The sequence below is a fragment of the Pelomonas sp. Root1217 genome (assembly GCF_001425705.1).
GTDB lineage: Bacteria > Pseudomonadota > Gammaproteobacteria > Burkholderiales > Burkholderiaceae_C > Pelomonas.
Map to the genome: position 1 here is coordinate 750,366 of NZ_LMDC01000012.1, position 54,928 is coordinate 805,293.

Here is a 54,928-nt window from a genome sequence, read left to right on the forward strand (position 1 = left end):
TGCCAGTACAGCGTCGGCGACTGCACGCCCAGGCGCTCGGCCAGCTTGCGGGTGCTCAGCGCGTCGATGCCGACCTCGTTCAGCAGGTCGAGGGCGGCACGCAGCACATCGTCGCGGTTGAGTCGACTGGAACGTTCGGTGGCATTCATCTCTAGCAATGATAGAGATGCTGCGGCAGAATGTTCCCTATCAACGATAGAGAGACCGACGTGAATCGAGCCTTGACCGTCATCCTGATGACGCTGCTGCTGGACGCCGTGGGCATGAGCCTGGTGTTTCCCATCCTGCCCGGCCTGCTGCGCGAACTGGCCGGCGCTGACGCCACCACCCACCACTACGGCGCGCTGCTGGCCGTCTACGCGGCGATGCAGTTCCTGTTCTCGCCGGTGCTGGGCGCGCTCAGCGACCGCTTCGGCCGCCGGCCCGTGCTGCTGGCCTCGCTGGCGGGTGCTGCAGCCGACTATGTGCTGATGGCGCTGGCGCCCAATCTCGCCTGGCTCTACATCGGGCGGGTGCTGTCCGGCATCACCGGCGCGAGCATGGCCGTGGGCACGGCCTACATCACCGACGTCACGCCCGAGGCCGACCGCGCCAAGCGCTTCGGCCAGATGGGCGCGGCCATGGGCCTGGGCTTTGTCGTGGGGCCGCTGATCGGCGGAGCTTTGGGCGAGTGGTCGCTGCGCGCGCCCTTTGTCGCCGCGGCTGTCATGAATGCCTTGAATCTGGGTGTGGCTTGGTTTGCGCTGCCGGAGTCCAACCAGAACCGCACGTCCAGGCTGGAAGTGTCCAAGTTCAACGCCTTCTCGGCCTTGCACCGGCTGGAAGGCAAGCGGCCCCTGCTGCCGCTGGTGGGCGTGTTCGCTGTCATCGCGCTGGTGTCGCAGGTGCCGGCGGCGCTGTGGATCCTGTACGGCCAGGACCGCTATGGCTGGACGGCCTGGGTGGCCGGCCTGTCGCTGGCTTGCTATGGCGGCCTCCATGCCGTCTCGCAGGCATTCATCACCGGGCCGATGGTGGCCAAGCTCGGCGAGAAGCGCGCGCTGTTGGCCGGCGTGGCGGCCGACGCCCTGGGCTTTGTCGGCATGGGCGTGGCGGTGGCGGGCTGGATGCCGTTCGCGCTGCTGCCGCTGTTCGCCGTCGGCGGGCTGGCACTGCCGGCCCTGCAGGCCATGCTGGCGCGGCAGGTGGACGAGCAGCACCAGGGCGAGTTGCAGGGCACGCTGGCCAGCCTGACCAGCCTGATCGGCATCGGCGGGCCGCTGGTTGTCACGGCCGGCTTTGCGGCGACGCAGGCCTCCTGGCCAGGCAGCGTCTGGATCGTCGCGGCGGCGCTGTATCTGCTGGCGCTGCCGCTGCTGTTCAGCCGCCGCGCTCGCTCGGCGTAACAACCAGCCGTTCCCCACCCTTCGGCAAGGGCGTTACGCTGGCGCGCTCTTCAGCGGGAGAACAGATGGCCTGGCAATTCGCTCTGACGCGCCTGTGCGGCGCTTTTGCCCTCGCGGGCGCCGTGCTGCTGGCCCATGCCGCCGACCCGGGCGCGCCGCCCACGCCGGTTAAGCCGGTCACCGACCGCTACGGCGACGTCAGCGTCAACGACCCCTACCGCTGGCTGGAGAAAGCCGGCGACCCCAGGGTGAAGCAGTGGAGCGCCGCGCAAGACAAGCGCACGCGCGCCTATTTCGGCAAACTGCCGGCGCGCCAACCCATGTTCGACTGGCTGATGAAGCAGGCCTCGGCCAGCTCCAGCGCCTACTACAACCTGCGCGCCACGCCGGGCCGGCTGTTCGCGCTGTACAACCAGCCGCCCAGGCAGCAGCCCATGCTGGCCGTTCTGGGCCAGGACGCCGACCCCGCCAAGGCCCGCATCGTGCTGGACCCGAACACGCTCAACCCCAAGGGCACGACGGCCATCGACTGGTATGTGCCTTCGCCCACCGGCAAGCTGGTGGCGGTGTCGATGTCGGAGAACGGCAGCGAGGACGGCTCGTTGCACATCGTCGACGTGGCCACGGGCAAGGAGGTCGACAAGGTCATTCCCAACGTCCAGTACCCCACCGGCGGCGGCAGCTTGGCCTGGCGCGAGGATGGTTCCGGCTTCTGGTACACGCGCTACCCGGCCGCCAGCGAGCCGGCCGAGCGCCAGCACTTCTATCAGCAGATCTACTACCACCGCGTCGGCGACGATCCGGCCAAGGACGTCTATGTGCTGGGCAAGGACTTCCCGCGCGTCGCCGAAATCGCACTGGACGCCCGGCCCGGTGCGCCCGGCGTCATCGCTTCGGTCGCCAATGGCGATGGCGGCGAGTTCGCCCATTACCTGATCGCCGGGGACGGCGGCATCCGGCAGGTCACACGCTTCGAGGACAAGGTCGTCGCCGCAGCCCTGGGACCCGACGGGCTCTATCTCATCTCCCGCCAGGGCGCGCCGCGCGGCAAGCTGCTCAAGCTGGCGCTGGACGATCTGACGCTAGCCAAGGCGCAGACCATCGTGCCCGAGTCCGATGCGGCGCTGGAGCCCGGCGGCGAGTTCGGCGCGGGCAATATCACCCTCACCAAGGACGCCATCTACCTGCGTGAGATCGTCGGCGGGCCGTCGCGCGTGGCCATCTACGGCCTGGACGGCAAGCCTCGCGGGCAGCTGCAGCTGCCTGAGGTGGCGACCGTGGACGAGATGACCGTGATGGACGACGGCAGCCTGCTCGTCGCGGTGAAGACCTATCTCGAGCCGCCGCAGTTCCTGCGCGTTGACGCGGACAGCGGCAGGACCAAGGCCACGGCGCTGCGCCAGACCAGCCCGGTGTCCTTCGGCGACGTGGAGGTCGTGCGCGAGTTCGCGACCAGCAAGGACGGCACGCGCGTCCCGCTCAACATCGTGCGCAGGAAGGGCCTCAAGCTCGACGGCAGCGCACCGTTGCTGCTCAACGGCTATGGTGGCTACAACGTCAGCCTGGTGCCGCGCTTCCTGGGTGCGGCGACCAGGCTGTGGCTGGACGCCGGCGGCGTCTACGTCATCGCCAACCTGCGCGGCGGCGGTGAGTTCGGCGAGACCTGGCATACCCAGGGCGCTTTGACGAACAAGCAGAACGTTTTTGACGACTTCGCCGCCTCGGCCCAATACCTGGTCGACAAGGGCTACACGTCCAAGGAACGCATGGCGGCCATAGGCGGCAGCAACGGCGGCCTGCTGATGGGTGCGGTGTTCACCCAGCATCCGGAGCTGTTCCGCGCCGTCGTCTCGACGGTGGGCATTTACGACATGCTGCGCGTGGAACTGGACCCGAACGGCGCCTTCAATGTCACCGAATTCGGCACGGTGAAGAACCTGGAGCAGTTCCAGGCGCTGTACGCCTACTCGCCCTATCACCACGTGCAGGACGGTGCGAAGTACCCGGCCATCTTCATGGCCACCGGCGAGACAGACGGGCGCGTCAACCCGATGCATTCGCGCAAGATGGTGGCGCGCCTGCAGGCGGCAACCGGCTCCGGCCGGCCGGTGCTGCTGAGCATCAACGCCCACGCCGGCCATGGCATGGGCAGCTCGCTGTCCATCCGCGTGAACCAGATGGCGGACATCTACGCCTTCCTGTTCGACCAGCTGGGTATAACGTCCCCGCTTCAGTAATCCTTGCTGCGCCGCCCGGCCTTGATGTCGCTGCGCTTGGACTTGCCCTCCAGCCGGCGCTGCTGCGAACCATAGGTCGGCTTGGTCGCGCGGCGCGCCTTGGGCACATGTGCGGCGGCCTGCACCAGCTCGATCAGGCGCGCGACCGCATCTGCGCGGTTGCGCTCCAGGCTGCGCGAGTCCTGAGCCTTGATGACGACCACGCCGTCCGACGTGATGCGCTGGTCCGCCCAGTTCAGCAGCCGGGCCTTGACGGCCTCGGGCAGGCTGGAGGCGCGGATGTCGAAGCGCAGATGGACGGCGTTGGAGACCTTGTTGACGTTCTGGCCGCCCGGGCCGCTGGCGCGGATCGCGTCGAAGTCGAGTTCATCCGGTCGCGGGGACCAGTGCAATTCAGGCATGGCGAACGGGCACCCGCGGCGCGATGGCGCACATCAACTCGTAGCCGATGGTGCCGGCCGACTGCGCCACTTCGTCTATGGGCAGGCGTGACCCCTGCGGGCCTTCGCCCCACAGCGTGACCTCGCTGCCAAAGCCGCTGGCGGGCAGGTCGGACAGGTCGACCGCCAGCATGTCCATCGACACCCGGCCCAGCGTGCGCGTGCGCTTGCCGTCCACCAGCACGGGCGTGCCCGTGGGCGCGTGGCGCGGGTAGCCGTCGGCATAGCCGCAGGCGACGATACCGGCCCGCGTGATCTGCTCGGCCGTGAAGGCGCTGCCGTAGCCAATGGTGTCGCCCGGCTGCAGCTGCTGCACGCCGATAAGCCTGGAGCGCAGCGTCATTGCCGGCCGCAGGTCCCAATGGGCGGCGTCATGCTCGGGGAAATCGGGCACGCCGCCATAGCTCATGATGCCGGCACGCACCCAGTCCTGGGCGGTGCGCGCCGGGTGGCGCAGCGTGGCTGCGCTGTTGGCGATGGAGCGCTCGCCGGCCAGCCCCTCGGTCACGGCCTCGAAGGCGGTGAGCTGGTGGGCGATGCCATCGACACCTTGCCGCAAGCTGTCGGCGTCGGAGAAATGCGTCATCAGCCCGATCTCATCGACCTGGGGCAGGGCGTCCAGGCGTGCATAGGCGGCGCGAAAGGCGGCCGGCGTGAAGCCCAGCCGGTTCATGCCCGAGTTCAATTTGAGGAAGACGCGGTGCGGCTCGTGCGTCTTGTGCATGGCCAGCCAGTCGATCTGCTGCTCGCAGTGCACGGTATGCCAGAGCTTCAGGCGCGAGCACAGTTCCAGATCGCGCGGCTCGAACACGCCTTCCAGCAACAGGATGGGGCCGCGCCAGTCCAGCGCGCGCAAACGTTCGGCTTCGGCCAGGTCCAGCAGCGCGAAACCGTCGGCGGCGCGCAGGCCCTCAAAGGCGCGTTCGATGCCGTGACCATAGGCATTGGCCTTGACGACGGCCCAGACTCGGGCATTGGGGGCTTGAGCGCGCGCGCGACCCAGGTTGTGAGCGAGCGCTTCGGTATGAATCAGGGCTTCAATCGGGCGAGGCATGGCCGGATTTTGCGCCCGGGTTTGGGGCGCCGCTGCCGAACTAGGGGCGTGCTATAAACCCGCGCCGCTCCCGTTTTACCGGCCTACAAGCAGAAGACAGTTCAGGATTGCGCTCCGACCGATGAAACGCGGCTTTTACACCATCATGTCGGCGCAGTTTTTCAGCTCGCTGGCTGATAACGCACTGTTTGTCGCTGCCGTCGAGCTGCTGAGATCCTCCGGCGCCGCCGAGTGGCAGCGCGCCGCGCTGGTGCCGATGTTCGCCCTGTTCTACGTCGTGCTGGCGCCCTTCGTCGGCGCCTTTGCCGACGCCGTGCCCAAGGGCAAGGTGATGTTCTTCTCGAACAGCATCAAGGTGGTGGGCTGCCTGATGATGCTGTTCGGCGCCCACCCGCTGGCGGCCTATGCCATCGTCGGCCTGGGCGCGGCGGCCTATTCGCCGGCCAAGTACGGCATCCTGACCGAGCTGCTGCCACCGTCCCAGCTCGTCAAGGCCAATGGCTGGATCGAGGGCCTGACCATCACGTCCATCATCCTGGGCGTGCTGCTCGGTGGTCAGTTGATTGGTGACCGCGTCTCGCATCTGCTGCTGCTGATCGACATGCCGATGATGGACACCGGCATCGACTCCCCACCCGAGGCGGCGATCGCCAGCCTGGTGGGCCTGTATGTGCTGGCGGCCCTGTTCAATCTGCGCATCCCGCGCACGTCAGCGCCGTTGCAGCCCTATGCGCACAGCTTCCTGGGCCTGGTGCGCGACTTCTCGTCCTGCAACAGCAGGCTCTGGCAGGACAAGCTCGGGCAGATCTCGCTGGCGACGACGACGCTGTTCTGGGGTGTCAGCGGCAATCTGCGCTACATCGTGCTGGCCTGGGCCGCCGCGGCCCTGGGCTATGGCACAACGCAGGCGTCCTCGCTGGTGGGCGTCGTCGCCATAGGCACGGCCGTTGGTGCCGTCGTCGCGTCGCTGTATTGCCGGCTGGACCGCGCCACCTCCGTCATCCCGCTGGGCATCGCGATGGGGCTGCTGGTCATCTTCATGAACCTCATCCACAACGTGTGGGTGGCGGCGCCCTTCTTGATCCTGCTGGGCGGCATCGGCGGTTATCTCGTCGTGCCGATGAACGCGCTGCTGCAGCACCGCGGCCACAACCTGATGGGGGCCGGGCGCAGCATCGCGGTGCAGAACTTCAACGAACAGGCCTGCATCCTGGGCCTGGGCGCCTTCTACACGGCCATGACCCGCTTCGGCCTGTCGGCCTTCGGCGCGATCACCATCTTCGGCGTCGTCGTGGCCGGTGCCATGTGGTGGATCAGGCGCTGGCACCAGCGCAACCTGGTCGTGCACAAGGAAGAGGTCGAGCATCTGCTCGACCTGGCCCGCACCGATCACCTGCCGCAGGACCGGTAATCCGGCCCTGGCAGACCTGGCAAACGGACGGGACGGTCAGCTGTTGGCGCTGCTGCCGCGGCCCTTGCGGCCGGTGGGCACCGGGATCAGGTGCTTGCCTTCCAGCACCATCTCGATGTGCTCGCTCCAGGCGCGGGCGATCTTGAAGCAGCCGCTGTGGTTGAGATGGATCTCGTTGTGCCAGTCGCCACTGATGCCGGTGGAGCCTGGCGCGGCCAGCGCCAGCGGCACGGCCGTCGAGTCGAAGATGAAGAGGCCGCGGAAGGCTTCCTTGTCAGCGGCCATGCTTTTGAGCAGTTGGGCCAGATGGAAGACCATCAGCCGGCTGACGGCCGCCCAATCGGCGGCGGGCACGCCGTAGGCCTTCAGCGCCGGGTAAAGCCAGGGGCCTCCGGCGCCCAGGTCATCGCCGCCCTCGGCGGCTGCGGGGCGCGGCATGGGCACGGCGTAGCAATGCATGAAGACGGGCTTGCCGGTGGACGGGCCCTGGTCGCGCAAGGACAGCAGATGCTTGACGTTGGCACGCAGGTAGTCGCAGTAGGTCGCCCAGCCGGGCTCGGAGAAATAGCGCGCAACGCCCGCCGAGGGCGGCCCCCATTCGGTCTGGCGGCGCAGCAGGCGCAGCTCCAGCGGGATGGGCTCGCCGTTCCAGTTCTGGGCCGGCGTGCGCGCCGCGGCGATCAGGTCATTGCCACCGACGGACAGCAGGATGCCGTCCCAGGTCGGCGCGTCGGGGCCGGTCAGCAGGCGCACGAAGTCCGGGCTGGACTCGAGGTCCACCATGTGCGACAGCGCATTGCCGGTGCCGGCGCAATTGACTGCGGCCGTCTTGGACTTGAAAACCAGCTCCTGCAGCAGGTTGGCATGGGCGTTGAGCTTGGCGCGCGCATTCGAGAACCACGAGTCTCCCTGGGCCAGCAGCTTCCAGCGGAAGGTGCTGAAGTCGGGCGGGGTGCGTCCGGCCAGGTCGGCCGGGGTGTAGCAAGCCAGGTGATCCATGAATGAGGTGGTTTCCGAAGTTGCTGACGTGAGCCTGTCCCGCAGGACGGGGCGCCAAGTTCGCGCGATTGGACGGCCAGCCGCGCGGGCGGCGCCATGCTACAAACCCTCGGGCCTGCCTGGGGGTAGCATGGGCAGCCTTTCTAGGGAGGAAGCCCATGAGCGAGAGCGTCTTCGACTTCCAGGCCGTGTCCATTCGTGGCGAGCCGGCCGACCTGGCCTCGCAGCGCGGCAAGGTCCTGCTCATCGTCAACACGGCCAGCGAATGCGGCTTCACGCCTCAGTTCAAGGGCCTGGAGCAGCTTTGGGAGGACTACGGCCCCAAGGGGCTGGTCGTCATCGGCTTCCCGAGCAACGAGTTCGGCGGCCAGGACCCAGGCAGCAATGACCAGATCGCGTCTTTTTGCGAGCTGAACTACGGCGTCAGCTTCCCGATGATGGCCAAGACCAAGGTCAACGGCGGCGAGGCCCACCCGCTGTGGAAGTTCCTCAAGAGCGAGAAGCCGGGCTTTCTGGGCACGGAGGCCATCAAGTGGAACTTCACCAAATTCCTGATCGGCCGCGACGGCCAAGTCATCAAGCGCTATGCGCCAAATGACCCGCCGGAAAAAATGCGGGCTGACATCGAGGCTGCCCTGGCCGCGTCCTGATCGATTTCAATGGGCGGTTGCTTGGGGCGCGGCACCCCGCTGGCTGCGCAGATAGTCCTGCATCGTCGGTGACTGCTCCGATGCCGCGCGGCGGATGTCGCGCACATGGGCCAGCGCCTGCTGGCTGACCTCCGCCGAGATGTGGGCCGCAAGGCCGATGCCCTGGCTGGGCAGGCGGTGCAGGCCGGCCAGCAGATAGGACCAGTTGGACGGGCCGAAGGGTGACAGGCGCCGGTCCAGATCGGTGGCCGTCGGCACCTTGGCGTCCCACAGGGCCAGCAGCTCGACCAGGCGCGGCGGCAGCGCCGCCTCGTCGGTGCAGGCACGCCAGAACGCCGTGTCACGGCGCTGCGACAAGGCGTAGTGGGCGACGATGAAGTCGCGCAGCTCCTCGTGGAAGTCACCGGCCAGGCGGTTCAGCCGGTCGCGGCAGGCCATGCTGTTGCCCGAGGGCGCGACATGGTCGACGAACATCTGCAGCGCCCATTCGACCAGGTAGAGGTTGGTGGACTCCAGCGGCTCGACAAAGCCGCCCGCTGCGCCCAGGGCCAGGCAGTTGCCCTCCCAGATGCGGGCCGCATGGCCGATGCGCAGCGACGTGAAATGAGGCGCGGCCAGTGGGCGATGGCCGGCGTTGAGTTGTTGCAGCCGTTGCAGGGCCGCGTCGTCGCTGCAAAAGCGCGAGGCATAGACATGGCCCGTGCCGCGGCGGCTTTGCAGGTCGATCTCCCAACTCCAGCCCGAGTCCTGGGCCGTGATGGCGGTGTGGCTGCGCAGCGGCTGGTCGGCCTGGGTGTAGGCCACCGGCAGGGTGACGCTGCGGTCGCAGGGCAGCCAGTCGGCATAGGACACCCAGGGCACGCCCAGCGCCTGCTGCAGCAGCAGCGAATCGGCCCCGCTGCAGTCGACGAAGAAGCTGGCGCTGAAGCGCCGGCCGTCGGCCAGCTCGACCGCCTCGATGCCGGCCGCGCCGCGCTGCACCTGGGCTACCTCGCCCTGCACGTGGCGCACGCCCCGCCGCAGCGCGGTCTGCTGCAGCAGCATGGCCAGCTTGGCGGCGTCCAGGTGGTAGCCATAGCTGACCGGCGCCTGGTAGTCGGGCGAGTCCATCAGCTTGGGGCTTTGGTGGCCGTCGAACAGCGTCGTCTGCACGGTGCAGGCCTGGGCCATGGGCTGCTGGGTCAGGCCGCGCTGCATCAGGTTCAGCCAGTGGGCCGTTGTCGCGAAACCGCCGAAGGGCGGCGGCGCGTCGAAGGGATGGTCGTAGCTGTCGTCGGCCGCGCTGCCGCCGCTGCGCCAGCCGTGAAAGCGCACGCCGTTGTTCAGCGTTGCGTCGGCCGCGCCGAACAAGGCCGCCTCGGGCAGGCCCAGCGCCTGCATCATGCCGCGCAGCGTCGGCAAGGTGGCCTCGCCCACGCCGATGCCGGCGATGTGCGGTGACTCGATCAGCGTGATGGGCAGGGGCGTCTGGCGCACTGCGCCAAGGGCGCGCTGCAGGAAGCAGGCCGCCAGCCAGCCAGCAGTGCCGCCGCCCACGATGACGATGGATTGGATGTCGGACAAGGCAGGTACTCCGGAAAAACTTGGCGCCGATCGGGAAGCCCCCGACCGGCTGCCGCCACATTACGGCCGCAGGCTCGGCTCGCGACATGTAACGCGGCCGTCGAGCGTGCCGTCCTGCACGCGTGTTCCCGCCGTTACCGGGCCCGCCACAACCAGCGGCCGCGGCCCCGCCTGACCTGGCCAGCCGCCTCGGCCACGGCCAGCAGCTCGTTGGCTGTCTGGCGTGACAGATGGGCCAGGCGCGCCAGCTCGGACTGCGTGGCTTGCACCTCAACCCAGCCGTCACCGGCGGCGCGACCACGCTCGCGGGCCAGTTGCGCCAGCGCCAGCGCGAAACGCTCTGCCGCGCCCTGGTGGCGCGCCGCCTGCAGCAGGCGCAGCGTGCCGTCATAGCGGCGGGCGAACTCGGCCAGCAGCGCGCGCGCGAAGCCCGGCACCTCGTCCATCAGGCGTGTGTAGGCCTCGCGGCCGAAGACCAGCACCTCGGTGGCACCGCGCGCGATCGCCTCGTATTCCGAAGGCTGGCCGGCGGCGAAGGCGGCCAGGCCGAAGAGCCGCGGCGGGCCGACGTTCTCGATGACCGACACCGTACCGTCCGCGGCCGTGAAACGGGTCTCGATCTCGCCGGCCGCGACCGCGTAGAAGGCCGCCGTCTTCTGGCCCTGCACGAACAGGCTGCGCCCATCGGCCAGGCGTCGCCCGGCAATGCCGGCGGCGATGTCGGCAGGCAGTGCGACGCCCGGGAAGTGGGTCGCGAAGACGCGCTGCAGGGCCGAGTCGTGGGGCATGGCGCATTGTCGGCTGGCCGACACAAGGGCGCGCGCGGCCTGCCTATGCTGGGCGCATGGAAAGCCCCGACCTGTCGACGCTGCTGACTCGCTTCGGGCGCGAGGAATGCAGCCAGGAGCCCCTCTATGTCGCGCTGTGCGGTGCGGCTGCCCACGACGACCAGGCGCTGGCGCTGCTGGCCGAGGCCCCGCCCGAGCAGCGCAAGGCCAATCTGCTGCTCGCCGCCCTGCATGAGCGCGTGCTGGCCGGCGCCGCGCCCGAGCTGGCCGCCTACTACCCCAGTGCCGGTGGCAGGCGCGAGCCCGACGCCGGCCTGGCCACCGCGTTGTCGATCTGCATCGAGCGCGAGTGGCCGGCACTGCTGCACCATCTGCGCCATGGCGCGACGCAGACCAACGAGATCGCGCGCGCCGCGGCGATCTGGCCGGCTCTGGGCGAGGCGGCGCGGGCCACCGGCGCTCGCCATCTCGCTCTGCTGGATCTGGGCTGCAGCGCCGGCCTCAATCTCGGCGTCGACCAGTGCGCCCTGCGCTACCGCAGCGACGATGGTCGCTGGCATGAGCGCGGTGCTGCGCGCGACGGCCGGCGTGCCGAGATCGAATCACGCTGGCTGGGCGCGGCACCGCCGCCCGTGGCGGGTGATTGGCGGCTGGCGCTGCGCCACGGGCTGGACCCAGCGCCCGTCGACGCCAACGACCCCGTCGGCCTGCGCTGGCTGCAGGCCTGCCTGTGGCCGCACGACGCCGCGCGCCGCGAGCGCCTGGCCCGCGCGGCGGCGCAGCTGCGCACGCTGCCCGTCACGCTGAGCCAGGCCGACGACTGCATCGCCGCCATCGAGCCCTGGCTCGCGCGGCTGCCGGCCGGCGTGCAGCCGGTGCTGCTGACGAGCTGGGTGCTGTACTACCTGAGCGCCGCCGACCTGGCGCGGCTGCGCGCGACGGTGGACCGCCTCGCCCTCGGCCACGGCTTGGCCTGGATCTGCGGCGACCTGCCTGAGCTCAGCGCCCAGGCGCTGCCGCTGCCTGCCCGGCCAGCGCTACCGCCCGACGAGGCCGCGTCATCGGCCACGCTTTGGACGCTGCGTCGCCCGGACGGCGGCCGCATCGCCGAGCGGGCGTTGGCCTGGAGCCACCCGCATGGGCGCTGGGTGGCCTGGTTGTCAGGCTGAGCCCTTGCCGAGGACCAGGCTGGCCCGAAAACCGCGACCGCCGGCAAGCGGCGAAGCGAGTTCCAGCCGGGCGCCGGACTGTTCGGCGATGCGCTGCGCCAGCCGCAGGCCGAGATGGCCACCCAGCCGCGTCGGTGCCGAGTGCGGTTGCTGCAATGCCAGGCGCAGGTGCTGCAGGGCCTCAGGCGCCAGGCCGGCACCGTCGTCCTCGACGTCGATGCGGCCGGGGCCGACCCTGACCACCACGCGGGCCTTGGGCCCGCCATGGCGCAGCGCGTTCTCCACCAGGTTGCGCAAGGCGATGCCCAGCGCGTCGAGGTCGGCCTGCCAGGGCTGCGGCGGCGCGTCGACCTGCAGCCGCACGCGCGCTGCGCCGCGCTCGCTGTGCAGCTCGTCGATCACCAGCTGCGCCAGCCAGACCGGGTCTACCGCCTCGCGGTGCAGGGCCACGCCCGCCTCGACCCGGGCCAGCTGCAGCAGCCGCGTCGCCAGGCGGTTCATGCGGTCGAGCTGGCCGATGAGGGCGTGCAGGCGCTGCGCGTCCTCGTGGTCGGCCGGCCAGCGCGCCTGCAACACCTGCGCCTGGGCGCGCGCGGCGGCCAGCGGGGTGCGCAGTTCGTGGGCCAGGTGACCCGCCGCATCGCGCTCCGCCAGCACGAGCTGCTGCAGCCGCTCGTGCATCGCGTTCGTCGCCTGCAGCAGCGGCTGCAGTTCGGCCGGCACGCCCCGCAGTGGCACGGGGGCATGGCCGTCGCGCAACTCGTGCAGGGCCGGCTCGAGCGAGCGAAAGGCGCGGCGCAGCAGCTGGTGCAGCCCCCAGGCGGCCAGCGGCAGCGCCAGCAGCAGCGGCATCAGCAGCCACAGGCAGGACTCCCACAGCACCTCGCGGCGGTGGGCCAGCGTCTCGGCCACGAGCACGCGGGTGTCCTGACCGTCGATGACGGCCACCCGCCACGCACCGTGGTCCGACAGGCCCGTCGCCGATGGCGGCGCCAGCGGGCCGGCCGGGGCGAGGTGGGAGCGCAGCAGCGGCTGGCCCGAGCGGTCGAACACCTGGTAGACGACATGCTCTTCATGCCGGCCGAAGCCGCGCGGCGCCAGCGTGGCGGGGTCGCGCACGGCCTGGGCCAATGCGGCCAGCGGCAGGGCAGCCAGATGCTGGCCGGTCTCGGTCAGCGCGTCGTCCAGCACCTCGTCGGTCTCCTCGCGCATCCCCCACAGCGCCGCCCCGCTGCCCAGCAGCCACAGCGCCAGCCAGAGCAGCGCGATGTGCCGGCGCAGCCGCACCTCCAGCCGCCAGGCCGGGGCCGCGCCGGCTTCACGGCTCAAAGCGATACCCCAGGCCGCGGTGGGTGCTGATGTGGTCGGCGCCCAGCTTGCGGCGCAGCCGCGAGACGATGACCTCCAGCGTGTTGCTCTGCGCGTCGCCCTTCTGCACGGGCTCGGCGCAGGACTCCAGGCGCGAACGCTCGACGATGCGGCCCGGTGCGCTGGCCAGCGCGGCCAGTACCGCCCATTCCATCGCGGTCAGCTCGACGGCCAGGCCGTCGCGCAGCAGCCGGCGCCGGCCGAGGTCGAGTTGCAGGCCGCCGCGCAATGGCAGCAGGGCGCGCGCCGGCTGGCGCCGGGCCAGCGCGTCGACGCGGGCCAACAGCTCCAGCAGGTCAAAAGGCTTGACGAGGTAATCGTCCGCGCCGGCCCTGAGGCCGCGCACCCGGTCGCTGACCGAGTCGCGTGCGGTCAACACGAGGATGGGCCAGGCCTTGCCTGCGGCCCGCCATTCGGCCAGCAGGGCCAGGCCGTCGCCGTCTGGAAGGCCGAGGTCCAGCAGCACGATGAGGCTGGGCGGCGCGTCGTGCACCCAGGCACGGGCCGATGCGGCGTTGCGGCACCAATGCGGCTGCCGGCCGGCGTGGGCGAGGCTGTCGCGCACGGCCTGGCCCAGCACCTCGTCGTCTTCAACCAGCAGGATGGGCATGGCCCATCATCACCTCCGACTCAGGCGCGAAGCTGACGCCGACGCCACAGCACCAGGGCCATCAAGCCCACGGCCAGCAGCGCGGCGGGCGGCGCCTCGGGCACGGCGGCGACGGGGTTGCCATTCAGGTTCAGGGCCACGTTCTGGGCGCCGAGGAAGTCGCCGATCTCGGCATCGGCCGGATGGCTGTCGCCGAACACGGGCTGGGCCTCGTGGTTCTCGGGGTCGAAGGCGCCCGTGTAGGCATAGAACTCGTAGCGGCGCAGCACGGACTCCTTGCCGGCGCCCACCTCGGCGCCACCGCCATTCTCCAGCGCGCCGGCGGCCGGGTTGCCCGGGTCTGTCTGCAACAGCTGCCACTCGATCTCGGTGTGCTGCTTGGCCTGCTCGACCTTGGCGTTGCCGCCCATCAGGTCTTCCAGTGCGACCTTGTCTTCGAATTCGGTCGAGTAGACCTTGACCCACATCGGCGTGCCGAACTGCGGCTCACCAACCTCGGGCGGCCTGGGCGCCTGGATGCGGGCGACGACCAGCGGCGGCGCCCCGACCACCGGCGACGGCGAGACCTGCCATTGCGGTGCCGGCAAGGCGGCCTGCAGCGGTTGCAGCACGCCCGAGCCCGGCGTGGCCTCGACCAGCCAGCTGTAGCCCGTGCGGGTCGGGCTGCCGACATGGCCGACACCGAAATGGTCGCAGGGCGTGGCGGGCCCGTAGGCGATGCCGCCGCCGCTCCAGCAGCTCTCGCCCGGCGTGCTGAACACGCCGCTGGGCGTGCCGGTGCTCCAGACGCCGGCGGCAAAGCTGGCCTGGTAGGTCACGCGCACGCCGAATAGCGCGCCGTTGGTGTATTCGCTCAACAGCGGCGCGCCATAGCGTTCGACCGAGCTGGGAAAGCCCCGGCCGGCGCCGCCGAAGGTGTCGGTGATGTCGGACAGGTGCAGGCCTTCGAGCTCGATCTCGAAGCCGTGCGCGTCCTGGCCCGTGGTGTTGACGACGTCGAAGTTGCCCAGCGTGCCGATGACCTGGGCCGGGGCGAGCAGCGGCACGAAGAGCAGGGTGGCGAGCGTGCGGGCGATGTACGTGCGGGCGGCGTGCATGGGGGCTCCTGGGCAGTGAGGGCCGCAGCGTCTCGCACCGACGTGAACCCAAGCTGAACCAGCCCACGGCTGTCCCCTCGGCGCGGGACGGCGGCGGCTGTCGATAATCCTGCTTCCCACCGCTGATCCCGCGCGCCTGGCCGCGCCGCACCCATCATGTTCCAGCACGTCGATGCCTATGCCGGCGATCCCATCCTGAGCCTCAACGAGGCCTTCCAGAAGGACCCCCGCGCCGGCAAGATCAACCTGTCCATCGGTATCTATTTCGACAACGACGGCCGCATCCCGATGCTGCCGTCGGTGCGCGCGGCCGAGCTGGCCGTCGTCGAGGCCGCCGGCCCGCGGCCCTATCTGCCGATGGAAGGCGCGGCCAACTTCCGTGCTGCCGTGCAGGCCCTGCTGTTCGGCGCCGACCACCCTGCCATCAAGGCCGGCCGCATCGCCACCATCCAGGGCGTGGGCTCCAGCGGCGGCCTCAAGGTCGGCGCCGACCTGCTCAAGCGCTACTTTCCCGACAGCAAGATCTATCTCTCCGACCCGACCTGGGACAACCACCGCGCGGTCTTCGAGGGCTCGGGCCATAGCTGCGAGACCTACCCCTACTACGACCCGGCCACCGGCGGCCTGCGCTTTGACGCGCTGCTGGCCTTCTTCAAGGCCCTGCCCACGCGCAGCATCGTCGTCATGCACGCCTGCTGCCACAACCCCACGGGCGTCGACCTGACGCAGGACCAGTGGCGCGCGCTGGTGCCTGTCATCCGCGAGCGTGGCCTGCTGCCCTTCCTGGACCTGGCCTACCAGGGCTATGGCGACGGCATCGACGAAGACGCCTTTGCGCCGCGCCTGCTGGCCGACGAGGGCCTGTCCTTCCTGATCGCCAACAGCTTCTCCAAGAGCATGAGCCTGTACGGCGAGCGCTGCGGTGGCTTGAGCGTCGTCTGCCCCGATGCCGACCAGGCTGCCCGAGTGCTCGGCCAGATGAAGTTCATGATCCGCCGCAACTACTCCAACCCACCGATGCACGGCGGCCAGGTCGTGGCCAAGGTGTTGACCACGCCGGTGCTGCGCGCGATGTGGGAGGCCGAGGTCGCCGACATGCGTGAACGCATCCAGTCCATGCGCCGCCAGCTGCACGACGTGCTTGCCGCCAAGCTGCCGGGCCGCGATTTCAGCTACTTCCTGACCCAGCGCGGCATGTTCAGTTACACCGGCCTCACGGCCGACCAGGCCGAGCGGCTCAAGACCGAGTTCGGCGTCTACATCCTGCGCTCGGGCCGCATGTGCGTGGCCGGCTTGAACACCCGCAACGTCGAGGCCACCGCCGAGGCGATGGCCGCCGTGCTGGCGGGTTGAGGCACCGCACCATGCGAGCCCGGGTGGCCGGTCTTGCCCTTGCCTTGGCGAGCGGCGCCGGCCTGGCGGCCGAAGCGCCACCGGCGGTCGATTCGATCGTCTGGCTGGTCAGCAACACGATGGCCGTGCCCGATGGCGACGTCATGCGGCGCCCTGCAAACGAGCTGACGCAATGGCTGCAGGCGCGCCTGCCCCGGGTGGCCTTCCAACCGACGGTGGCCAACGCCGAGCGCAGCTGGGTGCTCATCCGCGAGCGTCGGCGGGCCTGCCACGCCGGCGCCGCGCGCACCCCCGAGCGCGAGCGCCTGGCCTATTTCACCGACACCTGGCTGGTGCCGCCGCCCCAGCTCATCGTGCGCCAGGACCGCCGGGCCGCACTGCCCCTGGACGCCAGCGGCGCCGTGGACCTCGCGGCCGTGCTGGCGGACGCCTCGCTGCGCGGCGTGCTGGCCCAGGGGCGCAGCTATGGGCCGGCGCTTGACGCGCTGATCAAGGCCCAGCCCCCAGGGCCGCAGGTGCAGCACCTGTTCGGCGGCGACTACGGCAGCAGCCTGTTGCCCATGCTCATCCAGCGCCGCGCGGACTACACCCTCGACTACCCGAACGTCTTGATCGCCCAGGCGAGCCAGCCCGCGGACGAACCATCGGGCGAACCGGCGCTGGCGGCGCTGCCCATCAAGGGGGCGAGTGAGGCCATTACCAGCGGCATCGCCTGCCCGCGTACCGCCTGGGGCCATGCGGCCATCCGCCTCATCGATGCGGCCCTGGGCACGCCGGAAGGCGCCGCAATGCTGCGCGACACGCTGCGCGTCTCCCTGCCGCCCGACACCCAGCGCGCTTACATGGACGTGCTGGACGAGCATTTCAAGCGCCGCGCCAGGCCGACTCCGGGCCTCTGAGCGCGCCCGCTCCCATGTCGCGCGGTTATGGCCGTGGCCGCCGGTTTCATTGGCAGCGGCGGTGCGCCGTCTTTACCCTGCCGCCAAGTTCAAGAAGTCCAGGGCAGGATGAAGCATTGCGTGGTGATCGGCGGCGGAGTGGTGGGCCTGACCACCGCCTGGGCGCTGCTGGAGCGTGGCCACGGCGTCACGCTGATCGAGCGCGACGGCGAGGTGGCCCAGGGTGCCAGCCGTGCCAATGGCGGCCAGCTCAGCTATCGCTATGTGTCGCCGCTGGCCGACGCCGGCGTGCCGCTGAAGGCCTTGCGCTGGCTGCTCGACCCCGACGGACCGCTGCGCTTCAAGCCCGAGGCGAGCTGGGCGCAGTGGTCCTGGCTGATCGCCTTCCTGCGCAACTGCCGCGGGCCGGTCAACCGCCTCACCACCGAGCGCCTGCTGGCCCTGGGCGCCTATAGCCAGGCCTCATTCGCGCGGCTGCGGACTGAGGCCCAACTGGGCGACAGCATCGCGCTGCGCACGCCGGGCAAGCTGGTCGTCTACCGCAAGCCGGCGGAGTTCGCTCGCGTCGCTGCGCGCGTGAAGGGCAGCGGCGCCGAACAGGCGCTGTCACATGACGAATGCGTCGCGCTGGAGCCGGCGCTGGCCCAGTTCGAGGAAGGCGAGGCCACGCTGGCCGGCGGCATCTTCACGGCCGGCGAGGCGGTGGCGGACTGCCATGCCTTCTGCACCGAGTTGCATGCACGGCTGCGCCAGCGCGAGCACTTCCGGGCGCAGGTGGGCGCGCGGGTCTACGGCTTCCTGACCAGCACGCGTGGCGCCGTGTTCGGCGTGCAGACGGACGCCGGCGACGTTACGGCCGACACCGTCATCCTGGCCGCCGGGCTGCACAGCCGGGCATTGGCAGCGACGGTCGGTGTCGAGCTGCCGCTGTATCCGTTGAAGGGCTACAGCCTGACCGCGCCCATCCACACCGGGCACCGCCCGCCAGAGGTCAGCGTGACCGACTTCGAAAAGAAGATCCTCTACGCCCGCATCGGCCAGGAGCTGCGCATCGCGGCCATGGTCGATCTCGTGGGTGACGACCTGAGCCTGGACAGCGGGCGGCTGGCCTCGCTGCAGCGCTCGGTGCGCGCGGCCTTCCCACACGCCGCCGACTACGACCGCGCCACGCCCTGGGCCGGCCTGCGCCCCGCCACGCCCAGCGGCGCGCCCATCCTCGGCGCCAGCGGGGTGCCCGGCCTATGGCTCAATGTCGGCCATGGCGCCCTGGGGTTCACGTTCTCTTTCGCGACGGCCAATATCGTGGCCGAACTGGTGTCGGGCCGCGCGAGCCCGTTGCCCTTGCAGGGATTGAGCCTGTGAGGAAAGACGACCTGGCTGCAGCGCTGCTGCAAGCCGTCCAGGCCCAGCATTTCGAGCGGACGGCCGACACCCTGCGTGGCGGCGAGCCGCTGGATGCCCCGCCCAGCATCGACCTTGCCGTGGCCGTGTTTCCCCGCGGCGCTGCGCCGGTCTGCGCCAACGTGCTGTTCTCGCGCGAGTATCCGCAGGGGCTGATTGCGCGTTTCGATGCCACCACCGGTGCCGTCGCCAACATCGCCTTCCATGCCGACGTGCGCGATGCCAAGGGCGATTCCTACGCCTGGCTGCCTGGGGCGGACTGGACTCGCATCGACTTCCCGGCCTGGTTCGGCAGCGGGCCGCGCTTTGTCGCGCCCTATCCGGCCTCGTTGCTGAAGATGATGGTGGCCGTCGGCATCGGTCGCCTCGTCGATGCCAGCCGCAGCGACTGGGCCTTGCCGTTGAGCTTCGCGGGCCAGACCCGCGCTATCGCCGACTGGCTGTTCGACATGATCACCGTCAGCAGCAACGAGGCGACGTCCGCCCTGGTCGCGCACCTGCATGAGCGCGGTGCCATCCGCCGCGAAGGCGGCCGCGAGGTGCACAACGAGCTGCACGATGCCTTCGCCGTCGCTCAGCTCCCGGGCCTGATGATCGCCAACACCCAGCCCGATGGCGGCTGGGGCAATGGCGCCGGTTCGGGCGTCGGCCAGATCCAGATGACGGCCTGGGACGCGCTGCGGCTGATGTGGCAGCTGGACGTGGATGCGTCGCCCGCGCCCGCCCTCGTCAGCCCCGCCAGCCGCGAGGTCATCCGCCGTGCGCTCGACGCTCAGAAGTTGCACCACAACCTCAACAGCGAGTCGCTGCGGGCCTTGCCGGGCTGGGTGCCCGGCATCCCGGTGCCGCCAGCCAGCTTTGCGCACAAGACCGGCAACACCCAGAACTACACGAGCGACGCCGGCATCGTGCATGACGGCGACTTGCACTACCTGATTGCGATGACCACCAGTCTGGGGATGCGCTACGCACCGCATCCAGAGGCTTCGACGACCTGGAAGCTGCCGGCCCTGGGCGCAGCCGTTCACCAATGGCTGAAGACGAATTCCTGATCCCGCCGCTGCGCCCGGGTGCGCGCATCGCCGTCATTGCGCCGGCCGGCCCGCCCAAGCCTGGGCGGCTGGAGCCTGTCGAGGGCTGGCTGAACGAGCGCGGCTACCAGGCCCGGCTGCTGCCGAGCTGCTTCGGCCCGCCACCGCTGGACTTCCTCGCCGCGCCCGACGCCGTGCGCCTGGCCGATGTGCACACGGCCTTCGGCGACCCGCAGTTCGACGCGGTGCTGGCGCTGCGCGGCGGCTCCGGTTGCATCCGGCTGATGGATGGCATCGACCTCGGCCTGCTGGCGCACACGCGCAAGCTGCTCATCGGCTACAGCGATCTGACCGTGCTGCATGCACTGCGCACCCAGGCCGGCATCCCGTCGCTGCACGCCCCCATGCCCGCCAGCGACTGGGGCCTGCCTGGCGCGCAGGCCGACACCGACGCGCTGTTCGACGGCCTGGCGCGCGGTTGGCGCGTGGGTGATGTCATCGGCCAGGCTGCGCCGCATGCGCTCAGCCACGGCGGCAGCGCAAGGGGCCAGCTGATCGGCGGCAATCTGGCGATGTTTTGTGCGCTGCTGGGCACGCCCTTTCTGCCCGAGGTCGACGGCGCGCTGCTCTTCATCGAAGACATCAGCGAGGAGCCCTACCGCGTCGACCGCATGCTGAGCCAGCTGCGCCTGGCCGGCGTGCTGGACCGCATTGCCGGCCTGCTGGTCGGCAGTTTCAGCGGCGCCGAGAGCGCCGATGCCGTGCTGGCCGATCATCTGCCCAAGCTGCGCTGCCCGGTGCTGGCCGGCTGGCCTGCGGGGCATGGTCAACCCAACCGGCCATTGCCATTGGGTGTGCGCGCCAGAATGGACGTTGCGTCGGGCCGGCTCACGCTGATCTGAACCGACAGCTCTCGACTGCGCAGCAGGCGAGGACGGGAGTCGAGAACGCGCCGTCAGGCGTGCCGCGCCTGCGCGGGTTGGGCCGCTCTGCGGCACAACTCTCGATGAACGGCAAAAAAACAGCCCCGTCACAGGCGGGGCTGGAAACCGGCCTTGAGGCCGGCAGGGAGTTAGCGATCGTCAGAACATGCGGTACTCGACACGCAGCGTGTAGGCGCGCCCGCGCGGGTCGGCCACGCGGGGCTCCCAGCTGGAGCCAGCACCCGTGTTCGTGTCGTAGGTGACGCTGAACGGCGGGTCTTCGTTAAGCAGGTTCTTGATGCCGGCGGTGATGGTCAGGTTCTTGATGCCGCTGTAGGCCAGGCTGGTGTTCAGGATGGAGTAGGCCGCCACGCGCGGGTTCCAGTTCGCCGGCTTCACGGTGCCGTTGGCCACGCCGGGCAGCACGAAGTCCTGGTAGCCGGTGCGGTAGACATGCTGGAACGTGGCCGCCCAATCGCCCTCGGTGCGGGTCAGCGTGGCGGTGTGCTTCCAGCGGATGCCCAGGTCGCCGGCGCGGGTGAAGCGGCCGACCTCACTGCTGCCCATGGGCGCGCTCGGCACCAGGCGCGACTTCTTGTCGAGCAGGTAGGACACGTCGAAGCTGCCCGTCCAGGCCGCGCCGAAGGCGTTGGTGTTACCGCGCAGGCCCAGCTCCAGACCCTTGGTGTTGGTCTCGCCGGCGTTCACATAGCGGGTGTCGACGGCGAGCAGCTTGCCGCTGCTGTCACGAATGAAGTTGTCCTTGAAGTACTGGTAGTTCTCGGCCAGCGTCGTCAGTCCGAAAGACTGGATCGTGCCGGTGCGCTCGATCGACCACCAGTCCAGGCTGGCCACCAGGTCCTTCGTTGGCTGGAAAACGACGCCCGCGCTGTACATCTTGGCCTCTTCAGGGCCGAGCGTCGATTTGCCGCCGAACAGGGTGCTGAAGTCACGCACGGACTGGCAGCCCGGCGTGTTGGAAACGACGCGAGAGGAACAGGTGGCCGGGTCGGTGAAGTCGGCGCCGACGAAGGTGCTCTCCGTGATCGGGTCGAACATCTGCTTGAAGGTCGGCACGCGAAAGCCCGTGCTGTAGGCGCCGCGGAACAGCAGCTGCTCGGTGGGGTTGTAGCGCAGCGAGACCTTTGGGTTGGTCGTCGAGCCGAAGCCGGTGTAATCGTCGCGGCGAATGGCGCCGGTGATCTCCATGTCCTTCATGATCGGCACGGCCACCTCGGCAAACACCGCCTTGATGGTGCGCTTGAGGGTGCCCGCCGTGGCCAGCGCGTTGTCGAAGGGCACGTTGAAGATCTGTGCAGCGACGGTATTGGCATCGGCGCGCTGGTCGCCGTCGAACTTGTATTTCTCGGTGCGCGAATCAACGCCCAGTGCAGCCATCACCGTGCCGCCGGGCAGTTTGAACACCGGGCCCGACACGGTCGCGTCGGTCTGCTCCATCGTGAACTTGCCGCCGTACAGCGTCACGCCCTCGGCTTTGATGGCGTCCAGCGCCTTCAGGGCTTCGGGCGTCTGCGTCAGCGAGAAGGGGTTGAGCACGCCGGTGTTGATCAGGTCGGCGAAGGGCTGCCAGTAGTGATAGCCCTTGCCGACCGTCGAGCTGCCCTTGCTCTCGGCGCGCGAGAAACCGACGCGGTAGTCCCAATCGGTGAAGAAAGGCAAGGCACCGTCCGCGCCGACCAGGAAGCGCGCGGTGTCGGCCGTGGTGTCGATCTCGCGGTTGCCGCACGGCATGCAGCGCCAGCGGAAGGCCATCGGCAGGCCACGGTTGACCTCCAGCGCCGGGAATGACTTGACCAGTGCGTTGAACACGTCGTTGTAGCCTGCGCCGGTGCTGGGGTAGCGCAGGTTACGGAAGGGGCTGGGGTAAACAGTGCCGGCGAGATTGATGGTGGCGGTGCCCGAGCCGCTGGTGATCTGGTTGGGCGAGAAGCTCTTGGTGGACTCGGCCCGGCCCAGCACGGCCTCGCCGAACACGCGGTGGTCGCCCAGCTTGAAGGTCAGGCGGCTGACGAGGTTGGTGTTCTTGATCGGCTGCTGGATGACCGCGGCACGGCCGGTGTCCCAGGCGCAGCCGTACTTGGACGCCGCGGTGGCCCAAAGCTTCTCCTGGTAGGGGCTCATGCCGTCCACCGACGAGCAGCCGGCGCCACCGGGCAGGTCAAGGATGTTGATGCCGTTGACGCGCAGCGACGGGTCGGCGAAGTCGAACGGACCGGCGGTGTTGTTGCCCCCCTGGCTGAGCACGTTGCCCAGCGCAGCGCCGGTCGGCGTGGTGCCAGCCACCGCGAACAGCGTGGCGATGGGCGCGCCGCGTGTGTCGGGCGCCAGGCCCCGGTCGGGCTGGTAGGTGTTGACGAAGTCGCGCTGGTCGCCGCGCAGCACCTTGTTGTCGCGCACCGACAGCGAGGCGAGGAAGTTGAAGCCGTCGGTATCCAGGTTCCCGTAGCCGGCCGTCACCGAGGCGCCGTAGATCTCGCCGCCCTTTTTCTGCGGCACGTCGGCCAGCGCGTTGATGGTCAGGCCGCTGTAGTTCTGGCGCAGGATGAAGTTGATGACGCCACCGATGGCGTCGGTGCCGTAGATGGCCGAGGCGCCGTCCTTGAGGATCTCGACGCGGTCGATGGCGGCGAAGGGAATCTGGTTCAGGTCGACCGTGCCGCCGTTCAGGCCGTGGGCCGCCACGCGGCGGCCGTTCAGCAGGATCAGCGTCGCGTTGCTGCCCTGGCCGCGCAGGTTGGCGCTGCTGGCGCCGTTGTTGCCACGCGCTGCACCGTCTACCACGTCCGCATTGCCGGCCAGGTTGTCCAAGCCGTTGCCGTTGATGTTGAGCTGCATGATCATCTGCTCGGCCGATGCGATGCCGGCCCGCTCCAGCTCACGCCGGCTGATCACCTGGATGGGCAGGGCACCTTCGTCCTTGATGCGCTTGATGCTGGAACCCGTCACCTCGACGCGCTCCAGTCGCGCGCTGTCGTTCTGTGCCAGCGCAGCGCCGGTATGGCCCGCGAGGCCGACGATGGCGAGCTGGGTTGCCAGACGATTCAACTTCATCTCATGGGCTCCTGGATGTGATTCGATTGCCGCCGATGTTCGCTGGCGCGCGGGGGAGCGCCCAGGGGGCCGCACCCCAGGTGTTGCGCGCTGTTCAATGAATGCTTGTGCGCTGCACATAACCTGCGGGAATGCGTGCTGATGTGAAAGCACGCGCACGGTGCGCGGCGGCCCTCATACAGTGCCGGCGGAGGTTTTCTTCATGCGATTGATCACTGAGGCCGATATCGCGGCCGTACTCGACCCGGACAGCGCCGTGGCCGCGCTGCGCGCCGCCTTTGCCCAGCATGGCCGTGGCCAGGCCCAGGTGCTGGCCCGCCACCGCGCCACCGCCACGCAGGGCGGCACGGCGCTGGCGATCAGCGCGATGGGCGCGATCCTCGAAGCGGACGGCGACTTGCCAGCGGTGCTCGGCACCAAGGTCTACTCGGCGCGCAACGGCAGGTACCACTTCCTCGTCAGCCTGTTCTCGGCCGACACGGGCGAGGCCATCGCGACGCTGGAGGCCAACGAGTTCACGCGGCTGCGCACCGCCGCGGCCAGCGCCGTGGCGGCCGACCTGCTGGCTTTGCCTGAGGCCAAGACCTTGGCCGTTTTCGGCGCCGGCATCCAGGCGCGGGCCCATGTCGAGGCGCTGACAAGGGTGCGGCGCTTCGAGCGCGTGCTCGTCTGCGCGCGCAGCGGCGGCGAGGCCTTCGCAGGCGAGATCGAGGCACAGATCGGCTTTCCGGCCCAGGTCGTGGATGCCGCCACCGCCGCCGCCGAGGCCGATGTCATTGCCACGGCCACGCGCTCGGCCGTGCCGCTGTTCGACGGCGCTCTCGTCAAGCCCGGCGCCTTCATCGCGGCCGTCGGTTCCAGCACGAAGACGGCGCGCGAGCTGGACGACGCGCTGCTGGCCCGCGCGGCCCTGGTCGTCGTGGAATGGCGCACCGCCGCCGAGTTGGAAGCCGGCGACATCGTGCAGGCCGCGCCCGGCGTCATCGCATCAGAGCGGCTCGTCGAACTGGGCGAACTGATCGTCAGCCCGCGCCCGCGCGGGCCGCGAGACATCGTCGTCTACAAGAGCGTCGGTATCGGCCTGGAGGACGTGGCCCTGGCCCGCCTCATCGCCCACCGCCTGGGAGCCTTTTGATGCGTGTTTGGCTGCTTGCTGCCGCGCTGGCTTTGACCGGCTGCGCGACGACCTCGGTGCCCGACCCCGTACAGGCCGCGCTGGCCAAGGCCGGCCTCCCGGCGGAAAGCCTCGGCTTCGTGCTGCAACCGCTGGACGGCTCGCGGCCGGCCTTCAGCCAACGCGCCGACGCGGCGATGGCGCCGGCTTCGACGATGAAGCTGGTGACGGCGACCATCGCCATGGACAAGCTCGGCATCAACCACCGCGGCCGCACCGAGCTGCTGGCCGCCTCGGCACCCGTCGGCGGCATCATTGACGGCCCCTTGATCCTGCGCGGCGGCGCCGACCCCGACCTCGACTGGCCGGCGCTGTGGTGGCTGCTGCGCCAGCTGCGCGAAAGCGGCGTGCGTGAGATCCGCGGCGGCCTCGTAATCGACCGCACGTTGTTCAAACCGACCCGCTTCGATGTCGGCCTGCCGCCCTTCGACGATGCACCCGAGTTCGACTACAACGTCATCCCCGACGCCTTGCATCTCAACGGCAGCCTGCTCGACTTCGAGCTGCAAGCCACGGGCACCGGCGTCACGGCGCGCGCCCTGCCGGCCCTGCCAGGGCTGAGTGTGGATTCGAGCCCGATGACACTGTCTGCAAGGCTGTGCAAGGACTGGGACGAGGACTGGAAGCCCGCACTCGTCCAGCCCGCCGGCGAGGGCTGGGCGCTGAAGCTGCAGGGAGCCTTCCCGGCCGGTTGCCACCAGCGCGCACCGCTGCAGATCATTGACCGGCAGTGGCTGGCCACACGGGCCGTGCGCCAGTTCTGGGCCGAACTGGGCGGCACGATGGGGCTGGGCGATGCGGAGGGCGCCGCCCCCGCCGCCGCCGTCGTGCTTGCCACACACCGCGGCCGGCCGCTGGCCGAGGTGCTGCGCGGGGTGATGAAGCGCAGCGACAACGCACTGACGCGGCTCATCTACCTGCAGCTTGGCGCCCAGGCGGTGCAACCCGGCGAGGCGACGCTGGCGGCGTCCGAGCGCGTCGTACGCGACTGGCTTGCGGGCCATGGCGTCGACACGGCAGCCCTGGTGCTGGACAACGGCTCGGGCCTGTCGCGCAGCGAGCGGGTCAGCCCGGCCCTGCTGGCCGGCGTGCTGCGAGCGGGCCAGCGTGGCGCCCAGGCGCCGGAACTGCTGGGCACCCTGCCCATCGCCGGTGTCGACGGCACGCTGACGCGCCGCCTGAAGGACGGCCCGGCCACGGCCCGAGCGCGGCTCAAGACCGGCACGCTGCACGATGCCGTTGGCCTGGCCGGCTTTGTGCCGGACGCGTCGGGCAAGCCCTGGGTCTTCGTCGCGCTGCTCAACCATCCCGAGGCTGCGGCCAAGGGGCGGCCGGTGCTGGATGCGCTGGTGAATTGGGTGGCGGTGCAGCATTGACGGCACGGCCGCCGCCGGTTCACTGGCCCGGCAGCGATGCCAGAGACCGAGCCACGAGCGCCTCATTGCGTGCCATCACCGCCGACCAATCGAATTCCAGCCGCGCGCGTGTCAGCCCGTTGTGCGCCAGGCGGCTGGCCAGCGCCCGCGTGCGCAGCAGGGACCTGATCGCAGCGGCCAGCGCCTGGGCGTCGCCCGGCGCCACGAGCAGGCCGTTGTCGGCGTCACGCAGCACGCTCGGCGTTCCGCCGCTGGCGGTGGCCACCACGGGCACGCCGGCGGCGTTGGCCTCGCACAGCACCCGGCCCATGGTCTCCACGTCGCGCGCGCCGGCGTGGTGGCTTTCGTAGCTGGCCAACGCAAACACGTCGCTCGCCCAGTAGTAGCGGGCAATCTTCTCGTGGAGCACACGGCCTTCGAAGCGCACCACGTCAGCCAGCCCCAGGCGCGCGCAACAGGCTTCGTAGGCCCGGCGCCGGCGGCCGTCGCCAACGACCAACAGGCGGATGGCCGGGAATTCACCGCGCAACCTGGCCAGCGCATCGAGCAGAACTTCAACGCCCTTCTTTTCGACGAGCCGGCACACCGTCAGCACCACCTGTGCATCCTCGGGCACGCCGAGTTCCGCGCGCGCTGCAGACCGCGCACCGGGTGGCGGGCGGAATTCGCCAGCGGCGACCCCGCCCGAGACGACCTCGATCCGCTCGCCTTCCACGCCAATCGCCCGCAGCAGGTTCGCCGTGTAGTCGCTGTTGGCCAGGATGCCGTTGTGGGCCGCCGCGGCGTGGCGCATCACGCGGTGGCGGCCGTCACGGAACAGGCGGTCGACCCAGTCGGGATGCTGGCCATGCTCCAGCCACCAGCTCAGCGCACGCTGCATGGCCGCCGAGCCAATGGCCCGGCTGCCCCAGGGATAGGGATAACCCAGCCAGGGCCGCAGCACGTCGTTGCCCACCGAGCGACAGACGACCGGCACGCCGGCGCGCGAGCGCAGCAGGCCGTAGAACACGGTCGATGCATAGATTGCGTCGGGCCGGAACACACGGATGCGCTCCAGCAGCAGCTCCTGGTTGTGCCAATAGCCCAGCCGCGACAGGACGCGATGCACCGCGTGGGCGCAGCCGGCGTCGAATGCGCGCGCGGCCTCGGCCATGGCCGGGTCGGTCACGCGATAGGTCAGCACTTCCACGCAGGCGGCGTGGCGCGCGAAGTGCGCCGCCAGATACCTCGCGTGCGTCTGCATGCCGCCGATGGCGGGCGGCCATTCGGTGAGGATGAGCAGCAGGCGGGGTCCGCTGGCACGCATGCGGCAGTCTGGGGGCCGGGCGCCGGGGAACCTAGGCCACGGCCGGGCTCAGCAGCCGGATCGTTCCCGCGTCGGCATCCATCTCGGCCGGCGCACCGACCGGCACGGTCAGCTTGCGCTTGATGTGGCCGATGGCCGCACCCCGGTAGACGGGCACGTTCAGCGGCAGGAAGTAGTCGTCGAACACCTCGTCCAGTGTCAGGCTGCCGTAGCCCTCGCCGGGCTCGCATTTGGTGAAGCGGCCGAGCACGACGCCGCTCAGTTGCGACAGCGCGCCGGCCAGGCGCAGCGTGGAGAGGCAGCGGTCGATGCGGTAGATGTACTCGTTGATGTCCTCGAGAAAGAGCAGGGCGCCACGGCAATCGGGGAAATAGGCCGAGCCGGCCATCGACGCCAGCACGGTGAGATTGCCGCCCACCAGCCGGCCTTGCGCCTTGCCGGGGCGCACGGTGGTGATGCGCTCCTCGCGGGCGATCAGGTCGTCCACCGGCTTGACGACAGGGTTGCGCAGCACGGCGGCCTCGGCATTCATCGCGATGGCCTTGAAGCTTTGCACCGAGTAGTCGTTCCATTCCGACACGGCCACCGGGCTGTGAAAGGCCACGAGGCCGGTCTGGCGGTGGATGGCGTTCACCAGGCAGGTCAGATCGCTGAAGCCGCCGAAGAATTTCGGCTTGCGGCGGATCAGCGCGTAGTCGAGCTTGTCGACGATGCGGTTGCAGCCCGAGCCGCCGGTCATGGCCAGGATGCCGGCCACCGAATCGTCGGCAAACATGGCGTTGATGTCGGCGGCACGCTGGGCGTCGGTGCCGGCAAAGGGCCCGCGGCGTGCGGCGACGAACTCACCCGGCTTGACCTTGAAGCCCAGCGCCTGCAGCACCTCGACGGCCATCTTCAGCGGCTCGCGCTCGAAGGTGGCATTGGCGGGGCTGACGAGGCCGATCGTGTCGCCCGGGCGCAGCCGCGGCGCGAGCAATGGCCCGCCCGCGGCGTGCACCGGTTGGGCGGCGGCCAGCAGGCCGGCCGTGGCGGCGCTGAACTGAAGGAGTTGACGGCGTGACGGGTTCATATCGCTCGCAAACAATCAGAGATGAGGGGCTGGCCGCGTGCTCGTTCGCGCGGATTCGACGATCTGCGCGGCATTGTGTGCGCCCTGACGGCGTCAGCTGCCGCGGCCTGTTGCCAGTCGCGCGCAAGGGCAGGCACCGTGTGGCTGTCCTCAAGGTGAATTTTTCGGGGCCTTCGAAGGATTGACGCTGTGGCCGTAGCCTCGCTATGTTGCGCGATCTGCAAAGAACAAGACGAGGAGAAGCTCATGAAGCGTGCATTCACCTGGCTGCTGCTCACGCCAATGCTGCTGGCCGGCTGCATCAGCACCACACCCCAGGCCAGCCTGGACGACACCAGGAGCTGCACGGCCATGGTGGCCGGGGGCTTTCGCAAGGTGGCCGACGAGCGCGGCGAGCGCTTCAATGGCAAGGTCGGCGAGGACGTGGCGCGTTGCCGCGGCAGCGACAAGGCCGCAGCCTTTCGCCACACGCCCTATGTCGACTGGGCCAACTACTGGGCCACCGGCGACCAGGCCACGCTGCTGCCGGGCACGAGTGGCGTCGGGAGTCATCTCGGGCCCAACGGCCGCGGTGTGGACGGCGCGCTGCTGGACCTCGAATACCAGCGCATGGAGCTGATCAAGTTCAACCTGTTCGACAACTCCGGCAGCTTTGCCGACTACGCGCTGGGCCGTCAAGGCGTGGCGGGCGCCGCCGTCAAGACCTGGCCCTCGATGCGGCTGGCGGCCGATTCGCCCTTCTACGCCGCGGTGGGCGGTGACGGGACGCAGCTCTGCCAAGGCGAACTGATCCGCTGGCGCCAGCTCAGCGGCATCTGCAACGACCTGCGCAATCCCAAGATGGGTTCGGCCGGCGCGCTGTTCGCGCGCAATGTGCAGTTCGAGGCGACCTACCCGGACATCAGCGACGACGCCCTGGCGCGCAACCGCCATGGCGACCGCATTGCGTTGCTGCAGCCCGACCCGCAGCTCATCAGCCGCAAGCTGTTCACCCGCACGCAGAGTGACCCCGCCAAATGCCGCGACGGTCAGGGCCTGCCCGGCAATTCGGTGGACGCCAACTGCGACTACCAGAAGGCGCCTTTCTTCAACGTGCTCGCGGCCTTCTGGATCCAGTTCATGACGCATGACTGGTTCTCCCACATGGAGGAGGGCCGCAATGAGCCGCAGTGGATGGCCGTCGGCTGCACGGGCGACGCGGCCAAGCTGGGCTGCCGGCCGGACGACCGCATCGACCGCAGCTTTGTGGCCGAGGGCAACGCGCCGCCGCGCTACACGGCCGCCGACGGCACCAAGCCGTTGGCGCGCGCCTTCCGCACGCACGCCAACAACAACACCGCGTGGTGGGACGCGTCACAGATCTATGGCTACAACGCCGTGTCGCGTCAGCGCGTGAAGCGCGATCCGGCCGACCCGGCCCGGCTGCTGATGCCGGCCGGCGCGCGCGCCGGCGCCGGCGAGGCGCTGGGTCAGCTGCCCGTCTTCTCGGCAGGCGACCCCATCCTGCCGCAGTGGGCCGGCCAGGGCGCGGCCGCCTTCCCCGACAACTGGAGCATCGGCGTCGGCTTCTATCAAACGGTGTTCTCGCGCGAGCACAACGCCTTCGTCGCCGAGTTCCGCCGCCGCGCCGCGGCCACGCCTGACGCCGACTCGGGCCTGCGCGACCCGGCGAACCCGACGGCTGTCATCCGCTACCGCGATGTGTCGGCCGATGTGCTGTTCGAGGTGGGGCGCCTCGTCGTCGCCGCCGAGATCGCCAAGATCCACACCATCGAATGGACGACGCAGCTGCTCTACGACGAGCCGCTCTACCTCGGCATGAACGCCAACTGGGGTGGGCTGTTCGAAGGCCACCCGTTCGTCGAGAACGCGCTGGAAGCCATCGTCGTGCAGAACTACGGCAAGAGCACCGACGCCAAGAAGGCCGGCCAGTGGTACTCGGCGCTGGCCTCGGGGCCGGGCATCTTCGGCCTGGGCGCGCGGGTCTACAAGGACGACAGCTTCTTCGCGCGCCACGACGCCAAGAAGGACGATGTCTGGAGCCTGGCCAATCCCGACCATGTGAACGGTGGCGTCAACCACTTCGGCTCGCCCTTCAACTTCCCCGAGGAGTTCGTCAGCGTCTACCGCCTGCACGCGCTGGTGCCTGACCTGATCGAGCTGCGCCACTGGGACAGCGACCCGAACCGCATCGCCGCCAAGGTGCCCGTCATCGAGACCTTCCGCGGCAAGGCCACCGGCGCACTCAACGAACAGGGCGCGGCGGACTGGGCGCTGTCCATGGGCCGCCAACGCCTGGGCCTGTTGACGCTGGGCAATACGCCGGCCTTCCTGCAGAACCTGGCGATTCCGCGGCTGCAGTCCAGCACGGGCAAGATCGACGTCGCGGCGCTGGACATCATCCGCGACCGCGAACACGGCGTGCCGCGCTTCAACGAGTTCCGCCGCCAGTACGGCCTGCGCCAGCTGGCGAGCTTCGACGACTTCATCGACGCCCGACTGCCGGCCGATTCACCCGAGCGGGCGCGCCAGCAAAAGGTCATCAATGACCTGCGCAGCATCTACGGCCAGCACAAGTGCGATGCGAAGAAGGTCATCACGGCCGCGCAGAAGAACCTCGACGGCAGCCCCATCAACGACTGCCTGGGCAAGCCCGATGGCAGCTTGGTCGACAACATCGAGGACGTCGACACGGTGGTGGGCTGGCTGTCCGAGTTCACGCGGCCGCATGGCTATGCGATCTCGGAGACGCAGTTCCAGGTGTTCATCCTGAACGCATCGCGGCGGCTGTTCAGCGACCGCTTCTTCACCAGCAGCTTCCGCCCGGAGTTCTACGGCAACCTCGGCATCGAATGGCTGATGAACAACGGCCCGAGCGGCAAGCAGTTCGAGGCGAAGCAGAGCAACGGCCACCGCATCGAGGTCTCGCCCTTCAAGCGCGTGCTGCTGCGCACCGTGCCCGAACTCAGCGGCGAACTGGCCCACGTTACCAACGCCTTCGATCCCTGGGCACGCGACCGCGGCGAGTACTACGGCCTGGGCTGGCAGCCGCGCAAGGGGGCGGAGAGCGATCCGGCCTTCCTCAAGCCCTGACGGTCTCAGCCCGGGCCGTGGCGGGCCTGGCCGAGCAGACCGGTGGCGACGTGGATGCGCTGCCTGCAGCCGTCCAACTCGGCGCTGAGGCTGCGCTCTGGCGAGGCGGCCGGTTCGGACGACAAGGCCCGGTGGGCGGCATCGACGGCGGTTTCGAGCCGGGTGTTGCGCACGCGGGCCAGATGCCAGGACCAGGCCATGCCCGCAGCGCCGGCCAGCATGCCGGCCAGCACGCCGACCCAGTCCGGCGCACTGCGGCCGCTCGCGCCGGCCTTGGCGCGCTCCACGGCCAGCTCCTGCTCCGTGGCGGCGAGCCGGGCCTTGAGCTGCCCGCGCTCCTCGGCGGCGCGGGCGTTGTCGAGCAGGGCCTGCTGCAGTTCGCGTGCGAAGTCCGGGCGCTCGACCAGCTTCCTGACCTCGGACGCCGGCAGCGTGGCGACGCGGTCGTCCTTCCACCAATAGCCCAGCAGGCCGCCAAGGGCGAAGGCCGCCAGGCCGGCAAGCACCAGCAGAACCGCTGCGGCCGGGTCTTCATCGTCGGTTGCCTTGCGCGCCGCGCGCCACAGCACCCAGACGGCCAGCAGCACCGCCAGTACGACGAAGAGATAGGTCAGCGAGGGGTTGTTGGACTTGAAGTCCAGGCCAATGCCGCCGGGCAGCTTCAGGCTGATGGCGTTGGCGTCGCCGTCGGCCGCCTTCTTGCACTCGGCGCCCGGTGCGGAGGCGGGGGCTGCAGAAGCAGGGGCCGAGGCGCCGCAGTACAGCGTCACCTGCTGGCTCACGCCGGGCGCTGGCGCCGCGGGCCGTGCGATGGGCGGCCCGGCCTTGTCCCGGCACGGTGTGGCGGGCGCGCTGGCGGCCGAGGCGGCCTGGCAGGCGGCGGGGGCCAGCGCGGTCGACTGCGCGAGCGGTGCGAGCAGCAGCAGCCACGTGGCGGCGATCCATCCCTTGCGCGTCCACCTGCTCATTGAGGCTCTCCATGCTGGTGAGGGCTCGGCGCCAGCCGGAGCCGGCTCGGCATTCTGAAGCTCGCGCGGGTCGCCGCGACGGCGCCACCTCACACTTGTGATGACGCCGCGCCGCGCAACCGGAGGAGTCGGGCAGGTTGCGGTCCAATGCCGCCATGAACCCTGACCTGCCCGCCTTGCCGCATCTCGCTCCTGGCCGCTACCGCCACTACAAGGGCGGCGAATACGAAGTCCTTCATGTCGCCCGCCACAGCGAGACACTGGAGATCGTTGTCGTCTACCGGCCGCTGTACAACGACAGCGGCTGGTGGGTGCGGCCCTTCGAGATGTTCACCGGCTCGCTGGAGGTCGATGGGGTGGTGCGGCCGCGTTTCGAGCGCATCAGCTAGCCATCGTCAGCGCCGCCAACTGCCGCTCCAGCTCGGCAATGCGCTCGTCCCGCGCCTTGAGCGCCGCCCGCACGTCGGCCGCCTCGAAGCGCTGCGGGATGTGCTTGGGGCAGTTGACGTCCCAGGCCTCGACGTCGAACAGGATGACCTGCTCGGGCCGCGCCGGGTAGCCAGCCGGCATCAGCCGCGCCATCAGTTCGGCATCGCCTTCGACGACACGCGCCCGGCCCCAGATCTTGATGCGGCGCTGGTGGGCGTAGTCCATCAGGAAGAGGAAGGCGCGCGGGTTCTCGGCCAGGTTGCCCTGGGTGATGTACTGGCGGTTGCCGGCAAAGTCGGCGAAGGCGATGGTGTGCTCGTCCAGCACGTGCAGGAAACCCGCCGGGCCGCCGCGGTGCTGCACATAGGGCTGGCCCTCGGCATTGGCCGTGGCCAGCATGACGCTGATCTGCGCCTCGATCTCGTCCTTCAGGTCGGGCGTAATGCGGCTCTCCCAGCCGTCGCCTTCTTCCATGCGGGCATAGGCGTGGCGCGATCCCTTGCGGGTCTGCAGGGCCTTGACGGTGGGCGTGAAGGCGATGTCGCTGGGGGTGGCAAGCGCGGGCTTCATGGTTACAACCCCAGTTCGCTGAGTGACGGATGGTCGTCAGGGCGACGACCTGAGCTTTCGCGAGGCCAGTGGAAGAGCCGTTCCTTCACAGTGATCGCCACGTCGTTGATGCTGGCGTGCCGCGTGTGCATCAGCCCCTGGTCGTCGAAGGCCCAGTTCTCGTTGCCATAACTGCGCCACCATTGGCCGTCCGCGTCATGCCACTCATAGGCGAAGCGCACGGCGATGCGGTCCTCGCCATGGGCCCAGATCTCCTTGATGAGCCGGTAGTCCTGCTCGCGCTGCCACTTCGCTGTCAGGAAGGCCTCGATCTGCTCGCGGCCGTTCACGAAGGTCGAGCGGTTGCGCCAGCGGCTGTCGGGCGTGTAGGCCAGGGCCACGCGCGCCGGGTCGCGGCTGTTCCACGCGTCTTCGGCCATGCGCACCTTCTGCACGGCGGTGGTCAGCGAGAACGGCGGGAAGGGCGGGCGGGACATGGCGGGCTCCTGAAGGGTGGAAAGACGGACGCGCACCGCAGGCAGCCTGCGGCGCGCGTGGGGCGATTTACGCGGCCAGCGGCAAGGCTTCTGGGAAGTCGATGACGGTCTTGGCCACTTCGTTGAGGTAGTTGGTCCAGGTGTTCAGCGCCACGTGTTGGACGATCTCGACGATCTGCCCGTCGTCATAACCCGCGGCGCGCACGGCGGCCACGTCGGCGTCGGACACATGGCCGCGCTGCGTCGCCACGCTGGCGGCAAAGCGCACGGCGGCGTCCGCCTTGGCGTCGTTGGAGCGGCCGGCGCGGTTGGCGGCGATCTCGGCCGTGTCCAGCTTGGCCAGGTTGCTGCCCAGGTAGGTGTGGGCCGCCAGGCAGTAGCCGCAGCCGTTGATCTGCGCCACGGCCAGGGCGATGCGCTCGCGCGTCTGGGCCGGCAGGCGGCCTTTGGCCAGTGCGCCGGACATGCCCAGATAGCCTTCCAGCGCCGCCGGGCTGTTGGCCACGGTGCGGAACAGGTTGGGCACGGAGCCGAGCTGCTTGTTGACGGCTTCCAGCATCGGGCGGGCGGCTTCGGGGGCAGCGTCGATGGAGGCGGGGGTGGCGATGCGGTTCATGGTGTTTTCCTTCGTGTTCGTTGGGTGGGTGTCGGTGTTGTTTCGGCCCGGTGGCCTGCCGGTGCCGAGAATGTAGAAACTTGCGCCCAGAAGCACTAGCCGGCAGGATTCGAAATCTTTCTCTCGATATCCGGAAGAATCGGCGCTGAAAATGGACCGCTTCGAAGCCATGACCGTGTTCGTCGCCATCGCCGAGGCCGGCAGCCTGTCGGCGGCGGCGCGCAAGCTGGAGCAGCCGCTGGCCACCGTCAGCCGCAAGCTCACGTTGCTGGAGGCCCAGCTCAAGACCCGCCTCATCGCCCGCTCCACGCGCCGCCTGGAGCTGACCGACGCCGGCCGCGACTACCTGGAGGCCAGCCGCCAGATCCTGGAGCAGGTGGCCGACGCCGAGCGCGCCGCGGCAGGCGCCTATGCCCGCCCGCACGGCCGCCTCGTCATCTCCGCGCCAGTGGTGTTCGGCCGCTTGCACCTGCTGCCCCTCATCGTCGAGTTCCTGCGCGAGTTCCCCGACGTGGACGTGCGCCTCATCCAGGCCGACCGCGTGGTCAACCTGCTGGAGGAGCATGTCGACCTCGCCCTGCGCATCGGCGAGCTGGCCGATAGCGGCCTGGTCGCCACCAAGGTCGGCGAGATCCGCCGCGTCTGCTGCGCCAGCCCCGCCTACCTGGCCGCCTACGGTCGCCCTTCTGCGCCGGCCGATCTGGCGCGCCACGCCTGCATCAGCTTCGAGGGACTGATGTCGGCGAGCCGCTGGGTGTTTCCGGCTGAGACCGTCGAGATCCGCTCGCGGCTGGCCGTCACCACCGCCGAGGCGGCCATCGCCGCGGCCGAGCAGGGCCTGGGCGTGGCGCGGGTGCTGTCCTACCAGGTGGCCGACGCGGTGCAGGCCGGTCGGCTGGAGCGGCTGCTGCCGGAGCACGAGCCCGCGCCGGTGCCGGTCAGCCTGATCTACCCCGGTCAGGGGCGGCTGCCGATGAAATGCCGCGCCTTCCTCGACTACGCCGCGCCGCGGCTGCGTGAGCGGCTGCAGGGCCAGGCCTCGGCAGAATCGGCGGCCTGATGCGCGCCAGCCGCCTGCTCTCCATCCTCATCCTGCTGCAGCTGCGCCCGCAGATCACGGCGCCGGCGCTGGCGCGGGAGTTCGAGGTGTCGGTGCGCACCATCCTGCGCGACATCGACGAACTTTCGGCCGCCGGCGTGCCCGTCTACGCCGAGCGCGGCCGCAGCGGCGGCTTCAAGCTGCGCGAGGGTTTTGCGACGCGGCTCAACGGGCTGCTGGGCGATGAAGCGCAAGCCCTGCCGCTGCTCGGCCTGCCCGGTGCGGCCAGCGAACTGGGCTTGGGCGGTGCGTCACAACGGTTGCGCCTCAAGCTGCAATCGGCGCTGCCGGGCGAGTCCGCGGCGCTTGCCGGCCGGTTGCAGGCGCGGCTGCACGTGGACCCGCTGGATTGGTACCAAAGCGGCGAACCGGCCACGCACCTGCCGGCGCTGGCGCAGGCGGTGCTGGAATGCCGCCGCGTCGAACTGCGCTATCTGAGCTGGAAGGGCGAACGCGACTGGAAGGCCGAGCCGCTGGGCCTCGTGCTCAAGGGCGGCAGCTGGTACGCCGTCGCGCGGGCCGGGGCGCGCACGCTGACGCTCAAGGTCGCCAAAATCCAGTCGCTCAGCGTTGGCGAGGAAAGCTTCGAGCGCCCGGCTGACTTCGACCTGGCGACTTGGTGGCAGGCTTCGCTGCAGCGCTTTGAGAGGGAGTTGCGGCCCGAGGTAGCCGTCATCCGCATCACCGCCGAGGGCCGCCGGCGGCTGGCCGAGAAGGGCAGCTATGCCGCCCAGGCCGTGGCGGCCGCGGTGCCCGAAAGGCCGGCGGGGCCACGGCGCTGGTCCAGGGTCAAGTTGCCTATCGAGAGCGTGGACCAGGCGGCGCGGCTCGTGATGTCACTGGCGCCTGAGGCTGAAGCCGTAGGGCCGGCGGCGGTGAGGGCGAGGGTGGCGGAGTGGGCTGGGGAGTTGGCGCGACGCCATGCAGGCACTTAGGCACTCGCCGTCCTGCAATCGGCTTGACGGGCCCTCTGTCCGTCGATGGAGAACTTGTAACTTCACGCCGCCTTTGCCGATGTTTTATTGGCATAGTCATCGCCCATCAAACACTTGCGATGGCCACTCCGGTTTTATGCAGCGGTGGCCGTCACCCCTAGAACGCGTTAGGCATTCCAGATGAGGCGGATGGCAGCACTCATTCAACTGATCAAGGCAACTTATCCACGCGACGAGTTTTTTGATTCCGTGGGCGAGACTTTGCGCTTATCAAAACAGGCTCGCGCGTCCTATCGGGCTTATGACAAGGCGTTCGATTGTTTGGACCAAGAGTCTTGGGAAAGACTGTCGAAGAAAGCGGTCGCGCACTTCCTTGATCACCGGAGAGGCCAGCTCAAACAAGGATTTTTCAACCAACTAAACGAGGCCTTTGCGTATCAGTTCCTCCTCCGCCAGGGCTATACGCATGTACGCGTCTTGCCGGAGGACGGCAAAACGACGCCAGACTTGTCATACCGTCACGGCAACGCGGTAAGGTACTGCGAAGTAAAGAGTATCGGCATTTCAGAAGAGCAGATCGATCGCTGGGAAGCTGAGGAGGGCTTTGACGGAAGCATTTACGATAATCTCAGTGCAGGATTTTTGCGGAAGCTCGACGCTGACCTGAGGAGCGCCTACAAGCAGATAGCCAGCAAAGGGCCTGACGGCATAGTCTTCATCGTTGCGAGCTTTGATGATTTCACGCTAAGTCACTATGAACGCTATCGAGTGCAAATTGAGCGGCACCTCTCCCAAACGGAGGTCCCAGAGGTTTACGTGAAGGTAGGCTTGTTGGGAGGTAGAAAAATTCACAAGTCAGCGCAAAATCATGGCCTCTCATCCAAGGCAGACTGAGGCATGCGAATGCCTAACTGTCGATTCAACACGAACAAAAATGCTGCGCATTTTTGCCGGTTAACCTGGGCGCTAGAGCGCATCCATGAAGTCCTACGCAACCCTCGCTCGCCGAGCGGTACGCGTCCTCGGTCACCCAAACAGTGGGTGGTCGCCCGCAGATCCTGATGACGATAACGCGCCGGAGATCGAGTTTCGATTCGAGATCACAGACGATGGAAACAAGAACTTCTTGCTTGTTTGCCATTCGTTGGATGGGCGCTATGCCGCCGATACCTGGCACGAAACCCTTGAAGAGGCCGTTGCCTTTGCACAAGACTCCTATGACATCGCGCCATCGGAATGGATGATGTCTGGGCCCACCACCTAACTGAGTGAGCAGGCCGTGACGCAGACCGGCGCGTCAGGCGAGTTATGCCTTCCCTACAAGCCATGGAGCCATTTGCTTGACGAGCATCAGCTTTGAATCTGCCAACCAACCTGAGGTCATCGCCCTCATCGCCGAGTTGGACGCCTACCAGGACACCCTTTATCCGCCCGAAGCCCGGTATGCCTTGGACTTGGCGTCGCTGACCCAGCCGAACGTCGTCTTTGCCGTGGCCCGAGACGCTGGGGGGCGGGCGGTGGGTTGCGGCGCCATCGTGCTGGGCCTGGAATTCGGCGAGCTCAAGCGCATGTTCGTCAGCCCGACGGCCCGCGGCAAGGGTCTGGCCAAACGGTTGCTGGCCCGGCTGGAATCCGAGGCGGCTGCTCGGGGCTGCAAGCTGGTGACGTTGGAGTCGGGCCCCTACCAGCTCGAGGCGCTGGCGCTATATGCCCAATGCGGCTACGCCCGCCGCGGACCCTATGGCAGCTATGCCGACGACCCCTTGAGCGTCTTCATGGAGAAGCGCATCGACGTCAAAGCACCCGGGGCAGATCCCGCCTGACCGCCACGCGGTCGCCGAAGTCGAAATGCCACCACTCGGTGGTGATGGCATGAAAGCCCACCTCGCGCATGGCCGCGCGCAGCCAGCCGCGCTCGACGAGGTGCTCGGGCTTGAGCGCGCCCAGGGCCAGGTGCTCGGCCTCGTGGTCGGGGTGGGAAGCCAGCGTCATCTCGTCGAAGCCGCTGCCCATGTCGACCTCACGCCCTTGCGGGTCGAGCAACGTCAGGTCGACCGCCATGCCGAAGCTGTGGATGGAACCCCGCTCAGGGTTGGCGAGGTACATCGTCAGTGGCGTGCCCTGCAGCTCGTCCCACAGGCGCTGCTGCACGCGTTGCGGGCGCAGCGCGTCCAGCACCAGGAGGCGGTAGCCAGGGCGGCGTTCCTGCAGCCACAGGGCGGCCTGCTCAAGCGCGTCGGCGGCCTCGCGGCGCAGCCAGGCGCAGTCGATGCCCGCATAGACGGAATGGCCGACGAAGTTGTCGGCGGTCGCGTAGCGCAGGTCGGCGGCGATACCGTGCCGCAGGCTGGCCAGACGCCGGAAGTCGGGGTGGCCGGCGATGTCTTCGATGCGGATCACGGCAGTCGGGAAAGGTGTTCGTGCGCAGCAGCGGTGATGAATTTGACTAGGCGGCGCGAAGCCTGCCCGAGCGGCGCGCTGGCGGCGCTGAGCAAGTAGAGCTGCACCGGCACGGCCGGCGACAGCGGGCGCACGCGGACCTTGCTGGCATCGGCGCTGGCGGCAGTGAAGGGGTCCACCAGCGTCATGCCGACACCGGCCTCGACGAGGGCGCGTGCGAGCTGGTAGGTCTGCACGGTGATGCGGCTGGCCAGCGGCTGGCCCAGCGCCTCGCCGGCATGATGCAGCAGGCCGGCCAGCGGGTCGTCGCTCTGCAGGCCGACGATCTCGGTGCGGATGTCGGCCAGGCCCAGCGGCCCCTCGCCTTTGGCCTCGGGGCTGCTCAAGGGGCAGAGAGCGACCATGGTGCCGCTGGCGATGACCTCGGCCTTGATGCCGGGGTGGCGCGGGTCCTGCAGCGACAGGGCGAGGTCGGCCTCGCCGAGCAGCAGCGCCGAGACGATCTCGCGCGTGTGATGGGTGGCCAGCGAGCAGCTCGCGTTCGGGTAGGCCTTGCACCAGGGCGTCATTGCCGCGGGCACGACGGCCATGGCCAGGGCCGGGGTCGCGACGAGGCGCACCTGTTCGCTCTCGCCGCTCTTCAGGTTGGCCGCCAGGCGCCGGATGCCGACCAGGTCGCGATTGAGCTTGTCGATCTCGACGAACAGGCGCTGCGCCTCGGGCGTCGGGTAGAGCTTGCCGCGCACGCGGTCGAACAGGGCCATGCCGAGCTGGAGTTCGCAGTGCTGCAGCACCTTGGTCACGGCCGGCTGTGAGATGTGCAGCAGCTGGGCGGCACCGCTGATGGTGCCGGCCTGCATGATGGCGTGGAAGACTTCGATGTGTCTCAGGCGCATGAGGCAAGACCGTCTGAGCAAACACAGCCACAGAGGCACGGAGACACAGAGGAATTCAAAGGCTGTGCTCTGTGCCTCTGTGTCTCTGTGGCGTTGTTGAGAATGGGCTTCACTTCCGGTACACCCCTTCAAAGTTGACGCTGCCGTTCGGCGCCATCTTGAAACCGACGACGTCCTTGCGGATGGGGATGTAGACGGTCGAGTGCGCCATCGTGATCCAGGGCCGCTCGTGCTTGAAGATTTCCTGGGCCTTCTCGTACAGCGCGATGCGCTTCTTCTGGTCGGGTGTGGCGCGGGCTTCGTCGATGAGCTTCTCGAACTCGGCGTTGCAGAACTTGATGCCGCTCTTGTTGGCCGCGCAGCTGAGGTTGGGCGTCAGGAAATCGTCGGCGTCACCGGTCTCGCCGCTCCAGCCGCTCATGTAGACGTTGTGCTCGCCGTTGTTGGCGCGCTTGAGGTACTCGCCCCACTCGAAGGTCTTGATGCTGGCCTTGACGCCGATCTTGGCCCAGTCCTGCTGGATGAGCTGGGCCATCAACTGGCCGTTGGGGTTGGTGGGGCGCTGCACGGGCAGGGCCCACAGGTCGATCTCGAAGCCGTTGGGAAAACCGGCCTTGGCCAGCAGCGCCTTGGCCTTGGCCGGGTCGAACTCGTTCTTCAGCTTCTTGTTGTAGCCGGGAATGGCTGGCGGGAAGGCGCTGACGGCCTGCATCGCGTCACCGCGCGGGAACAACGCCTTGAAGATGGCGTCGCGGTCGATGGCGATGTCCAGCGCCTCGCGCACCTCGCGCTTGTCGGTCGGCGGCTTCTTCAGGTTGAAGCTCAGATAGGAAATGTTGAGCGCCTGGATCTTCTCGATGCTGACGTTCGGGTTGTTGGCCAGCGAGGCGACATCGACGTCGCGCAGGGCTGCCGTCACATGGCATTCGCCCGCAGCGATCTTCTGCACGCGCACATTCGGCTCACGGCTGATGCTGAAGACCAAAGCCGACGTGCGCTGCTTGCCGCCCCAGTAATCTGGGTGCGCTTCCATACGCAGCACGTCGTCCTTGGCATAACTTTTGAACTTGAAGGGGCCTGCGCCGACCGGCTGGACATTGATCTGGGAGGCCTTCCCAGCCTTCAGCAACTGGGCCGCGTACTCGGCGGACTGGATGCCTGCCCAGGCGAAAGCGAAGTTTGCGACGAATGTCACATTGGGCTGACGAAGCCGGAAACGAATTGTGCGGTCGTCAATTTTGTCGATGCCTTCGATCAGTTTGGTCAGGCCGAGGTTCTGCGGATAGATGAAGTTCGCTGGAAATGCCTTGTTAAAGGGGTGGTTTGGGTCAATGAAGCGCTGGAAAGTGAACAGCACGTCATCAGCATTGAGGTTGCGGGTGGGCCTGAACCAGGGGGTGCTGTGGAACTTGACGCCATCCCGCAACGTGAAAATAAAGCTCTTGGCATCGGGCGAGATTTCCCACCGTGTGGCGAGCTTGGGAATCAGTTCTGTCGTGGGTCGTTTGAAGCCAAGCAACCCGTCAAACATCTGAGCGCTGACCGTGTTGGTGCTAGCGCTGTCCCACATTCCTGGGTCAAAGCCTTCCGGACTGGCGTCAGCACAGTAGATCAGCGGCTTGCCCTGGGCCTGCGCCGCGGGCGTTCCGGCCAGTGCGAGAAGGGTCAGCAATGTGACGTACAGAGACTTCATGACGATGGTCTTTTCAGAGGAAGAACGGGCGGGAATTGTTTGGAGCCAAGCCCGCCGCGGCAAGGGCGGCGAAGGTCGAGACGCATAACCGAAACTTATACCTTGAGCGCCCCCTAGTTCGTAACGTTTGGCCACGGTCCGGTCAGAGCCAGCCCTCAGAATCCGCTCCGCGCCTAGGCCACCCCCCTAGTACCGAAGTGCAGCGACGTCCGCTGCTAAGGATTGCTTTTCCATGACTGACCCTCAACGCCGCAAATTCCTCCAGTATTCAGCCGCTCTTGGCGGCGCTGTTCCCTTGGCCGGTTGCGGTGGCGGAGGGGGGGAAGCCGTGGCCGAGGCGGCTGCGTCGGAAGGAGCGACCGTCACTGCGTCGGTGATCAAGCTTCCCACGACCGCTCCTGCCCCGGCTCCCGTTCCGCCCCCCCCTCCGGCGCCGGCCCCGGTGCCCGCAGCTGTGGCCACCCCGACGCTCGGCCTGTTTACCGGCGCGATGCAGTTCAGCCTGGTCAGTACCAAGACCCAAGCCAAGGCGCCCTTCAGCCTGGGCTTCGCGTTCAAGCGCGGCGACATTCCGGCGGGCAGCACGGTGGGCTCCAGCTTGTCTGCGTTGCAGGTCACACCGCGAACGACCTGGCCTGACGGCTCCTTGAAGTTCGCCCAGATCGCCGGCTTTGCCGACCTGACGGCCAACAGCCTGCTGACCGTGCGGCTGCGTCGCATTGCCGCAAGCGCTGGCAGCGCCGCTGTGCTGACCGTTGCGGACCTGAAGAAGACGGGCATCACCGCCGAGGTTGGCGCGGGCGGCCTCGGCACAGCCAGCTTTGGCGCTGCCGACTGGGATGCGCCGCAGGCCACCTGGGTCAGCGGCGCGCAGATGTCGTCCTGGGTCTTTCGCAAGCCGGTGGGCAGTGACGCCCACCTGGTAGCCTGGTTGGAGGTGCGCCTGTTCGCCGGCGGCGCCGTCGAGATCCTGCCCTGGATCGAGAACGGCTACCTGATGGTGGCGGGCCCGACCAGCAAGGCGGCGACCTACACCTTCAAGATCAATGGCACGCAGCGCTTCTCGGCCGCCATCGACCTGCCCCACCATTGCCGCACGGCGCTGATCAATGGCACGGCCCTGTCCTACTGGCTGGGCACCGACCCCGACGTGACGCCGCGCCATGACCTGGCTTATCTGCAGGCCACCGAGCAGGTGCCGACCTACAGCGCCCGTGTGGACGCGAATGGTGCCGTCGCGCAGTGGCTGGTGACCAGCTACACGCCGCTGGACAAGGCCAATTTCACGTACGCGAGCGACTCCATGGCGGCCACCGGCTACCAGGAACCCATCGGCCTGCTGCCGATGCATGACGCGCTTTATCTGACCTGCGAAAGCAGCAACACCTATGCGGCCGTCGTGCGCAACGGCTTCGCGGCCGGTCGCTATCCGCTGTTCTATCGCGACGAGAAGACCCAGCGCCCGATCCGCTTCTCCCAGTATCCCAACCTGGTGCTGCACAAGGACAGCCGCGTCAGTGACCTCGGCAGTTCAACGCGCAGCCAGTTCACGCCCCAGCCCACCGGCACGCAGTCGCCGCGCTGGGATTGCGCCCACAGCCCCTCGGTGGGTTATATGGCCTATCTGGTCACGGGGCGCTGGTACTTCATGGAGCAGGTGCAGTTCGCCGCCACGCTGAACTATCTGAGCAAGGCGGACGAGCCCAATATGCGCCGGGGCTCGCAGGGCCTGGTGCAGTCCTGCTTCGGCGGCTGGCAGACGCGTTCGGCCGCCTGGCAGTGGCGCACGCTGACGCAGGCGCTGAACGTGACGCCGGACGACGACACCGTGCTGCGCCAGGAGTTCATCAACTGCGTGCAGTCCAACATCGAGGACTTCCACGCCGTCTACGTCGCCCAGCCCAACAATCCCTATGGCTGGATCCAGCCGGGCGAGCCCTACGAGAACATCATGCAGTTCGGCGCGGTCTGGCAGCAGGACTTCGTCACCGCGGCCTTCGGCTACTCGTTGTCCATGGGCCTGCCGGTACCCGCAGCCGTCGAAACCAAGCACGCGGCCTTCTTCCGCTGGAAGGCGCGCAGCGCCGTCATGCGCCTGGGGCCGTCCACCGGCTTCTGGTACGTGAACGCGGCCGTGTACACGATGAGCATCTCGCCGGTCGCGGTGCCCGACTTCAAGACCGGTAAGGGGCCCTGGTATCCCAACGATGCCGCTGTCTACCTGGCCAGCTATGCCAGCCTGCCCGCCTGGTTCGGCGCCGTCGAAGGCAAGCTGGCGGGCGAGATCATGCCGGGCGACCGCGCGGCCTGGGGGAATCTGACGACGGCCATGGCCTATGCCGTCAGGCATGGCGTCGACGGCGCCGCCACCGCCTACCAGCGCCTCATTTCGGCCAGCAACTATCCGGCGTTGCGGGATGCCTTCAACAGCGCGCCGGTCTGGTCGGTGGCGCCGGCGCGGGTCATTCCAAGCTGGCTGGCCAGCAAGCCCTTGAACACCTGGTTCGAGATCCCCGGTACGGCCGGCGCGGGCGGCGCAGCGGTCGACGCCTACAGTGGCTTCGCCCTCAATGACCGCACCAGCGAGATCATCATCGCTGCGGCCGGTGGCCATACCGATTCCTATGACAACCGGGTCGTGTCCATCGGCCTGGCGTCGGACACGCCGACCTGGAAGGTACGCCTGGCGGCCAGCAAGAGCTACGCCCAAAACGTCGCCCACTACACCGACGGCATGCCGTCCTCGCGCCACCTCTACAGCACGGCTCATTTCATTCCGCAGATCAACCGCCTGATGTTGTTTGGCGCGCGCGGTGTCTACGGTGCGTCCTGGGACTTCGCCAAGGTGGATGCCTTCAACCTCGATACCAACACCTGGGACAAGGCGGGCACCTGGGCCGACATGCCCTCGGGCTACTACGGCGCCGCGCAGATCCGCGCGACGGGCGAGGTCATCAGCACCGGCCTGAAGAAATGGTCGCCGGTCGACAAGAAGTGGACCGACCTCGTCAGCAACCCCGTCGGGGATACGGCGCGCTGGCCCATGGCCTACGACGCCCGCCGCAACCAGGTCTTCTGTCTGCAATGGGGTGACGGCCAGGGCTTCGACCCGCAACGCATGGTGGCCAGCCGCGTTCCGCTGGGCAGCGGGCAGCAGATCGCCGTCACCTTCAACGCCAGCAGTGCGCTGACGCAGTGGCAGAACGAAAAGCCGAGCTATGCCGCGATGGACTACGACCCTGACGGTGACCGCTTCCTGTTCTACAGCGGCCAGGGCGAAGCGGCGGGTCGTATCTATGTCGTCACGCCCAATGACAGCAATGTCTGGGACATGAGCCTGCTCAATGGTGGCAACCTGAAGATCGCGCCCACCCCCGACAACGGCAGCGGCCTGCAGAACCGCATGCGCTACGTGCCGGCCCTGCGTGGCTTCGTGCTGCTGCCGCGGGGCAGCGCCAATCTCTACTTCCTGCGCACGGCCTGACATGCAGCCCCTCGTCCGGCCGCACACCGCTGAACGCGGTGCGACCGACCGGTCCCCCGGGGGGACGGCGATGCTTGCGGCATCGAACCGCAAGCACATCGCCAGCGCGGGCCGGCTCGGGAGCGGCCCAGCGCTCGGCCCGCAAGATGTCGACCCCGTCGGCTGCGGCACCGGCACTGCGCCGCGGACAACTGAAGGTGGCGGCAGAATCGGTCCACGATGTGGACCGACTTCCAACCGCTGACCGTTCAGCGTGACGGCGTCACGCTATTCGCCCGCCAGGGCGGCCCGTCGGATTCCGGCAGGCCGCCCTTGCTGCTTCTGCACGGCCACCCGCAGACCATGGCGATGTGGCACCGGGTTGCGCCGACCCTCGCGAAGACGCGACGCGTCGTGCTGATGGACCTGCGCGGCTATGGCGACAGCGACCGGCCGCCGGCCGGCGAGGGCAGCGCGGCCTATGCCAAGCGGGAGATGGCGAAGGACGCCGTGGCGCTGATGCAGTCCCTGGGCCATGAGCGCTTCGCCGTGCTCGCCCATGACCGCGGCGCACGCGTGGCCCACCGGCTGGCGCTGGACCATCCGCAGGCCGTGACGCGGCTGATGCTGCTGGACATCGCCCCCACGCTGGCCATGTACGAAGGCACGACCGAGGCCTTTGCGCGCGCCTACTGGCACTGGTTCTTCCTGATTCAGCCCGCACCGCTGCCAGAGCGCCTCATCGAGGCCGACCCGATCGCCTACCTGCGCGACGGCATGGGGCGGCGCGGCGGCCACTTCTTCGACAAGCGTGCCTGGGCCGAGTACGAGCGCTGTTTCGTCCGCCCAGGAACGGCAGCCGCCGTCTGCGCCGACTACCGTGCCAGCGCCGGCATCGACCTCGAACATGACCGTGCTGACCGTGCCGCGGGCCGGCGTGTGAGCTCGCCGCTGCGTGTGCTTTGGGGCGCCAACGGGGTGGTGGGGCGTTGCTTTGATCCGCTTGCGCTCTGGCAGGCGGCGGCCGAGCACGTCAGCGGCCGCGCCGTCGACAGCGGCCACTACATCGCCGAAGAAGTGCCCGAGGTGGTGCTGGGCGAGGCGCAAGCCTTTTTCAACGAGGAGCAGTGACGCAGAAGATCGCCGTGATCGCTGGCGACGGCATCGGCCGAGAAGCCATGCCAGCGGTCCGCGCGCCCGGAGCCTGCGAAAATGGCAGCATGAAGTCCATTGCCTACACCCGCGCCCAGGGCCTGCCCGCCCTGCTCCAGCAACGCATCGCCGTGCTCGACGGCGCGATGGGCACCATGATCCAGCGCTACAAGCTCACCGAGGCCGACTACCGCGGCGAGCGCTTCAAGGACCATCACAAGGACTTGAAGGGCAACAACGAGATGCTGATGTTCACGCGGCCCGACGTGCTCAGCGAGATCCATGAGCAATATCTCGCCGCCGGCGCCGACCTCATCGAGACCAACACCTTCGGCGCGACCAGCGTTGCCCAGGAGGACTACGACCTCGCTGGCCTGGCCTACGAGATGAACGTCGAGGCCGCCAAGCTGGCTCGCGCCGCCTGCGACAAGTATTCGACGCCCGACAAGCCGCGCTATGTCGCCGGCGCCCTCGGCCCGACGCCGCGCACCGCGTCCATCAGCCCCGACGTCAACGACCCCGGCGCCCGCAACGTCGACTTCGACACGCTGCGCGCGGCCTACTACGAGCAGGCCAAGGGTTTGCTGGACGGCGGCTGTGACCTCTTCCTCGTCGAGACCATCTTCGACACGCTCAACGCCAAGGCGGCCATCTTTGCGCTCGACGAGCTGATGGAAGACACCGGCGAGCGCCTGCCCGTCATCATCTCGGGCACCGTGACCGACGCCTCCGGCCGCATCCTGTCCGGCCAGACGGTCACTGCCTTCTGGCACTCGGTGCGCCATGCACGGCCCATCGCCATCGGCCTGAATTGCGCCCTGGGCGCGACGCTGATGCGGCCCTATATCGAGGAGCTGGCCAAGGTGGCGGGCGAGGTGGCGGTCAGCTGCTATCCCAACGCCGGCCTGCCCAACCCGATGAGCGACACCGGTTTCGACGAGACGCCGGACGTGACCGCGCGGCTGGTAGGCGAGTTCGCCAAAGCCGGCTTCCTGAACATCGCCGGCGGCTGCTGCGGCACCACGCCCGACCACATCGCGGCCATCGCCAAGGCCGTGTCGGCCTACAAGCCGCGTGTCAGCGGCGAGAAGTTCTTCAGCCAGATGCTGGCTGCGGCCTGAGCCTCAGGAGGCGCGGCTCGGTGCGCTTGCCGGCTTGGCGCTGCGCCGCGGGCTCTCGCTGAATTCCGCCGGCGGCTTCATCAGCGCCGCATCGGGCTCGCCACGCTTGACCTTTTCCAGCCGGTAGTTCTGCTCGCCCATGCGCGGGTCGGCGTCGCGGCTCATGACCGTCAGCATCAGCTCGGGGCTGCGCCAGACCTCGCGGGTGCTGACGATGGGCTTCTCGTTGCCGATCTTGCCGGCCTCGATGGTCCAACTGGTGCGCTCGCCGGTGACCTTGAGACCGTCGATCTCCTTGGGCGCCAGCACCGTCGTCGTGCCGCCCTCGCGCGGCAGCATGGGGCCAGGCAGCAGCAGCGGCATGGGCGGCACCGGCGGCGTGGGCACCATCAGCGGAGTGGGTGGGGCGGGCATGGCAGGCGGCGCGGGCATTTCGCTGGCGCGGATGACGCGCAGCTCACGGCGACGCTCGACGGCGCTGGCACCCGGTGCGGGTGTTGTCATCAGCTCCTGCTCGATGACGATGCCCGGCTCACCGGCCATCGCCCGGGCGCGCACGCGCTCCGCATCCACGCTGCGCGCCCGCTCGGCAACCCGACCTCCCCATTCCTTCCAGCGCGCCGCCTGTTCCTTCATGCGCTCGCCCCAGTCCTGCATCGACGCCTCCCAGGCGGCATGGGCCGCTGCGTCGGCACCAGGTGCCCAGGCCGCGTTGCTGCGCAGCCGCTGCACGCGCTTCTGGTCGGGGTAGACAACCCAGCTCTCCTTGGCCACCGGATCGTTCAGGTAGATGACCTTGGGGCCGCCCTCGCGCTGCACCTCGCGGCGCGTGCGGCCCTCGCCGTCGCGGCAGAGCTGACTCTGCTGCTTGCGCACGATGCGGTTGCCGTCGCCCAGCGTCTGTACGTTCTCATGCACGGCGGTGGCGCAGTAGGGCGCGCCCTTGACGACGCGTTCGCTCTCCAGCTCGCGGCCGGCGAAGCTCAAGGCCTGGTCGCCCAACGCGATGCGCACGGGCATGTCGGACAGGGCGATCTGCACGCTGCGCTCGATGTCCCGTTCGAAATCGCGCTCGATCAGGCGGTCGGTCTCCAGCGCGTTGGCCGAGGCTGCCAGGGCCAACAGCGCCAGGCCAGTGATGGATGTCTTCATGTCGTTCTCCGTCGTCAAATCAGTTCAGGATGCGCACGGCCAGCACCTGGCCGCTCGGGTTCAGCATCAGCTCGGCGCGCACCGTTTCGTCGGCGCGAGCGGCATCAAAGGGCAGGCCCAGCAGCGCCAGGCGCTCGCGCGGCAGCTCGGTGGGCTGCAGCCAAACAGCGGCGCTGCGGCCGGCCGTCAGTGCGGCCTGGAACTCGCGCTCGGACACCAGCGGGATGAAGCCGCTGCCGGCCGTGGCCGCCAGGGCGGTCTGGCTGCCCGGCGGGTCGAGCAAAAGCATGGCGCAGAGCAGCACGGCGGCAGTGGCGCCAAGCGCGCCACTGCCCCAGGCGAGGCGGCGCAGCCAGTGCGGCTCATGGGCCTCGGCCGTCTGGGCCGCCAGGCGGCGCACGCGCTGCAGGTGCTGCTGCTCGGTGAGGCGGGCCAGTACGGCGGCGTCCTGTTCCGCGCCGGGTTGCAGCTTGGAAAAGTCCGCACGGGCCGGCAGCAGCCAGGTCGGGGTGTCGGGGTGGGTGCTCATGGTCGTTCTCCAACGGCGAGCAGGTCGGCCAGCCGCTGGCGGGCGCGGTGCAGGCGGGTGCGCAGCGTGTCGACGCTGACGCCGGCAATCGCCGCAGCGTCTTCATAGCTGCGCTCCTGCAGGTCCACCAGCACGATGGCCTCGCGCTGCGGCCAGCTCAGCCGGCGGATGGCGGCCCAGAGGCCGTCCTGCTGCTGGCTTTGATTCAAACGCGTGTCGCTGCTGGGCATGAGCTCGGCGGTTTCGTCGGTGTCGAGCGAATCGTCCAGCGGCACATGGCGTCGTGCGTCGCGCCACTGGTTCAGCAGCTGGTGCCTGGCCATGCCGGCGAGGTAGGCGCCGAGCGAGCCGCGGCCGGCATTGAAGGCCTGCGGGCCGCGCAGCAGCTGGGCGAAGGCTTCCTGCACGGCATCCAGCGCTGTCGCCTCGTCGCCGGCCAGCGCCAGCGCATAGCGGTAGACCGAGCCACTCTCGCGCCGGTACACCAGCGCCAGCGCGTCAGCGTCACCATCGGCGACACGCGCCAACAGCGCGACCTCGTCACCCGACGCCGAGGCGGCCGGCGCGACAAAGCCGAGGCGGGTCAGCCAGCTCATGTCGGGCAGCATGGTGTGAGGGCCTGCAGGGTTTGCATGCCTCTATTGAGCGTGGGCAGGCCCTTTCGTTACTCGGGAAAAACCCGTCGTCACTTTTGGCATGGGAGCGGCGCGGCATGATGCTGCGCAACCCAAAGGAGAACGCCGCCATGCTCAAGCTGCAAGGCATTGACCATCTCGTGCTGCGCGTCATTGACCTCGACGCCATGACGCGCTTTTATGTCGACGTGCTTGGCTGCTCGATCGAGCGCCGGCAGGACGAGATCGGCCTCGTGCAACTGCGCGCCGGCCATTCGCTGATCGACCTCGTGCCGGTGGACGGCAAGCTCGGCCGCATGGGCGGCGCGGCGCCCGGTGCCGAGGGCCGCAACATGGATCACTTCTGCCTGCGCGTCGAACCCTTCGACGCCGACTCCATCCGCGCGCATCTGGCTGCACATGGCGTGGAGGCCGGCAAGACCGAGAGCCGCTACGGCGCCGAGGGGGAGGGGCCGTCCATCTACTTGAGCGACCCCGAGGGCAATGTCGTCGAACTCAAGGGTCCGCCGGGGCCGGTGCAATGAAACCATTGACTCGCGCCATCGTCTGGGGCGGCCTGCTGGCCGGCACCGGCGACCTCGTCTTCGCGCTGAGCTACTACGGCATGAAGTTGCGCGTCTTCCAGGGTGTCGCCGGCGGGCTCATCGGCCGCGAGGCGGCGTTCAGCGGCGGGCCGCAGACCTTCGCGCTCGGCGTGGCACTGCACTACGGCATTGCGCTGATCTGGGCGGCCATCTTCTGCGTCGTCGCTTTGCGCCTTCCATCGTTGCTTCGCAACGCGACCGCGGCCGGCCTGGCCTATGGCTTCGTCGTCTACTTCGGCATGAACAACGTCGTGCTGCCGCTGTCGGCCCTGCACACGCCGTTCTGGCCGCCCAAGCTGGACGCGCCGGCGATTGCGGCGCATTGCTTCGTGTTTGGCTTGCCGATCGCGCTGGCGGCACGGCGGGTGTTGCTGGGTGGGCCTAAGGCCGCTTGAGTTCGCGTGCCAGCACGCGGTTGCCGTAGGTGTTGCCTTCGAAGCTGTAGGTGGTGTCGCCGATGTCGGCATAGCCCTCGCGTGCATAGAACGCAAGCGCGCGCTGATTGCCGTCCCAGGCCGTCAGCCACAGCGCGTCCAGGCCCGCCTCGGCGGCCAGTGCCTGTGCGGCACCGATCAGCCGCCGGCCCAGCCCCATGCCCTGAGCGGCGGGCTGCACATACAGGCGCACCAGTTCGGCGCCGGTGCACTGGCCCGCCGGCGCGGCCTGGTCGGTGAGCGTCAATTCCGCAAAGCCCAACAGCCCCGTGTCGCGCTCGGCCAGCACGAAGCGCCGCTGCGGCTCGCGCAGCCGCAGGTCGAAGGCCTCGGTCGCGTATTCCCGCAGGGCTTCGCGGGCCAGGTCGGGGCGCACGCCCTCGGTGGCATAGGTGTCCAGGAAGACCTGGATGGCCAGTGCGGAAATCGTCGTCGCGTCGTCAGGCGTGCCGGCGCGCAGGGTGATTGAAATCGAGGTCAAGGGCTGTGTGAGGAACGCCAAACGCATCAGCATAGGCGCTCGGTGAGGATGGGTCCGCCGCCTCGCGCAGAATCACCGACCATGCCTGCACTGCCCACCAAGCTGCCCAACACCGGCACCACCATCTTCACCGTCATGTCGGCCCTGGCCGCCGAGCGTGGCGCCGTCAACCTCGGCCAGGGCTTCCCGGACTTCGGCGCCGACCTGGCGCTGCTGCAGGCCGTCACCGACGCGATGGCCGCGGGCCACAACCAGTACCCGCCGATGACCGGCGTGCCGGCGCTGCGCCAGGCGGTGGCGGCCAAGCTCAACGCGCTGTATGGCTCGGCTTACGACGCGGACCGCGACATCACCATCACGGCCGGCGGCACGCAGGGGCTGATCACCGCGCTGCACGCCTGTGTCGGCGCGGGCGACGAAGTCATCATCATCGAGCCGGCCTACGACAGCTACGACCCCGCCATCCGCCTTGCCGGCGCCGTCCCCATCGGCGTGCCGATGACGGGGGACTACTGCATCGACTGGACGGCGGTACGCGCAGCCATCACGCCGCGCACCCGGGCCCTGGTGATCAACACGCCGCACAACCCCAGCGGCCGCGTCGCCACTGCCGACGATCTGCGCGAACTTGAGCGCATTGCTGAAGCGCACGACCTCTTCATCGTCAGTGACGAGGTCTACGAGCACATGGTCTTCGATGGCGCGCCGCACGAGAGCGTGGCGCGCTATCCCGGCCTGCGCGAACGCAGCTTCCTGGTCAGCAGTTTTGGCAAGACCTTGCATGTGACGGGCTGGAAGGTCGGCTTCGTCGCCGCACCGCCGGCGCTCAGCGCCGCCTTCCGGCGACTGCACCAGTACACCGTGTTCTCGGTGCACACGCCAACCCAACACGCGATTGCGGCCTACCTGGCCAACCCGGCGCCGTGGCAAGGCTTGAGCGACTTCTACCAGGTCAAGCGAGACAGCTTCCGCGCCGCGCTGGCGGCCACGCCGCTGAAGCTGCTGCCCTGCGAGGGCACCTACTTCCAGACGGTGGACTACAGCGCCGTGTCGGATCTGCCCGAGCTGGACTTCGCCAAGTGGCTGACCACCGAGATCGGCGTCGCGGCCATCCCGTTGTCGGTCTTCTACCAGCAGCCCCAGGAGCGCGGGCATGTGCGGTTCTGCTTTGCGAAGCGGGATGAGACGCTGGCTCTGGCAACGCAGCGTTTGCAGCACGGCTTGCCCCGCTGAAGGGCGCCATCAGTGGCGCTGGCACGCTCCGTGCAAACCCGAGGTCACATGACCGGTACGCCCGCTGTACGAGGTATCGGTCGAGAACCAGTTCACGGGAGTCCCTCATGTTGCACCACACGCGTGCGCTTGCCGATGCACCAAAGCGGGCGTCTACTGCACCCAAGCAGACCGCGGGCGAGCTGTTCGGCAAGACCATCAACCTGTCGGGCCGCCGCCGCTTCACGTCGCAGCGCGTCGTGCTCTATGCGGTGCTGGCCTCGCAGGGCCGCGACGGCGCACTGACCATTGCCCGCGACGCCCTGACCACCTTCGGCGACGCACATGGCGCGCTGCTCCAGGGTGAGCTGTCACCCGACGCACTGGGTGGCGAGCTGAAACAGGCCTATTTCGGTCCTGACCGCGCCAACGAGCGCATCGTCGCCTTCATTGAACTGGCCCGGCGCGCCATCGAGGCCATCTCGGGCAACGCACACAACGCGCCGGCCCTGCTTGAGGAACTTGTCGAGGCCGCCACGCCGCTGCTTTCCACGCTGAATCGGTTGACCCAGATCTACGAAGACCTCGCCCGCCAGCAGGCCGCCTCGGCCAAGAAACAGCTGACGGCCGTCATGGGCGACATCGAACTCATCGCCAAGCATGCCCGCATCGTGTCCTTCAACGCCCAGGTCGTCGCCGCGCGGGCGGGCACCTCGGGCCGCGAGTTCGCGGTCGTGTCGGGGGAATTCACACAGATCACCGGCAAGCTGGACGGCCTCGTGCGGGAGGCGGTGCGCAGCGCGGTGGGGTGAGGCTCAACCGCCCAATAGCGGGCCGACGACAAACCATGCCAGGAAGTTGTGTGCCGCGTGGGCGGCATAGGCTGCTGTTGCGGCGTGCCGGCAGCCCGCGGGCCGGCACAGCCAATAGGCCAGTGCGAACACGCTGCCGCTGGTGAAGGTCGCCAAACCGTGCCCCAAGCCACCGCCGATCCAGTGGCCGGCTCCGAAGAGGGTGGCGCTCGCGATGATGCAGGCCAACGGGGCGGCACGCAGACGGTGCATCAGTTCGATGGGCAGGCATTGGCCGATCAGGGTCTCCCAGGCGGGCAAGAGCAGCACTCCCAGCAGAAGAAAGCCCCACGGGCCCAGTTCGCCGATGCTCTTGGCGGCCGATTCGCCAAACCAGCCTTCGGGAAGCAGGACGGCGGCCAGGGCAGCGGTGCCAAGGCTCGCCGGCAGGCTGAGCAGCGACAGGCACAGGCCGAGCCTGATGGAGGCGGTCCACGGGCGCCGCGCGAGCAGTGCGGGCCAGGTCATGCCTGGCGCAAGGGGCAACTCGCGCCCGTCTCCGGCGTCGCATCGAGCCGGCCTGCCAGCTCGGCCCTCAGCCCGCGCAGCGCTGCGATGCGGGCGTCGATGTCGGCCAGCTTGCGTGCCAGCGTTGCCCGCAGCGCGGGGCCGGCGTCCTGCCCTTGAGCCAGCAGCGGCATGTCCGAGGCAATCTCTGCCAGCGTGAAGCCGAGTTGCTGGGCCGTGCGCACATAGCCCAGCCATTGCACGGCTTCCTCGGGGTAGTCGCGGTAGCCGTTGTCACTGCGCCGCGCCTGCAGCAGGCCGCGCTTCTCGTAGAAGCGCAGGCTGTCCCGGCTCAGGCCGGTCAGCGTGGAGAGGGTGCCGATGCGCATGAAAGGAGTCCGTCGAAAGGGCTTGACCCTGGAGCGTAGTCCAGGGTCGAGCATGCCGGCTCTTCGTTCATTCGTCCTTCGCGGCTCTTCCGGTATGCCTTTCTTCAGCACCCCTGGTTTCCTGCGCGTCGTCTGGTTCAGCGCGCTCTACGACCTCATCGTCACGGCGCCTTTCGCCGCGCCCTGGACCTTTGAGATGAGCCGCGCGCAGCTCAGCGCGATCAACCAGGCGCTGGGCGGCCGGCCGTTGCCGGATTTCGAGCCGGTGCAGACGCTGTTCGCAGTGCTGATGGGCAGCATCGTCATGGTCTGGGCGGTGCTGCGGCTGCGTGGACCGACGGTGCAACTCGGCCGTTACGACGCCGTCGGGCGGGTGCTGTTCGCCTTTTGGATGGCGTGGGCCTGGATGCAGTCGGGGGCGCCGGTGCTGCTGCTGTTCATCGTGCCGGAGGTGGCGTGGGCGGTAGTGCAGGGCTGGCAGGTTCGGCAGAAGCCTCGGGACGCCGCATTTCATGTGGACTTAGTCCGGTAACTTAGTCAGAATCGTGCCGCATTCGGAGGCACGCCATGTCTGAAACGGTCAATGTCCACGACGCCAAGACCCATTTCTCGCGCCTGCTGGACAAGGCTCATGCCGGCGAGGAGATCATCCTGTCCAAGGCTGGCAAGCCCTATGCGCGGCTGATGCCGCTGGCCACGCAGCCCGGGCAGCGCCAACCCGGCCGGCTCAAGCGACCCGGTGCGCAGGTGGACGCGAGCTTCTTCGACGCGCTGCCTGATGCCGAACTCGATGCATGGAACGGCCGGTGAAGCTGCTGCTGGACACCCACGCGCTGCTCTGGTGGTGGCTGGACGATCCCCAACTCAGCCCCGCCGCCCGCGAGGCGATTGCCGACCCGGCAAACGAGGTCTGGGTCAGCGCCGCCAG

54 protein-coding genes (2 of these 54 only partly in view) are annotated in these 54,928 nt (G+C 68.7%); 29 read left to right on the plus strand and 25 right to left on the minus strand.

The genetic code is table 11. The features are described 5' to 3' along the window. On the minus strand, positions 1–149 hold the 5' portion of the coding sequence (tetR, locus tag ASC95_RS12430; RefSeq protein ID WP_057298003.1) for a tetracycline resistance transcriptional repressor TetR. The gene continues 523 nt to the left of window position 1, outside the view; only the first 149 of its 672 coding nucleotides appear in the window; it begins with the start codon at positions 147–149; the stop codon falls past the left edge of the window. Positions 150–179: 30 nt separating this feature from the next. Here tetR and tet point away from each other — a divergent pair, with 30 nt between their 5' ends. Together tet and ASC95_RS12440 are read left to right on the plus strand one after the other, a co-directional pair. Then, positions 180–1,385, plus strand: coding sequence for a Tet(A)/Tet(B)/Tet(C) family tetracycline efflux MFS transporter (gene tet, locus ASC95_RS12435; RefSeq protein ID WP_057298004.1), 1,206 nt, complete (start codon positions 180–182; stop codon positions 1,383–1,385). Between the two features lie 65 nt (positions 1,386–1,450). Further along, entirely contained in the window at positions 1,451–3,622 is a 2,172-nt protein-coding gene (locus ASC95_RS12440) for a prolyl oligopeptidase family protein (protein WP_082567730.1), read from the plus strand. Here the strand turns inward: ASC95_RS12440 and arfB are convergent. Both arfB and alr read right to left on the minus strand, forming a co-directional pair. After that, positions 3,616–4,023: an alternative ribosome rescue aminoacyl-tRNA hydrolase ArfB gene (gene arfB, locus ASC95_RS12445; protein ID WP_057298005.1), complete on the minus strand. Its 408-nt coding sequence runs from the start codon at positions 4,021–4,023 to the stop codon at positions 3,616–3,618. The genes ASC95_RS12440 and arfB overlap by 7 nt on opposite strands. Next, the gene (alr, locus tag ASC95_RS12450) at positions 4,016–5,116 is read right to left on the minus strand and encodes an alanine racemase (protein WP_057298006.1); all 1,101 of its coding nucleotides are present in this window, start codon (positions 5,114–5,116) and stop codon (positions 4,016–4,018) included. Before alr ends, arfB begins: the two co-directional genes overlap by 8 nt. A 121-nt stretch (positions 5,117–5,237) precedes the next feature. Here alr and lplT point away from each other — a divergent pair, with 121 nt between their 5' ends. Next, on the plus strand, positions 5,238–6,527 hold the full coding sequence (gene lplT / locus ASC95_RS12455; RefSeq protein ID WP_057298007.1) for a lysophospholipid transporter LplT: 1,290 nt from the start codon (positions 5,238–5,240) through the stop codon (positions 6,525–6,527). A 36-nt stretch (positions 6,528–6,563) separates the two neighbouring features. On the opposite strand, the gene ASC95_RS12460 is transcribed toward lplT, so the two are convergent. Continuing rightward, the gene (locus tag ASC95_RS12460; protein WP_057298008.1) at positions 6,564–7,526 is read right to left on the minus strand and encodes a hypothetical protein; all 963 of its coding nucleotides are present in this window, start codon (positions 7,524–7,526) and stop codon (positions 6,564–6,566) included. A 158-nt stretch (positions 7,527–7,684) separates the two neighbouring features. On the opposite strand from ASC95_RS12460, the gene ASC95_RS12465 reads away from it, so the two are divergent. Next, positions 7,685–8,176, plus strand: a complete 492-nt coding sequence (locus ASC95_RS12465) for a glutathione peroxidase (protein ID WP_057298009.1) — start codon at positions 7,685–7,687, stop codon at positions 8,174–8,176. A gap of 6 nt (positions 8,177–8,182) precedes the next feature. Here ASC95_RS12465 and ASC95_RS12470 read toward each other — a convergent pair whose 3' ends face one another. Then, positions 8,183–9,739, minus strand: a complete 1,557-nt coding sequence (locus tag ASC95_RS12470) for a tryptophan halogenase family protein (protein WP_057298010.1) — start codon at positions 9,737–9,739, stop codon at positions 8,183–8,185. 134 nt (positions 9,740–9,873) lie between these two features. Next, positions 9,874–10,527 (minus strand): Crp/Fnr family transcriptional regulator, encoded by a 654-nt coding sequence (locus tag ASC95_RS12475; protein ID WP_057298011.1) that lies wholly within the window; start codon positions 10,525–10,527, stop codon positions 9,874–9,876. Positions 10,528–10,583: 56 nt separating this feature from the next. Between ASC95_RS12475 and ASC95_RS12480 the strand changes: the two genes are divergently transcribed. Then, positions 10,584–11,696 (plus strand): DUF2332 domain-containing protein, encoded by a 1,113-nt coding sequence (locus ASC95_RS12480; RefSeq protein ID WP_057298012.1) that lies wholly within the window; start codon positions 10,584–10,586, stop codon positions 11,694–11,696. On the opposite strand, the gene ASC95_RS12485 is transcribed toward ASC95_RS12480, so the two are convergent. The 3 genes from ASC95_RS12485 to ASC95_RS12495 are packed head-to-tail and all read right to left on the minus strand — an operon-like array spanning position 11,688 to position 14,771. Beyond that, positions 11,688–13,025 (minus strand): HAMP domain-containing sensor histidine kinase, encoded by a 1,338-nt coding sequence (locus ASC95_RS12485; protein ID WP_057298013.1) that lies wholly within the window; start codon positions 13,023–13,025, stop codon positions 11,688–11,690. The two genes, ASC95_RS12480 and ASC95_RS12485, sit on opposite strands and share 9 nt — an antisense overlap. Further along, the gene (locus tag ASC95_RS12490; RefSeq protein ID WP_057298014.1) at positions 13,015–13,674 is read right to left on the minus strand and encodes a response regulator transcription factor; all 660 of its coding nucleotides are present in this window, start codon (positions 13,672–13,674) and stop codon (positions 13,015–13,017) included. The genes ASC95_RS12485 and ASC95_RS12490 overlap by 11 nt, the downstream gene beginning before the upstream one ends. Positions 13,675–13,694: 20 nt before the next feature. Next, on the minus strand, positions 13,695–14,771 hold the full coding sequence (locus ASC95_RS12495) for a hypothetical protein (RefSeq protein ID WP_057298015.1): 1,077 nt from the start codon (positions 14,769–14,771) through the stop codon (positions 13,695–13,697). Between the two features lie 156 nt (positions 14,772–14,927). Here ASC95_RS12495 and ASC95_RS12500 point away from each other — a divergent pair, with 156 nt between their 5' ends. From ASC95_RS12500 to ASC95_RS12520, 5 genes are all read left to right on the plus strand, one after another. Next, complete coding sequence (locus ASC95_RS12500; RefSeq protein ID WP_057298016.1) at positions 14,928–16,124, plus strand: amino acid aminotransferase; 1,197 nt, start codon at positions 14,928–14,930, stop codon at positions 16,122–16,124. Between the two features lie 11 nt (positions 16,125–16,135). Then, positions 16,136–17,023, plus strand: coding sequence for a hypothetical protein (locus ASC95_RS12505; RefSeq protein ID WP_157256237.1), 888 nt, complete (start codon positions 16,136–16,138; stop codon positions 17,021–17,023). 108 nt (positions 17,024–17,131) lie between these two features. Continuing rightward, positions 17,132–18,385 carry a D-amino acid dehydrogenase gene (locus ASC95_RS12510; protein WP_057298018.1) on the plus strand — a complete coding sequence of 418 codons (1,254 nt, stop codon included), beginning with the start codon at positions 17,132–17,134 and terminating at the stop codon, positions 18,383–18,385. After that, positions 18,382–19,476, plus strand: coding sequence for a serine hydrolase (locus tag ASC95_RS12515; RefSeq protein ID WP_057298019.1), 1,095 nt, complete (start codon positions 18,382–18,384; stop codon positions 19,474–19,476). The genes ASC95_RS12510 and ASC95_RS12515 overlap by 4 nt, the downstream gene beginning before the upstream one ends. Continuing rightward, positions 19,455–20,357, plus strand: coding sequence for an LD-carboxypeptidase (locus ASC95_RS12520; RefSeq protein ID WP_057298020.1), 903 nt, complete (start codon positions 19,455–19,457; stop codon positions 20,355–20,357). Before ASC95_RS12515 ends, ASC95_RS12520 begins: the two co-directional genes overlap by 22 nt. Before the next feature lie 180 nt (positions 20,358–20,537). Here the strand turns inward: ASC95_RS12520 and ASC95_RS12525 are convergent, their stop codons facing one another. Further along, positions 20,538–23,450 carry a TonB-dependent siderophore receptor gene (locus ASC95_RS12525; protein WP_057298021.1) on the minus strand — a complete coding sequence of 971 codons (2,913 nt, stop codon included), beginning with the start codon at positions 23,448–23,450 and terminating at the stop codon, positions 20,538–20,540. A gap of 202 nt (positions 23,451–23,652) precedes the next feature. Between ASC95_RS12525 and ASC95_RS12530 the strand changes: the two genes are divergently transcribed. Continuing rightward, positions 23,653–24,585 (plus strand): ornithine cyclodeaminase family protein, encoded by a 933-nt coding sequence (locus tag ASC95_RS12530; RefSeq protein WP_157256240.1) that lies wholly within the window; start codon positions 23,653–23,655, stop codon positions 24,583–24,585. After that, positions 24,585–26,000 (plus strand): D-alanyl-D-alanine carboxypeptidase/D-alanyl-D-alanine-endopeptidase, encoded by a 1,416-nt coding sequence (gene dacB, locus ASC95_RS12535; RefSeq protein ID WP_057298023.1) that lies wholly within the window; start codon positions 24,585–24,587, stop codon positions 25,998–26,000. The genes ASC95_RS12530 and dacB overlap by 1 nt, the downstream gene beginning before the upstream one ends. A 19-nt stretch (positions 26,001–26,019) precedes the next feature. Here dacB and ASC95_RS12540 read toward each other — a convergent pair whose 3' ends face one another. Beyond that, a complete protein-coding gene (locus ASC95_RS12540; RefSeq protein WP_057298024.1) occupies positions 26,020–27,306 on the minus strand; it encodes a glycosyltransferase family 4 protein in 1,287 nt (428 codons plus the stop codon). A 31-nt stretch (positions 27,307–27,337) separates the two neighbouring features. After that, a complete protein-coding gene (locus tag ASC95_RS12545) occupies positions 27,338–28,375 on the minus strand; it encodes an LD-carboxypeptidase (protein WP_057298025.1) in 1,038 nt (345 codons plus the stop codon). A gap of 246 nt (positions 28,376–28,621) precedes the next feature. Here ASC95_RS12545 and ASC95_RS12550 point away from each other — a divergent pair, with 246 nt between their 5' ends. Next, entirely contained in the window at positions 28,622–31,468 is a 2,847-nt protein-coding gene (locus ASC95_RS12550; RefSeq protein WP_082567731.1) for a peroxidase family protein, read from the plus strand. 5 nt (positions 31,469–31,473) lie between these two features. On the opposite strand, the gene ASC95_RS12555 is transcribed toward ASC95_RS12550, so the two are convergent. Next, complete coding sequence (locus tag ASC95_RS12555) at positions 31,474–32,436, minus strand: hypothetical protein (protein ID WP_057298026.1); 963 nt, start codon at positions 32,434–32,436, stop codon at positions 31,474–31,476. Positions 32,437–32,591: 155 nt separating this feature from the next. On the opposite strand from ASC95_RS12555, the gene ASC95_RS12560 reads away from it, so the two are divergent. After that, entirely contained in the window at positions 32,592–32,825 is a 234-nt protein-coding gene (locus tag ASC95_RS12560) for a DUF1653 domain-containing protein (protein WP_057298027.1), read from the plus strand. On the opposite strand, the gene ASC95_RS12565 is transcribed toward ASC95_RS12560, so the two are convergent. From ASC95_RS12565 to ASC95_RS12575, 3 genes are all read right to left on the minus strand, one after another. Next, positions 32,818–33,435 carry a pyridoxamine 5'-phosphate oxidase family protein gene (locus ASC95_RS12565; RefSeq protein ID WP_057298028.1) on the minus strand — a complete coding sequence of 206 codons (618 nt, stop codon included), beginning with the start codon at positions 33,433–33,435 and terminating at the stop codon, positions 32,818–32,820. The two genes, ASC95_RS12560 and ASC95_RS12565, sit on opposite strands and share 8 nt — an antisense overlap. A gap of 2 nt (positions 33,436–33,437) precedes the next feature. Continuing rightward, positions 33,438–33,911: a nuclear transport factor 2 family protein gene (locus ASC95_RS12570; protein WP_057298029.1), complete on the minus strand. Its 474-nt coding sequence runs from the start codon at positions 33,909–33,911 to the stop codon at positions 33,438–33,440. A gap of 67 nt (positions 33,912–33,978) precedes the next feature. After that, positions 33,979–34,527, minus strand: coding sequence for a carboxymuconolactone decarboxylase family protein (locus ASC95_RS12575; RefSeq protein ID WP_057298030.1), 549 nt, complete (start codon positions 34,525–34,527; stop codon positions 33,979–33,981). Between the two features lie 151 nt (positions 34,528–34,678). Between ASC95_RS12575 and ASC95_RS12580 the strand changes: the two genes are divergently transcribed. From ASC95_RS12580 to ASC95_RS12595, 5 genes are all read left to right on the plus strand, one after another. Then, on the plus strand, positions 34,679–35,587 hold the full coding sequence (locus ASC95_RS12580; protein WP_057298031.1) for a LysR family transcriptional regulator: 909 nt from the start codon (positions 34,679–34,681) through the stop codon (positions 35,585–35,587). Then, a complete protein-coding gene (locus ASC95_RS12585) occupies positions 35,587–36,561 on the plus strand; it encodes a YafY family protein (protein WP_057298032.1) in 975 nt (324 codons plus the stop codon). Before ASC95_RS12580 ends, ASC95_RS12585 begins: the two co-directional genes overlap by 1 nt. Positions 36,562–36,750: 189 nt before the next feature. Next, a complete protein-coding gene (locus tag ASC95_RS12590; protein WP_157256243.1) occupies positions 36,751–37,455 on the plus strand; it encodes a hypothetical protein in 705 nt (234 codons plus the stop codon). 85 nt (positions 37,456–37,540) lie between these two features. Continuing rightward, on the plus strand, positions 37,541–37,825 hold the full coding sequence (locus ASC95_RS30635; RefSeq protein ID WP_157256246.1) for a hypothetical protein: 285 nt from the start codon (positions 37,541–37,543) through the stop codon (positions 37,823–37,825). 76 nt (positions 37,826–37,901) lie between these two features. Beyond that, positions 37,902–38,384, plus strand: a complete 483-nt coding sequence (locus tag ASC95_RS12595) for a GNAT family N-acetyltransferase (protein WP_057298034.1) — start codon at positions 37,902–37,904, stop codon at positions 38,382–38,384. Here the strand turns inward: ASC95_RS12595 and ASC95_RS12600 are convergent. The 3 genes from ASC95_RS12600 to ASC95_RS12610 all read right to left on the minus strand — a co-directional run bounded on the left by ASC95_RS12600 (position 38,356) and on the right by ASC95_RS12610 (position 41,550). Continuing rightward, positions 38,356–38,961: a M15 family metallopeptidase gene (locus tag ASC95_RS12600; protein WP_082567732.1), complete on the minus strand. Its 606-nt coding sequence runs from the start codon at positions 38,959–38,961 to the stop codon at positions 38,356–38,358. The two genes, ASC95_RS12595 and ASC95_RS12600, sit on opposite strands and share 29 nt — an antisense overlap. Then, positions 38,958–39,857, minus strand: coding sequence for a LysR family transcriptional regulator (locus ASC95_RS12605; protein WP_057298035.1), 900 nt, complete (start codon positions 39,855–39,857; stop codon positions 38,958–38,960). Before ASC95_RS12605 ends, ASC95_RS12600 begins: the two co-directional genes overlap by 4 nt. Before the next feature lie 109 nt (positions 39,858–39,966). Next, complete coding sequence (locus ASC95_RS12610) at positions 39,967–41,550, minus strand: ABC transporter substrate-binding protein (protein ID WP_057298036.1); 1,584 nt, start codon at positions 41,548–41,550, stop codon at positions 39,967–39,969. A 454-nt stretch (positions 41,551–42,004) separates the two neighbouring features. On the opposite strand from ASC95_RS12610, the gene ASC95_RS12615 reads away from it, so the two are divergent. The 3 genes from ASC95_RS12615 (at position 42,005) to ASC95_RS12625 (ending at position 47,286) form a co-directional block, all read left to right on the plus strand. After that, positions 42,005–45,034: a hypothetical protein gene (locus ASC95_RS12615; RefSeq protein ID WP_157256248.1), complete on the plus strand. Its 3,030-nt coding sequence runs from the start codon at positions 42,005–42,007 to the stop codon at positions 45,032–45,034. Between the two features lie 219 nt (positions 45,035–45,253). Next, positions 45,254–46,144 (plus strand): alpha/beta fold hydrolase, encoded by an 891-nt coding sequence (locus ASC95_RS12620; protein ID WP_057298038.1) that lies wholly within the window; start codon positions 45,254–45,256, stop codon positions 46,142–46,144. A gap of 89 nt (positions 46,145–46,233) precedes the next feature. Beyond that, positions 46,234–47,286 (plus strand): homocysteine S-methyltransferase family protein, encoded by a 1,053-nt coding sequence (locus ASC95_RS12625; RefSeq protein ID WP_057298361.1) that lies wholly within the window; start codon positions 46,234–46,236, stop codon positions 47,284–47,286. Between the two features lie 3 nt (positions 47,287–47,289). On the opposite strand, the gene ASC95_RS12630 is transcribed toward ASC95_RS12625, so the two are convergent. Genes ASC95_RS12630 through ASC95_RS12640 form a run of 3 tightly spaced genes read right to left on the minus strand, consistent with a single transcriptional unit; the run spans position 47,290 to position 49,563 of the window. Continuing rightward, entirely contained in the window at positions 47,290–48,438 is a 1,149-nt protein-coding gene (locus ASC95_RS12630; protein WP_157256251.1) for a hypothetical protein, read from the minus strand. Positions 48,439–48,457: 19 nt separating this feature from the next. Continuing rightward, positions 48,458–48,967 carry a hypothetical protein gene (locus ASC95_RS12635; RefSeq protein WP_057298040.1) on the minus strand — a complete coding sequence of 170 codons (510 nt, stop codon included), beginning with the start codon at positions 48,965–48,967 and terminating at the stop codon, positions 48,458–48,460. Beyond that, positions 48,964–49,563, minus strand: a complete 600-nt coding sequence (locus ASC95_RS12640) for an RNA polymerase sigma factor (protein ID WP_162250764.1) — start codon at positions 49,561–49,563, stop codon at positions 48,964–48,966. Before ASC95_RS12640 ends, ASC95_RS12635 begins: the two co-directional genes overlap by 4 nt. A 149-nt stretch (positions 49,564–49,712) precedes the next feature. Between ASC95_RS12640 and ASC95_RS12645 the strand changes: the two genes are divergently transcribed. Beyond that, entirely contained in the window at positions 49,713–50,126 is a 414-nt protein-coding gene (locus tag ASC95_RS12645) for a VOC family protein (RefSeq protein ID WP_057298362.1), read from the plus strand. After that, a complete protein-coding gene (locus ASC95_RS12650) occupies positions 50,123–50,581 on the plus strand; it encodes a hypothetical protein (RefSeq protein WP_157256253.1) in 459 nt (152 codons plus the stop codon). Before ASC95_RS12645 ends, ASC95_RS12650 begins: the two co-directional genes overlap by 4 nt. Here ASC95_RS12650 and ASC95_RS12655 read toward each other — a convergent pair. Next, positions 50,568–51,101, minus strand: coding sequence for a GNAT family N-acetyltransferase (locus ASC95_RS12655; protein ID WP_162250765.1), 534 nt, complete (start codon positions 51,099–51,101; stop codon positions 50,568–50,570). The two genes, ASC95_RS12650 and ASC95_RS12655, sit on opposite strands and share 14 nt — an antisense overlap. 81 nt (positions 51,102–51,182) lie before the next feature. Between ASC95_RS12655 and ASC95_RS12660 the strand changes: the two genes are divergently transcribed. Next, positions 51,183–52,334: a methionine aminotransferase gene (locus ASC95_RS12660; RefSeq protein WP_304440595.1), complete on the plus strand. Its 1,152-nt coding sequence runs from the start codon at positions 51,183–51,185 to the stop codon at positions 52,332–52,334. A 107-nt stretch (positions 52,335–52,441) separates the two neighbouring features. Then, positions 52,442–53,125, plus strand: a complete 684-nt coding sequence (locus ASC95_RS12665; protein ID WP_057298045.1) for a type IV pili methyl-accepting chemotaxis transducer N-terminal domain-containing protein — start codon at positions 52,442–52,444, stop codon at positions 53,123–53,125. A 3-nt stretch (positions 53,126–53,128) separates the two neighbouring features. Here ASC95_RS12665 and ASC95_RS12670 read toward each other — a convergent pair whose 3' ends face one another. Both ASC95_RS12670 and ASC95_RS12675 read right to left on the minus strand, forming a co-directional pair. Further along, positions 53,129–53,632: a hypothetical protein gene (locus tag ASC95_RS12670; RefSeq protein WP_057298046.1), complete on the minus strand. Its 504-nt coding sequence runs from the start codon at positions 53,630–53,632 to the stop codon at positions 53,129–53,131. Next, complete coding sequence (locus tag ASC95_RS12675) at positions 53,629–54,000, minus strand: MerR family transcriptional regulator (protein ID WP_057298047.1); 372 nt, start codon at positions 53,998–54,000, stop codon at positions 53,629–53,631. Before ASC95_RS12675 ends, ASC95_RS12670 begins: the two co-directional genes overlap by 4 nt. 94 nt (positions 54,001–54,094) lie before the next feature. Here ASC95_RS12675 and ASC95_RS12680 point away from each other — a divergent pair, with 94 nt between their 5' ends. The 3 genes in view from ASC95_RS12680 to ASC95_RS12690 are tightly spaced (at most 35 nt apart) and all read left to right on the plus strand, a layout consistent with a single transcriptional unit that may run on beyond the window. Beyond that, the gene (locus tag ASC95_RS12680) at positions 54,095–54,532 is read left to right on the plus strand and encodes a hypothetical protein (protein WP_057298048.1); all 438 of its coding nucleotides are present in this window, start codon (positions 54,095–54,097) and stop codon (positions 54,530–54,532) included. 35 nt (positions 54,533–54,567) lie between these two features. Beyond that, positions 54,568–54,810, plus strand: coding sequence for a type II toxin-antitoxin system Phd/YefM family antitoxin (locus ASC95_RS12685; RefSeq protein WP_057298049.1), 243 nt, complete (start codon positions 54,568–54,570; stop codon positions 54,808–54,810). Further along, positions 54,795–54,928: the 5' end (the start) of a type II toxin-antitoxin system VapC family toxin gene (locus ASC95_RS12690; protein WP_235537904.1), read on the plus strand. The gene runs 265 nt beyond the window's last position; 134 of the gene's 399 nt are visible here — the first part of the coding sequence; it begins with the start codon at positions 54,795–54,797; its stop codon lies beyond the right edge, outside the window. The genes ASC95_RS12685 and ASC95_RS12690 overlap by 16 nt, the downstream gene beginning before the upstream one ends.

Bases quoted from the DNA above. Each gene is read 5' to 3' on its own strand.
- ASC95_RS12555 (WP_057298026.1), bottom strand. From the start codon at position 32,436: ATGAGCAGGTGGACGCGCAAGGGATGGATCGCCGCCACGTGGCTGCTG.
- ASC95_RS12575 (WP_057298030.1), bottom strand. From the start codon at position 34,527: ATGAACCGCATCGCCACCCCCGCCTCCATCGACGCTGCCCCCGAAGCC.
- ASC95_RS12680 (WP_057298048.1), top strand. From the start codon at position 54,095: ATGCCTTTCTTCAGCACCCCTGGTTTCCTGCGCGTCGTCTGGTTCAGC.
- ASC95_RS12480 (WP_057298012.1), top strand. From the start codon at position 10,584: ATGGAAAGCCCCGACCTGTCGACGCTGCTGACTCGCTTCGGGCGCGAG.
- ASC95_RS12545 (WP_057298025.1), bottom strand. From the start codon at position 28,375: ATGAACCCGTCACGCCGTCAACTCCTTCAGTTCAGCGCCGCCACGGCC.
- ASC95_RS12475 (WP_057298011.1), bottom strand. From the start codon at position 10,527: ATGCCCCACGACTCGGCCCTGCAGCGCGTCTTCGCGACCCACTTCCCG.
- ASC95_RS12610 (WP_057298036.1), bottom strand. From the start codon at position 41,550: ATGAAGTCTCTGTACGTCACATTGCTGACCCTTCTCGCACTGGCCGGA.
- ASC95_RS12665 (WP_057298045.1), top strand. From the start codon at position 52,442: ATGTTGCACCACACGCGTGCGCTTGCCGATGCACCAAAGCGGGCGTCT.
- ASC95_RS12500 (WP_057298016.1), top strand. From the start codon at position 14,928: ATGTTCCAGCACGTCGATGCCTATGCCGGCGATCCCATCCTGAGCCTC.
- ASC95_RS12520 (WP_057298020.1), top strand. From the start codon at position 19,455: ATGGCTGAAGACGAATTCCTGATCCCGCCGCTGCGCCCGGGTGCGCGC.
- ASC95_RS12620 (WP_057298038.1), top strand. From the start codon at position 45,254: ATGTGGACCGACTTCCAACCGCTGACCGTTCAGCGTGACGGCGTCACG.
- ASC95_RS12670 (WP_057298046.1), bottom strand. From the start codon at position 53,632: ATGACCTGGCCCGCACTGCTCGCGCGGCGCCCGTGGACCGCCTCCATC.
- ASC95_RS12685 (WP_057298049.1), top strand. From the start codon at position 54,568: ATGTCTGAAACGGTCAATGTCCACGACGCCAAGACCCATTTCTCGCGC.
- ASC95_RS12550 (WP_082567731.1), top strand. From the start codon at position 28,622: ATGAAGCGTGCATTCACCTGGCTGCTGCTCACGCCAATGCTGCTGGCC.
- ASC95_RS12490 (WP_057298014.1), bottom strand. From the start codon at position 13,674: ATGCCCATCCTGCTGGTTGAAGACGACGAGGTGCTGGGCCAGGCCGTG.
- ASC95_RS12590 (WP_157256243.1), top strand. From the start codon at position 36,751: ATGGCAGCACTCATTCAACTGATCAAGGCAACTTATCCACGCGACGAG.
- ASC95_RS12465 (WP_057298009.1), top strand. From the start codon at position 7,685: ATGAGCGAGAGCGTCTTCGACTTCCAGGCCGTGTCCATTCGTGGCGAG.
- ASC95_RS12645 (WP_057298362.1), top strand. From the start codon at position 49,713: ATGCTCAAGCTGCAAGGCATTGACCATCTCGTGCTGCGCGTCATTGAC.
- ASC95_RS12605 (WP_057298035.1), bottom strand. From the start codon at position 39,857: ATGCGCCTGAGACACATCGAAGTCTTCCACGCCATCATGCAGGCCGGC.
- tet (WP_057298004.1), top strand. From the start codon at position 180: ATGTTCCCTATCAACGATAGAGAGACCGACGTGAATCGAGCCTTGACC.
- ASC95_RS12630 (WP_157256251.1), bottom strand. From the start codon at position 48,438: ATGAAGACATCCATCACTGGCCTGGCGCTGTTGGCCCTGGCAGCCTCG.
- ASC95_RS12510 (WP_057298018.1), top strand. From the start codon at position 17,132: ATGAAGCATTGCGTGGTGATCGGCGGCGGAGTGGTGGGCCTGACCACC.
- ASC95_RS30635 (WP_157256246.1), top strand. From the start codon at position 37,541: ATGAAGTCCTACGCAACCCTCGCTCGCCGAGCGGTACGCGTCCTCGGT.
- lplT (WP_057298007.1), top strand. From the start codon at position 5,238: ATGAAACGCGGCTTTTACACCATCATGTCGGCGCAGTTTTTCAGCTCG.
- ASC95_RS12650 (WP_157256253.1), top strand. From the start codon at position 50,123: ATGAAACCATTGACTCGCGCCATCGTCTGGGGCGGCCTGCTGGCCGGC.
- ASC95_RS12570 (WP_057298029.1), bottom strand. From the start codon at position 33,911: ATGTCCCGCCCGCCCTTCCCGCCGTTCTCGCTGACCACCGCCGTGCAG.
- ASC95_RS12560 (WP_057298027.1), top strand. From the start codon at position 32,592: ATGAACCCTGACCTGCCCGCCTTGCCGCATCTCGCTCCTGGCCGCTAC.
- ASC95_RS12460 (WP_057298008.1), bottom strand. From the start codon at position 7,526: ATGGATCACCTGGCTTGCTACACCCCGGCCGACCTGGCCGGACGCACC.
- ASC95_RS12625 (WP_057298361.1), top strand. From the start codon at position 46,234: ATGAAGTCCATTGCCTACACCCGCGCCCAGGGCCTGCCCGCCCTGCTC.
- arfB (WP_057298005.1), bottom strand. From the start codon at position 4,023: ATGCCTGAATTGCACTGGTCCCCGCGACCGGATGAACTCGACTTCGAC.
- ASC95_RS12565 (WP_057298028.1), bottom strand. From the start codon at position 33,435: ATGAAGCCCGCGCTTGCCACCCCCAGCGACATCGCCTTCACGCCCACC.
- ASC95_RS12580 (WP_057298031.1), top strand. From the start codon at position 34,679: ATGGACCGCTTCGAAGCCATGACCGTGTTCGTCGCCATCGCCGAGGCC.
- ASC95_RS12495 (WP_057298015.1), bottom strand. From the start codon at position 14,771: ATGCACGCCGCCCGCACGTACATCGCCCGCACGCTCGCCACCCTGCTC.
- alr (WP_057298006.1), bottom strand. From the start codon at position 5,116: ATGCCTCGCCCGATTGAAGCCCTGATTCATACCGAAGCGCTCGCTCAC.
- ASC95_RS12585 (WP_057298032.1), top strand. From the start codon at position 35,587: ATGCGCGCCAGCCGCCTGCTCTCCATCCTCATCCTGCTGCAGCTGCGC.
- ASC95_RS12660 (WP_304440595.1), top strand. From the start codon at position 51,183: ATGCCTGCACTGCCCACCAAGCTGCCCAACACCGGCACCACCATCTTC.
- ASC95_RS12635 (WP_057298040.1), bottom strand. From the start codon at position 48,967: ATGAGCACCCACCCCGACACCCCGACCTGGCTGCTGCCGGCCCGTGCG.
- ASC95_RS12530 (WP_157256240.1), top strand. From the start codon at position 23,653: ATGCGATTGATCACTGAGGCCGATATCGCGGCCGTACTCGACCCGGAC.
- ASC95_RS12675 (WP_057298047.1), bottom strand. From the start codon at position 54,000: ATGCGCATCGGCACCCTCTCCACGCTGACCGGCCTGAGCCGGGACAGC.
- dacB (WP_057298023.1), top strand. From the start codon at position 24,585: ATGCGTGTTTGGCTGCTTGCTGCCGCGCTGGCTTTGACCGGCTGCGCG.
- ASC95_RS12640 (WP_162250764.1), bottom strand. From the start codon at position 49,563: ATGAGCTGGCTGACCCGCCTCGGCTTTGTCGCGCCGGCCGCCTCGGCG.
- ASC95_RS12440 (WP_082567730.1), top strand. From the start codon at position 1,451: ATGGCCTGGCAATTCGCTCTGACGCGCCTGTGCGGCGCTTTTGCCCTC.
- ASC95_RS12505 (WP_157256237.1), top strand. From the start codon at position 16,136: ATGCGAGCCCGGGTGGCCGGTCTTGCCCTTGCCTTGGCGAGCGGCGCC.
- ASC95_RS12540 (WP_057298024.1), bottom strand. From the start codon at position 27,306: ATGCGTGCCAGCGGACCCCGCCTGCTGCTCATCCTCACCGAATGGCCG.
- ASC95_RS12525 (WP_057298021.1), bottom strand. From the start codon at position 23,450: ATGAAGTTGAATCGTCTGGCAACCCAGCTCGCCATCGTCGGCCTCGCG.